56 protein-coding genes, 5 pseudogenes and 2 riboswitches (2 of these 63 cut by a window edge) are annotated in these 57,671 nt (G+C 40.9%); of the genes and pseudogenes, 40 read left to right on the top strand and 21 right to left on the bottom strand.

All coding sequences use genetic code 11. The features are described from left to right. Positions 1–345, top strand: the end of a protein-coding gene (locus ETB99_RS05525; RefSeq protein WP_171700124.1) for a cation diffusion facilitator family transporter. Its footprint begins 600 nt before the window's first position; only the last 345 of its 945 coding nucleotides appear in the window; its start codon lies beyond the left edge, outside the window; the stop codon is at positions 343–345. Positions 346–907: 562 nt separating this feature from the next. Here the strand turns inward: ETB99_RS05525 and ETB99_RS05520 are convergent. Both ETB99_RS05520 and ETB99_RS05515 read right to left on the bottom strand, forming a co-directional pair. Continuing rightward, entirely contained in the window at positions 908–1,405 is a 498-nt protein-coding gene (locus tag ETB99_RS05520) for a PIN domain-containing protein (protein ID WP_043966544.1), read from the bottom strand. A 3-nt stretch (positions 1,406–1,408) separates the two neighbouring features. Beyond that, positions 1,409–1,705, bottom strand: coding sequence for a hypothetical protein (locus ETB99_RS05515; protein ID WP_128356953.1), 297 nt, complete (start codon positions 1,703–1,705; stop codon positions 1,409–1,411). A gap of 200 nt (positions 1,706–1,905) precedes the next feature. On the opposite strand from ETB99_RS05515, the gene ETB99_RS05510 reads away from it, so the two are divergent. Continuing rightward, positions 1,906–2,775, top strand: a complete 870-nt coding sequence (locus ETB99_RS05510; RefSeq protein ID WP_171700123.1) for an Rpn family recombination-promoting nuclease/putative transposase — start codon at positions 1,906–1,908, stop codon at positions 2,773–2,775. Positions 2,776–2,892: 117 nt separating this feature from the next. Here ETB99_RS05510 and hepT read toward each other — a convergent pair whose 3' ends face one another. Then, positions 2,893–3,300, bottom strand: a complete 408-nt coding sequence (gene hepT / locus ETB99_RS05505; RefSeq protein ID WP_043966548.1) for a type VII toxin-antitoxin system HepT family RNase toxin — start codon at positions 3,298–3,300, stop codon at positions 2,893–2,895. Next, positions 3,290–3,685 (bottom strand): type VII toxin-antitoxin system MntA family adenylyltransferase antitoxin, encoded by a 396-nt coding sequence (gene mntA, locus ETB99_RS05500; protein ID WP_043966550.1) that lies wholly within the window; start codon positions 3,683–3,685, stop codon positions 3,290–3,292. Before mntA ends, hepT begins: the two co-directional genes overlap by 11 nt. Positions 3,686–4,677: 992 nt before the next feature. Here mntA and ETB99_RS05495 point away from each other — a divergent pair. Then, positions 4,678–5,385, top strand: a complete 708-nt coding sequence (locus tag ETB99_RS05495) for a DsbA family oxidoreductase (protein WP_129000184.1) — start codon at positions 4,678–4,680, stop codon at positions 5,383–5,385. Positions 5,386–5,439: 54 nt separating this feature from the next. Here ETB99_RS05495 and ETB99_RS05490 read toward each other — a convergent pair whose 3' ends face one another. Continuing rightward, positions 5,440–6,012, bottom strand: coding sequence for a Uma2 family endonuclease (locus ETB99_RS05490; RefSeq protein ID WP_043967027.1), 573 nt, complete (start codon positions 6,010–6,012; stop codon positions 5,440–5,442). Between the two features lie 161 nt (positions 6,013–6,173). On the opposite strand from ETB99_RS05490, the gene ETB99_RS05485 reads away from it, so the two are divergent. The 3 genes from ETB99_RS05485 to ETB99_RS05475 all read left to right on the top strand — a co-directional run bounded on the left by ETB99_RS05485 (position 6,174) and on the right by ETB99_RS05475 (position 8,466). Further along, on the top strand, positions 6,174–6,953 hold the full coding sequence (locus tag ETB99_RS05485) for a GNAT family N-acetyltransferase (protein WP_171700122.1): 780 nt from the start codon (positions 6,174–6,176) through the stop codon (positions 6,951–6,953). Positions 6,954–7,026: 73 nt separating this feature from the next. Beyond that, positions 7,027–7,455, top strand: coding sequence for a thiol-disulfide oxidoreductase DCC family protein (locus ETB99_RS05480; protein WP_171700121.1), 429 nt, complete (start codon positions 7,027–7,029; stop codon positions 7,453–7,455). Positions 7,456–7,482: 27 nt separating this feature from the next. After that, positions 7,483–8,466 carry a TlpA family protein disulfide reductase gene (locus ETB99_RS05475; protein WP_171700120.1) on the top strand — a complete coding sequence of 328 codons (984 nt, stop codon included), beginning with the start codon at positions 7,483–7,485 and terminating at the stop codon, positions 8,464–8,466. Between the two features lie 24 nt (positions 8,467–8,490). Here ETB99_RS05475 and ETB99_RS05470 read toward each other — a convergent pair whose 3' ends face one another. Next, positions 8,491–8,877, bottom strand: coding sequence for a hypothetical protein (locus ETB99_RS05470; protein WP_129000189.1), 387 nt, complete (start codon positions 8,875–8,877; stop codon positions 8,491–8,493). Further along, on the bottom strand, positions 8,874–9,848 hold the full coding sequence (locus ETB99_RS05465; RefSeq protein ID WP_043967037.1) for a ParA family protein: 975 nt from the start codon (positions 9,846–9,848) through the stop codon (positions 8,874–8,876). Before ETB99_RS05465 ends, ETB99_RS05470 begins: the two co-directional genes overlap by 4 nt. A gap of 156 nt (positions 9,849–10,004) precedes the next feature. Here ETB99_RS05465 and ETB99_RS05460 point away from each other — a divergent pair, with 156 nt between their 5' ends. After that, the gene (locus ETB99_RS05460; protein ID WP_129000191.1) at positions 10,005–10,376 is read left to right on the top strand and encodes an iron chaperone; all 372 of its coding nucleotides are present in this window, start codon (positions 10,005–10,007) and stop codon (positions 10,374–10,376) included. Continuing rightward, positions 10,352–11,143, top strand: coding sequence for a DUF817 domain-containing protein (locus ETB99_RS05455; RefSeq protein WP_171700119.1), 792 nt, complete (start codon positions 10,352–10,354; stop codon positions 11,141–11,143). The genes ETB99_RS05460 and ETB99_RS05455 overlap by 25 nt, the downstream gene beginning before the upstream one ends. Before the next feature lie 24 nt (positions 11,144–11,167). Here the strand turns inward: ETB99_RS05455 and ETB99_RS05450 are convergent, their stop codons facing one another. The 5 genes from ETB99_RS05450 to thiC form a co-directional block, all read right to left on the bottom strand. Then, on the bottom strand, positions 11,168–11,989 hold the full coding sequence (locus ETB99_RS05450) for an MBL fold metallo-hydrolase (RefSeq protein WP_171700118.1): 822 nt from the start codon (positions 11,987–11,989) through the stop codon (positions 11,168–11,170). 99 nt (positions 11,990–12,088) lie between these two features. Continuing rightward, entirely contained in the window at positions 12,089–12,421 is a 333-nt protein-coding gene (locus ETB99_RS05445; RefSeq protein WP_171700117.1) for a DUF779 domain-containing protein, read from the bottom strand. 62 nt (positions 12,422–12,483) lie between these two features. Further along, on the bottom strand, positions 12,484–14,004 hold the full coding sequence (gene adh, locus ETB99_RS05440) for an aldehyde dehydrogenase (protein WP_171700116.1): 1,521 nt from the start codon (positions 14,002–14,004) through the stop codon (positions 12,484–12,486). A gap of 605 nt (positions 14,005–14,609) precedes the next feature. Next, positions 14,610–16,073 (bottom strand): potassium/proton antiporter, encoded by a 1,464-nt coding sequence (locus ETB99_RS05435; RefSeq protein ID WP_171700115.1) that lies wholly within the window; start codon positions 16,071–16,073, stop codon positions 14,610–14,612. Positions 16,074–16,186: 113 nt separating this feature from the next. After that, the gene (gene thiC / locus ETB99_RS05430) at positions 16,187–17,875 is read right to left on the bottom strand and encodes a phosphomethylpyrimidine synthase ThiC (protein WP_171700114.1); all 1,689 of its coding nucleotides are present in this window, start codon (positions 17,873–17,875) and stop codon (positions 16,187–16,189) included. Positions 17,876–17,982: 107 nt separating this feature from the next. After that, a riboswitch (TPP riboswitch) is annotated at positions 17,983–18,097 on the bottom strand. A 197-nt stretch (positions 18,098–18,294) separates the two neighbouring features. Between thiC and ETB99_RS15290 the strand changes: the two are divergent. Both ETB99_RS15290 and ETB99_RS05420 read left to right on the top strand, forming a co-directional pair. Further along, a pseudogene (locus ETB99_RS15290) lies at positions 18,295–18,719 on the top strand (PH domain-containing protein). Between the two features lie 21 nt (positions 18,720–18,740). After that, positions 18,741–18,941: a PH domain-containing protein gene (locus tag ETB99_RS05420; protein WP_309138136.1), complete on the top strand. Its 201-nt coding sequence runs from the start codon at positions 18,741–18,743 to the stop codon at positions 18,939–18,941. 54 nt (positions 18,942–18,995) lie between these two features. Here the strand turns inward: ETB99_RS05420 and ETB99_RS05415 are convergent, their stop codons facing one another. After that, a complete protein-coding gene (locus tag ETB99_RS05415) occupies positions 18,996–19,706 on the bottom strand; it encodes an NAD-dependent deacylase (protein WP_171700113.1) in 711 nt (236 codons plus the stop codon). Positions 19,707–19,831: 125 nt separating this feature from the next. Then, positions 19,832–19,914: riboswitch (cyclic di-GMP riboswitch) on the top strand. Between the two features lie 35 nt (positions 19,915–19,949). Between ETB99_RS05415 and ETB99_RS05410 the strand changes: the two genes are divergently transcribed. Then, entirely contained in the window at positions 19,950–20,594 is a 645-nt protein-coding gene (locus ETB99_RS05410; protein ID WP_171700112.1) for a hypothetical protein, read from the top strand. A gap of 478 nt (positions 20,595–21,072) precedes the next feature. Continuing rightward, positions 21,073–21,213, top strand: coding sequence for an H-type small acid-soluble spore protein (locus ETB99_RS05405; RefSeq protein WP_171700111.1), 141 nt, complete (start codon positions 21,073–21,075; stop codon positions 21,211–21,213). 38 nt (positions 21,214–21,251) lie between these two features. Here ETB99_RS05405 and ETB99_RS05400 read toward each other — a convergent pair whose 3' ends face one another. Next, positions 21,252–22,133 carry a LysR family transcriptional regulator gene (locus ETB99_RS05400; RefSeq protein ID WP_003397454.1) on the bottom strand — a complete coding sequence of 294 codons (882 nt, stop codon included), beginning with the start codon at positions 22,131–22,133 and terminating at the stop codon, positions 21,252–21,254. A gap of 136 nt (positions 22,134–22,269) precedes the next feature. Between ETB99_RS05400 and ETB99_RS05395 the strand changes: the two genes are divergently transcribed. The 11 genes and pseudogenes from ETB99_RS05395 to ETB99_RS05345 all read left to right on the top strand — a co-directional run bounded on the left by ETB99_RS05395 (position 22,270) and on the right by ETB99_RS05345 (position 32,820). Then, the gene (locus ETB99_RS05395; RefSeq protein WP_171700110.1) at positions 22,270–24,051 is read left to right on the top strand and encodes an assimilatory sulfite reductase (NADPH) flavoprotein subunit; all 1,782 of its coding nucleotides are present in this window, start codon (positions 22,270–22,272) and stop codon (positions 24,049–24,051) included. 11 nt (positions 24,052–24,062) lie between these two features. Next, on the top strand, positions 24,063–25,778 hold the full coding sequence (gene cysI / locus ETB99_RS05390; RefSeq protein ID WP_171700109.1) for an assimilatory sulfite reductase (NADPH) hemoprotein subunit: 1,716 nt from the start codon (positions 24,063–24,065) through the stop codon (positions 25,776–25,778). 111 nt (positions 25,779–25,889) lie between these two features. Further along, positions 25,890–26,207 carry a YbjQ family protein gene (locus ETB99_RS05385; protein WP_006321821.1) on the top strand — a complete coding sequence of 106 codons (318 nt, stop codon included), beginning with the start codon at positions 25,890–25,892 and terminating at the stop codon, positions 26,205–26,207. A 155-nt stretch (positions 26,208–26,362) separates the two neighbouring features. Then, the gene (locus ETB99_RS05380; protein ID WP_171700108.1) at positions 26,363–26,641 is read left to right on the top strand and encodes an autorepressor SdpR family transcription factor; all 279 of its coding nucleotides are present in this window, start codon (positions 26,363–26,365) and stop codon (positions 26,639–26,641) included. After that, complete coding sequence (locus ETB99_RS05375; protein ID WP_077428254.1) at positions 26,638–27,264, top strand: SdpI family protein; 627 nt, start codon at positions 26,638–26,640, stop codon at positions 27,262–27,264. The genes ETB99_RS05380 and ETB99_RS05375 overlap by 4 nt, the downstream gene beginning before the upstream one ends. Continuing rightward, on the top strand, positions 27,261–28,028 hold the full coding sequence (locus tag ETB99_RS05370) for a YhfC family intramembrane metalloprotease (protein WP_171700107.1): 768 nt from the start codon (positions 27,261–27,263) through the stop codon (positions 28,026–28,028). The genes ETB99_RS05375 and ETB99_RS05370 overlap by 4 nt, the downstream gene beginning before the upstream one ends. Before the next feature lie 172 nt (positions 28,029–28,200). After that, complete coding sequence (locus ETB99_RS05365; protein ID WP_171700106.1) at positions 28,201–29,118, top strand: aldo/keto reductase; 918 nt, start codon at positions 28,201–28,203, stop codon at positions 29,116–29,118. Between the two features lie 123 nt (positions 29,119–29,241). Continuing rightward, positions 29,242–29,469, top strand: a pseudogene (locus ETB99_RS05360) (formate--tetrahydrofolate ligase); the annotation flags it as partial. Between the two features lie 99 nt (positions 29,470–29,568). Then, the gene (locus ETB99_RS05355) at positions 29,569–30,744 is read left to right on the top strand and encodes an RNA-guided endonuclease InsQ/TnpB family protein (RefSeq protein WP_171700105.1); all 1,176 of its coding nucleotides are present in this window, start codon (positions 29,569–29,571) and stop codon (positions 30,742–30,744) included. Between the two features lie 153 nt (positions 30,745–30,897). Next, positions 30,898–31,503 (top strand): annotated as a pseudogene (locus ETB99_RS05350) (formate--tetrahydrofolate ligase); the annotation flags it as partial. 126 nt (positions 31,504–31,629) lie between these two features. Further along, on the top strand, positions 31,630–32,820 hold the full coding sequence (locus ETB99_RS05345) for an MFS transporter (protein WP_171700103.1): 1,191 nt from the start codon (positions 31,630–31,632) through the stop codon (positions 32,818–32,820). A 21-nt stretch (positions 32,821–32,841) separates the two neighbouring features. Here ETB99_RS05345 and ETB99_RS05340 read toward each other — a convergent pair whose 3' ends face one another. The 5 genes from ETB99_RS05340 to ric form a co-directional block, all read right to left on the bottom strand. Next, positions 32,842–33,819, bottom strand: a complete 978-nt coding sequence (locus ETB99_RS05340; RefSeq protein WP_171700101.1) for a LacI family DNA-binding transcriptional regulator — start codon at positions 33,817–33,819, stop codon at positions 32,842–32,844. Positions 33,820–34,022: 203 nt separating this feature from the next. Beyond that, a complete protein-coding gene (locus ETB99_RS05335) occupies positions 34,023–34,727 on the bottom strand; it encodes a pirin family protein (RefSeq protein WP_171700099.1) in 705 nt (234 codons plus the stop codon). An 11-nt stretch (positions 34,728–34,738) separates the two neighbouring features. After that, positions 34,739–35,137 (bottom strand): DoxX family protein, encoded by a 399-nt coding sequence (locus tag ETB99_RS05330; RefSeq protein ID WP_171700097.1) that lies wholly within the window; start codon positions 35,135–35,137, stop codon positions 34,739–34,741. A gap of 56 nt (positions 35,138–35,193) precedes the next feature. After that, positions 35,194–35,634, bottom strand: coding sequence for a MarR family winged helix-turn-helix transcriptional regulator (locus ETB99_RS05325; RefSeq protein WP_171700095.1), 441 nt, complete (start codon positions 35,632–35,634; stop codon positions 35,194–35,196). 133 nt (positions 35,635–35,767) lie between these two features. Next, the gene (gene ric / locus ETB99_RS05320) at positions 35,768–36,472 is read right to left on the bottom strand and encodes an iron-sulfur cluster repair di-iron protein (protein WP_077428274.1); all 705 of its coding nucleotides are present in this window, start codon (positions 36,470–36,472) and stop codon (positions 35,768–35,770) included. Between the two features lie 278 nt (positions 36,473–36,750). Here ric and ETB99_RS05315 point away from each other — a divergent pair, with 278 nt between their 5' ends. The 5 genes from ETB99_RS05315 to ETB99_RS05295 all read left to right on the top strand — a co-directional run bounded on the left by ETB99_RS05315 (position 36,751) and on the right by ETB99_RS05295 (position 42,981). Next, entirely contained in the window at positions 36,751–37,338 is a 588-nt protein-coding gene (locus tag ETB99_RS05315; protein WP_171700093.1) for a cell wall hydrolase, read from the top strand. A 170-nt stretch (positions 37,339–37,508) separates the two neighbouring features. Then, a complete protein-coding gene (locus tag ETB99_RS05310) occupies positions 37,509–37,712 on the top strand; it encodes a hypothetical protein (protein ID WP_253263550.1) in 204 nt (67 codons plus the stop codon). Positions 37,713–37,842: 130 nt separating this feature from the next. Continuing rightward, entirely contained in the window at positions 37,843–40,026 is a 2,184-nt protein-coding gene (locus tag ETB99_RS05305; RefSeq protein ID WP_171700091.1) for a malate synthase G, read from the top strand. Positions 40,027–40,085: 59 nt separating this feature from the next. Beyond that, positions 40,086–40,856, top strand: coding sequence for an IclR family transcriptional regulator (locus ETB99_RS05300; protein ID WP_164970107.1), 771 nt, complete (start codon positions 40,086–40,088; stop codon positions 40,854–40,856). A gap of 64 nt (positions 40,857–40,920) precedes the next feature. Then, entirely contained in the window at positions 40,921–42,981 is a 2,061-nt protein-coding gene (locus tag ETB99_RS05295) for a GDYXXLXY domain-containing protein (RefSeq protein ID WP_171700089.1), read from the top strand. Positions 42,982–43,051: 70 nt separating this feature from the next. On the opposite strand, the gene ETB99_RS05290 is transcribed toward ETB99_RS05295, so the two are convergent. Continuing rightward, positions 43,052–43,816, bottom strand: a complete 765-nt coding sequence (locus ETB99_RS05290; protein WP_171700087.1) for a CAP domain-containing protein — start codon at positions 43,814–43,816, stop codon at positions 43,052–43,054. Positions 43,817–44,042: 226 nt separating this feature from the next. Between ETB99_RS05290 and ETB99_RS05285 the strand changes: the two genes are divergently transcribed. From ETB99_RS05285 to ETB99_RS05265, 5 genes and pseudogenes are all read left to right on the top strand, one after another. Next, positions 44,043–45,440, top strand: a complete 1,398-nt coding sequence (locus ETB99_RS05285) for a PTS mannitol transporter subunit IIBC (protein WP_171700085.1) — start codon at positions 44,043–44,045, stop codon at positions 45,438–45,440. A gap of 189 nt (positions 45,441–45,629) precedes the next feature. Continuing rightward, the gene (locus ETB99_RS05280; RefSeq protein ID WP_171700083.1) at positions 45,630–47,705 is read left to right on the top strand and encodes a BglG family transcription antiterminator; all 2,076 of its coding nucleotides are present in this window, start codon (positions 45,630–45,632) and stop codon (positions 47,703–47,705) included. Further along, complete coding sequence (locus ETB99_RS05275; RefSeq protein WP_077428298.1) at positions 47,706–48,143, top strand: PTS mannitol transporter subunit IIA; 438 nt, start codon at positions 47,706–47,708, stop codon at positions 48,141–48,143. A 1-nt stretch (position 48,144) separates the two neighbouring features. Beyond that, the gene (locus tag ETB99_RS05270) at positions 48,145–49,284 is read left to right on the top strand and encodes a mannitol-1-phosphate 5-dehydrogenase (protein ID WP_077428300.1); all 1,140 of its coding nucleotides are present in this window, start codon (positions 48,145–48,147) and stop codon (positions 49,282–49,284) included. Positions 49,285–49,800: 516 nt separating this feature from the next. Continuing rightward, positions 49,801–50,192, top strand: a pseudogene (locus tag ETB99_RS05265) (sensor histidine kinase); the annotation flags it as partial. Positions 50,193–50,215: 23 nt separating this feature from the next. On the opposite strand, the pseudogene ETB99_RS15285 reads toward ETB99_RS05265, so the two are convergent. Further along, positions 50,216–50,404, bottom strand: a pseudogene (locus ETB99_RS15285) (response regulator); the annotation flags it as partial. A gap of 67 nt (positions 50,405–50,471) precedes the next feature. Between ETB99_RS15285 and ETB99_RS05260 the strand changes: the two are divergent. The 7 genes from ETB99_RS05260 to ETB99_RS05230 all read left to right on the top strand — a co-directional run. Then, positions 50,472–50,795 (top strand): YnfA family protein, encoded by a 324-nt coding sequence (locus ETB99_RS05260; RefSeq protein ID WP_006321906.1) that lies wholly within the window; start codon positions 50,472–50,474, stop codon positions 50,793–50,795. A gap of 138 nt (positions 50,796–50,933) precedes the next feature. Beyond that, the gene (gene hutP, locus ETB99_RS05255) at positions 50,934–51,383 is read left to right on the top strand and encodes a histidine utilization transcription antiterminator HutP (RefSeq protein ID WP_077428923.1); all 450 of its coding nucleotides are present in this window, start codon (positions 50,934–50,936) and stop codon (positions 51,381–51,383) included. An 89-nt stretch (positions 51,384–51,472) separates the two neighbouring features. Beyond that, positions 51,473–52,996: a histidine ammonia-lyase gene (gene hutH, locus ETB99_RS05250; protein WP_171700128.1), complete on the top strand. Its 1,524-nt coding sequence runs from the start codon at positions 51,473–51,475 to the stop codon at positions 52,994–52,996. Between the two features lie 14 nt (positions 52,997–53,010). Continuing rightward, positions 53,011–54,660 (top strand): urocanate hydratase, encoded by a 1,650-nt coding sequence (gene hutU / locus ETB99_RS05245; protein ID WP_171700081.1) that lies wholly within the window; start codon positions 53,011–53,013, stop codon positions 54,658–54,660. Between the two features lies 1 nt (position 54,661). Continuing rightward, positions 54,662–55,924, top strand: a complete 1,263-nt coding sequence (gene hutI / locus ETB99_RS05240) for an imidazolonepropionase (RefSeq protein ID WP_253263549.1) — start codon at positions 54,662–54,664, stop codon at positions 55,922–55,924. Further along, positions 55,908–56,858, top strand: a complete 951-nt coding sequence (hutG, locus tag ETB99_RS05235; RefSeq protein ID WP_129000213.1) for a formimidoylglutamase — start codon at positions 55,908–55,910, stop codon at positions 56,856–56,858. Before hutI ends, hutG begins: the two co-directional genes overlap by 17 nt. Positions 56,859–56,950: 92 nt before the next feature. Beyond that, positions 56,951–57,671 carry the 5' portion of a YkgJ family cysteine cluster protein gene (locus ETB99_RS05230; protein WP_077428307.1) on the top strand. It continues 11 nt past the right edge of the window, so only the first 721 of its 732 coding nucleotides appear in the window; its start codon is at positions 56,951–56,953; its stop codon lies off the right edge, out of view.

Below are 57,671 nucleotides of genomic sequence, written 5' to 3'. Positions count from 1 at the left end.
ATTATTTCCGTTTTGGTTGCTTTATTAATCTTGAAAGGCGCTTGGGGAGTTGTTAAACATACGGTTCACATTTTGATGGAAGGAACGCCCATTACCATTGACCTAAATGAAGTGAAAAAAGTCTTAGAAAGTATTGACGGAGTTATTAATGTTCACGACCTCCATATTTGGACGATTACATCAGGGCTGGATTCATTAAGTTGCCATATTTTAATTGAAGATCATCAAGACAGCCAAAAGGTTTTACAAGAAGCGATCCATTTTATTGAGGAACACTTTAAAATTCAGCATACAACCATTCAAATTGAGACTTCTCAAATTCATCACGAGGACATGAAAATCTAACGAAAAGTATTAATCAATATAGAGCAAGATCAGTCATTGTTCATATTTTAGCAAACTTAAACTAATAAACGATAAAAGTTTTCCTTGACTAAAAAATTTTCTGATGTACAATTTATTTAGGCAACATTTTCTTTGCTCTTACATATATCTAATTCTAAGTTGTAGGAGCAAATTTTTTTACCCCAAAAGTTTCCTTGGTACGGTGCCTGTCACGCCCCGAGGATTGGCGAGATTTGTAGAAATAGAGAGTCATAGCGCGTGTACTCCTCCGTGATCTTTGACTCTCTTTACTTTTTATTGTAGGAAATGTGCCTTCACATTTTGAAATTCAAATTGTTCCTTTAGGGACGCCTGCGATACGATTAGGGTTGGCTGTTTTTGTTCTCGCTGTTGAAAAAGTGTATTTTGCGTTTTCACATTGCAGCAAGCGGGTTGAGAAATATCTTGTTGCGGAAGGAGTATTTTGAGAATATTTTGGTGATGAGGTCACGAATGTCGTTAATGGAGATGTCGTGTAATACGTAAAGGGTAATATGTTCGAATAAAAATGCTAACGTTCTTTCTAAACCCCTCTGCTTTCGATATAGGCTTTGACAAATTCGCCGTAAGCTTTCTTATCCATTATGGGATTTACATAATTTAACTTTCGATCTTTATAAGTATAGTTCTCTCGAATCCAGCGAAAGTCTTTATCGTTATTACTAACTAATGTGGCATTATGTATAAGAGCTGCAGCTGCAACAAGAGCGTCTGGTGCTTTAATACTCTTTTTGCGTGTACGATCGGCTCTTGCTTTCCTTCTTATGTCAGCTGCTAGCTCTGTATCTTCTCTAGTGATGTCATAAATTTGATCAGCCAGTTGAATATATCCTTTTCTATTTTCTCTTATGTCAGGATCTGTTTCGATTTCGAAATGAGACATGATCTCCATCTCAATCAAGGTAGTCATAATAATCTCTGCCTCATCTTCAATTAGCTGTTCGATGAACTCCACTGCATCAGGGTAACTCATTTCATGTGCCGCATATATATTTGTATCAATTAGTATTTTTGTTGACACTGCTTAATCCTCCCACTCTTCCCTGTTTGCAATTCTCAATGATTCCAACACGCCTTCTTTGCTAAATAACTTTCCACTACCAGCTAGACGTTTGTGTAACGCTTTTTTTTCTTCTTTGGTTAGTTTTTTCTTTTCAGGTCGCACTTGAATGACCTCCTTCATTTGCCCTTCTGTTAGAACAGGCACTTCGATTCGGTAATGATGACGGTTCTGACGCACGATTCTCTTTAAAATTGGTCGTTTTGCTGTTCCAGTTGTTATATGATAGGCGCCACGGTTCCCTTTTTTGTTAGTTCTCATTTGTATCCCACCTTGGTTGAGGTTTTATACACATTATACCATATTTCAAGAAGTCATGATACGGTGCCACCGCCCCGAAGCATGCCGAGATTTGTAGAAGCAGGGAGTGATAGTTTTCTCTCTGCTTTTTCCATTTCTAAAGAAGGAACATCACCAATTTTGTCGAAAATACACCACAAAATAGAAAGCGAGGTGCATATATGGCCATTGACCATGATCGGTTGTTTAAAGAGTTGATTACGACGTTTTTTGAAGAGTTTCTTCTTCTCTTTTTCCCGCATGTGCATGAGCATATCGATTTTCAGCACGTGTCGTTTTTGTCGGAGGAATTGTTCACCGATGTGACGGCGGGGGAGAAGTATCGCGTCGATTTGCTTGTCGAAACGAAGTTGAAAGGGGAGGATAGCCTCATTATTGTCCATATCGAAAATCAAAGTTACGTGCAGCCATCGTTTCCAGAGCGAATGTTTATTTACTTTAGCCGCTTGTTTGAGAAATACCGAAAGCGAATGTTGCCAATTGCCGTATTTAGCTATGATTCTCTTCGACATGAATCTTCATCGTTTACAACGCTCCAATTTCCTTTTTTCGATGTGCTTCAATTCCGCTTTCTTACTGTGGAATTACGCAAACAAAACTGGCGTGATTACATTCGCCACGACACCCCAATCGCCGCTGCGCTGTTAAGCAAAATGGGGTATACTGAAAGTGAACGGGTAGAACTGAAAAAACAGTTTTTACGCATGATCGTACGCATGGAATTAGACGAAGCAAAGCAACGATTGTTAATCGGCTTTTTCGAAACATATGTTAGGCTGTCGGATGAAGAAGAACAACAATTGCGAAACGAGGTGAATGAAATGGAGACGAAAGAAAAAGAACAAGTGTTGGATTTAATCATTTCATATGAGAAAAAAGCGCTAGAGAAGGGTTTGAAAGAAGGCGTGGAACGAGGGTTACAACAAGAAAAACGCCAAATCGCGAAAAAGATGCTGGAAAAAGGCTACGACGTACAGACAATTCATGAACTAACGGAGTTGTCTGTGGAAGAGATTGAGGGGTTGAAGTGATGTCATCTCTTGTCTGAAATTGTATCAACAGCGTCTCCCTGCCTTTTTAGATGAGTGGAAGAAGCATTGGGATTAGGATTAGAAAGTGGTTGCTAAGGCGATGCATATTCGCACCGCCTATTTTTGTCCAACAATTGCTTTCGTAAACTCGGTGAAGTCTGTCAAATGGGTGTCGAGTATTTTTTGTAAAATCGTCAAGTTCAGTTCTTGATAGTCATGCACGGCGATATTACGAAATCCGACCATCGCTTTCATTTTCTGTGACAAGGATGAAGAGATGATTCCGTGTTGTTCTAAAAGGGTAAAAGCGTCTCGGCTTGTTTGTGGCAGTCCGAGCTTTTTTTGTGCAACGACGTGCATCGCTAAGTCAATGCTTGCTTCACACGCCCGTTGGAGGTTGAGGACAATGGAATCTTGCTTTGTGTAATTCTCCAAATGTTTTGGGTTGTTTTCATATTCTTCGTGAATGCGTTTCAGACACCGTTCGATGACACTGATTTTATTTAGGATGACATCATGAATCATAAACCGACCCACTTTCCGCAATGTTTCGCAAAATCTCTGCTCGTTCCTCGTTTAGTTTTGCATACATTTTTAGCACTAGCCATTCAAATTCTGCCCTTTTTTGTTCGCTTGCACAATAGATGACCTTACCGCTACTGACGATTTGTGCTTGAAAAACGGTGCTCGCTTCTTTTAAATCGATGAGATCGACGTCTCGCTGTAATCGCTCTGCCAATTGTTGCGCGAGCATAAAGCGTTCATAGTGGTCTAATGATCGTTCATCGCTCAAAAAAGCAATATCAATGTCGCTATCGTGGCGAATATGTCCTGTTGCTGCTGATCCGAACAAATAAATGACAGAAGGGGAGACCGCATTCTTTAATGTTTCCACAATGATTTGTTCCATCTGGTCACCGTCCTTTTATTTCCATGCTATTACAATTATATGATTTTCGGTTGTGTGTGTCACGTCCCTATAGAAAACTTAGTTTTTTATGTGATTACAACGTTATTCCAAAGGATGGCCGCCTCTTTTGATCACCATTTGCTACAGTCATATGAAGTGTTTTGTTACTTAATTATTCAAAGTATTCACATGTTATACTAATTATAAGTCGCTAGAGGATCTGGTTTTGTCAGATTTTGGGGAATGGCTATTACTAGTTATGAATGACGAAGAAGAGATAGTTGCCAAACATTCATTTATAGTAAAAAATATCGCATTCACATATACATCCAAGAGGTGTTCGTCAATGAACGAAAACATACTCTTTTAGTTTCGTTTTCAATCACTCTGGCTTTTTTTCTCCTTATTGAACTTTTATTCAAAAAAAGAAAAGGGATAAAGTTTCGATTCGATCTTTTGTTGTGAAGTTTGTTAGCATCGTTATTTTTGTTTACATAATAAAGTTAACCATTTTATAAAGGGTGTCCTTATCTTATAGTGATAACAAGGACACTTTTCTTTTTCTATGGAGATAACCAATCTATGCTTTCACGGAAGCTCTATTCGGGACTCTCTTTTTAATTTGGCGAAAATATTCAAATTTATTCATCCTTTTCGATAGTATTCGACAACATTTCTCGTTCTCTTTCTGTACAATAAAATCGGGTTTTATTATAAGATAACGATTCAATCCGACACGATATTATCGATTGAAAATATGACTGAAAAAGAGAAAGATACGTTTATTGATTTAAAGTGGTGGAGTAAGGAAGAGTTGAAGAAAATAAAAAACTTTGCGCCACATGAAATATTGAACTATTTTTAGAAGGTAAATACATTTAGATGTGATGCTTGTCACACTTTAAGCAGATGATTTGAAGTGAGAAAGATATGTTCGTTACAATAAGGAAGAAAATTTCCTCCGATCTGGGGGACAAAACTGAGGTGTCACAATGAAAATTGAAGTATGGTCCGATTTTGTTTGTCCGTTTTGTTATATCGGCAAGCGGCGGTTAGAAGAGGCGCTTGCGTCTTTTCCGCATCGGGAGAATGTCAAGGTCGTCTTCCGTAGTTTTGAACTTGATCCGCATGCAAAAAAAGAAACGCCATTTAGCATTCACGAAATGATTGCGCAAAAATACGGTATTTCCGTAGAAGAAGCGAAGCGGGCAAACGCCGATATTGGCAAGCAAGCGGAGGCGCTTGGTCTTACGTTCCGTTTTGAGACGATGAAACCGACCAATACGTTTGATGCCCACCGTCTTGCGCAATATGCGAAGGAAAAAGGGAAGCTTGATGAAGTAGTAGAACGGCTGTTTTACGCTTATTTTACCGAATCGAAGCGAATTAGCGACCGCAATGTGCTACTGGAGCTTGCTGAAGCGGCAGGGCTTGATCGGAAAGAGGCGGAAGCGGTGCTTGATAGCGAACGTTATGCCGAACACGTGCGAAACGAAGAAGCGATAGCGGCTCAACTCGGCGTCCGGGGCGTTCCGTTTTTCGTCTTGAATCAAAAATACGCCATTTCCGGTGCCCAGCCTGTCGAAGTATTCAGGCAGGCGCTAGAGCAAGTGTGGGCAGAAGAACAGCAGTCCTCATCGCTACAATTGCTTGCGGAAAAAGGAAAAACGTGCACGGACGGAAATTGCGCTATCGACTAAATTTAAGCAAATGAAAAGCCGGCTAGGGAACCCCGAACCCTGACCGGCTTTATCTTATTCCACATCATCCATATGCAAGATGGAATTAAGCGAAATTGCTAAATCTGGATACAAAAAAGACGTTAAAACATCTTTCGGGCCGAATACTGCGCGTTTTTGAAACCGCCCGTCTTCTAAGCCGATGACTTCAATCGTCCGATTGCTTGGGTCGACCATCCAATACTCTTTCACGCCGTTTGTTTCATATAAATAATATTTTTGATTTCGATCTTTAATTCCTGTGCTAGCGGATAACACTTCGATCACGAGATCGGGTGCGCCTTGTACTCGGTTTTTCTTCAGTTGATTTACGTTGCAAATGACGAATAAGTCTGGCTGTACAACGGTTTGCGCTTCTTCTTCATTGTTATCTGTATCGAATTGCACGTCAAATGGGGACAAGATGAGGTGGCATCCACGTGCTTTGAAGTAAGGAGCTAAGGCGAGATGCAGTTCGCCGACGACATATTGATGAATATACGAAGGCGATGCAAGCAAATAAGGGACACCGTCAATCAGCTCCCAATTTCCTTCCCATTGCTGAATATCTTTATATGAATACATACGACCGTGTTGTGCTTTTTCCATCTCTCCCACATCCTTTTTTCTACATTATATCATAATGAGAAAGTACTTTTGACATACGACGAAACCGACACTTCATTTGTTTTGTCTGGACAAATTCCGACAAAATTTTGTCTTTATATTTGCTATAGTAGAATTAATATTGATCGTAAAGGGAGATGGACATGATTCGTAAGTTGAATAGCGCAGATCATCATGTTGTGTTTTCTTTTTTAAAGCAGGAGCCTTCATTGAATCTTTTTATTATCGGTGATATTGAAGCGTTTGGATATGAGCAAGAGTTTCAAGAGCTGTGGGGCGACTTTGATGAGAATGGCAAGTTGCGAGCTGTATTGTTGCGATTTTATGATTCGTATATTCCATATGCTTCGGGGGAGTTTGATATAGAAGGATTTGCGAAAATTATGAGACATGCTGCTCAGCCTGTTCGACTCTCAGGCAAAACCGAGCTTGTCGCAAAATTTGAACCTCTCTTACTGCTTGGAAAAAAGCGAGTCACGTATTTTTGTGAATGTAACGAAATCACATTTCCAGAAGAGCAAAGTCGCTATGAAATTAAGCGGGCAACGATTGATGATGTCGATCGAATACTTGAACTGCGTCGCCGCATCACGGAGTTTTCGGTACCGCCGTCATCGCGAGATATGCTAGTCAAATCGTTAGAAACAAATACAGGGCGTGTGTACTATATCGAGGAAGATGGTCGCATGGTGTCGTCTGTCGCAACAACTGCAGAAAATACGCTATCTGCGATGGTTGTCGGCGTTTGCACAGATCCGAATGATCGTCACAAAGGGTATGCAAGCGAAATTATGAAACGAGTTATCGAAGATTACGTTCGCGCTGGAAAAATGTTATGTTTATTTTATGACAATCCGAATGCGGGACGCATTTATAAAAGACTCGGTTTTTATGATATCGGGATGTGGACGATGTATGGATAATTTCTAGCTATGACATGAAAAGCGTGAAGTTGCCGAGCTTCACGTTTTTCTTTTGTTGCATAGGTGAGCTATAATGGAGAGGTTAGATGAACGGAAGGGGAAGGATTGGTCGATCATGCACATCATATTATTTGATGGCATTTGTCATTTTTGTAGTGCAACGGTTCGTTTTATTATTGAAAGAGACGAAAAAGCTTATTTTTATTTTGCTTCGTTGCAAAGTGAAGCAGGGCAAGCGTTGTTGAAAAAATATCATATTCCCCAACAACTCGATAGTTTTATATTAATCGATGAATGTACATACTATGTTAAATCTACTGCAGCGTTACGCGTATGCAAACATTTGCGAGGGTTTTGGAAGTACTTATATTGGCTTATTCTTATCCCTTCTCCTATTCGCGATCAAGTATATGATTGGATCGCGAAAAATAGGTATCGTTGGTTCGGAAAGAAGGATTGCTGCTTTGTTCCGACAGAGGATATAAAGAAGCGCTTTTTATAAGGAGCTGTTGTCAGCAAAGGAGGAAAAATGATTCAAGGAGAAAATTTGTTGCTTGTAGCAAGTTTGGTTATGACATATTTATTTTTTTATTATGGTGTGTTCGTTTTAAAAGCGGAACGACGCATGATGGATGTTATTTTTAACAGTTTCATATATGGCTTAGTCATATGGAAATTGAGTTACGGTATTGTACATCCAAACATGGTGCTGGAAAATCCGTTAACGCTTCTTTATTTTAACGGTGGCGTTGTTGGACTTGTTTTAGCGGCTGTGTTTATTGTTTTTTACACATATTGGCATTTGAAAAAAGAGCATATTTCGTTCGACACTTATATACGTGTAGCTACCCCGATATATTTTGGATATTGGATTGTATTTCTTTTATGGAAGGGAAGTGGATTTCCAGAAGATCGCTTCATTTGGCTACAAGCTGTCGTCGCTGTTGTTTTCTTTATCGTTTCTTCACGTATGAAAACGACAAGAAAGTTATGGCAATTGCTTATTTCGTTCCATATTCTCGTCTTCATCTTCTCATCCATGTCGGATATGACAAAAGAAGCAACTTCACAGCAAGCGATTTCGAACATTGGAATTGATGTAGGAGAAATTGCCCCTGATTTCGAGTTAATGACATTAAAGGGTAAGAAAATGAAGCTGTCTCAATTTCGCGGAAAGAAAGTGGTTTTAAACTTTTGGGCATCATGGTGTCCTCCATGCCGTGCGGAAATGCCAGAGATGCAACGATTTTATGAACAGTATGGACAACATGTCGCGATTGTAGCGGTCAATTTGACGAATAAAGAAAAAAATCATCAGGCTGTCGAGACGTTTATTAACGAAAAAGGAGTATCATTCGATATTATGCTTGATGAGCAAGGGACGGTTAGTAAAACATATGAAGTGATCACCATTCCGACTTCGTATATCATTGATGAACAAGGAGTCATTCGTAGCAAACATGTCGGTCCACTTTCATATGATATGATGAAACGAACCGTTTTGTCGGAATGAGGTCGCATGTTGAGCGAACAGCTATTATATCTGTTCGCTCATTTGTTTTTTCGATTTTCTATTTGCCATTTGGGCATATAGTTCAGGAAAGCTGCAATGGGATGCAATTGACTCAATTAATATTTGTTTTGTGTCTCTCTTTTGTAATTTCATATTCATTTGTAATCCGATCTGAAGTAGTTGTTCTTTTTTGAAAGACATTAAAAACGTTGTTGCCTCTTCTTTGTTCATGTTTTTCATTTGTTTTATGACGTTTGCATAGTCCGTTACGTTTGTGGTTTGCTTTTTTCGTGTTTGATTTTGCAACTTTGCAGAAAGATCATCGAGCATTTCTTCGACTGTACAATGCTCATAATGTTTTAAAAGAACGAGTATTTTTTCTAACATATGCGTTAATGTGTTTACGTTCATACGACAATTCCCCCACCAATTCGGTTTAAAAATTCGAGCGTCATTTTCTTCACACATTCACTTTGTTTCCCTTGATGGTTTTCAACAGCAAACACAGGATAACTGAGCATGGATGCACGCGTGATGGCGTCACCATATGGTAAATAGCTGTTAAATATCATGTCAGATGAGAGCGTACGTTTCAATGTATTGATCATATTTTCCTGTGTTTGTTTTGGTTGATTTCCGTATTCGCGAATGAAATTGAGGACGATTCCGATCAGTTTTGTATGGCTATATTCTTTTGAACTCGACTGAAATCTTTCGTTTAACTCATCGACTTTATTTTTAATGGCTGAGATACCGTATGAAGAAAGACGATCAGGAATCGCGGGAATTAAATAGTAATCGCTTGCGTACAGGGCGTTTTGCGTAATGTAATTTAAATTTGGTGGACAATCGATAAAAATAAAATCATATTCATGTTTTATCGTGTTTAAAATATGGTGTAGCATTTGAAATTTATAAATGTCCGAACCAAATAAATGTTCTTTGAAATATGGCCTTGAGTAAACGGCAATATCCATGTCTGTATGGATAAGTTCAGCGTGTGCTGGAAGCAAATCAATATGTTCATACACTTTCTCATTTTTACTTCGCACGCACGCTTTTAAAATAAAGTCGTCCACATCTACTTGTGGATGCTCATTTTTCAAGTAATGTTCGATTAAATCTTTCAATGTGCCGATCGGAGGTGTTTTATGATAGGCTAATTGTTCAAACCGTTCGGGTGTTAAACATGAAATAGAGAGGTTACATTGTGCGTCTGCATCTACTAACAACACTTTTGGTTGAGCATGTTCAAAACCAAACAGTTCTAATTCGTCGGATGATAAATGTTGTAGTCCTGTCGCTAAATGATGGGTCACAGTCGTCTTGCCCACTCCGCCTTTCCAGTTGATAATACTAATTACTTTTGCCTGTCGCTCCATGATGATCGCCTCCTGTTGCATATGGACGATTCATGTGTATGAGAAAAAGTGCAAAGTTATGACGAATTATTTGCGTAATATTAGGATGATGGACATATTGTTTTGTGTCATAATGTTGATAGCAGAAGATGAGAGATGTAGCGAGGAGGAACACTTATGGAAGTTTTTGAACAATATTTAGCAAAGATTGATCATGTCGACCATCGCAACCGAGTAGAGGAAATTTTACGGTGGGTTTGTGATACGTTCCCACAGTTACAACCGCAAATCAAATGGAATACACCTATGTTTACCGATCACGGGACATTTATCATCGGCTTTTCTACAGCCAAACACCATGTGAGTGTGTCACCTGAAGAAGCATGCATGGCTCATTTTGCTGATGAAATTGCCCAAGCTGGTTATAGCGCGACGAAAGGATTGTTTCGCATCCCGTGGAATGAACCGGTCAATTATGAATTGCTAGAGAAGATCATTGAATTTAATATTCAAGAGAAAGCAGATTGCACAAGTTTCTGGGGAAAGTAACAGAAAAAAGCATTTCTCGAAAAGTTGCCATTTTTGCCTCGTTAGCCGTGACAAAAATAGTGCCGCTTCCTTTTTTGCCGCGGTACGATTGGTTGCTCATTATTTGTCTTTTCATGCAATGGTGGATGGTGCGCGTTGGATTAGAAACGAGAGATGAACTAATGGTGATTACTTTGTTTCACCTCATTGGGCTTGCGTTTGAACTGTTTAAAGTGCACATGGGGTCTTGGGCGTATCCAGAAGCAGGATATACGAAAATTTTCGGTGTGCCTTTATATAGCGGGTTTATGTATGCGAGTGTCGCTAGCTATCTTTGCCAAGCATGGCGGCGATTAAAAGTGGAGCTCGTCAAATGGCCGCCATTTTCAATCGTTGTTCCACTAGCTGCGGCGATTTATTTAAATTTTTTTACCCACCATTATTGGTTTGACGTCCGTTGGTGGTTAATCGGACTTGTTATGTTCGTTTTTTGGTCGTCATCCGTCATATACGAGGTGAATGGAACGCGTTACCGCATGCCGCTTGTTGTTTCATTTCTTCTCATCGGGTTTTTTATTTGGATTGCGGAAAATATTGCTACGTTTTTTGGTGCTTGGCAATACCCGAACCAAGTGGATACATGGAGTATTGTTCATCTCGGAAAAGTGAGCTCATGGTTTTTATTAGTCATTGTCAGCTTTCTCATCGTTGCGACGTTAAAGCAGATGAAAGGGAACATTCCGCAGACAACAATCATAGCGGTTAAGACGAAAAGAGAAATAGTTTAGCGAACAGTCGTTGTTACTGTTCGCTCATTTTTTTGTATGATATTCCTCAACCACCGAACGAACGATATGGAAAGAACTCCATTCGCCTAGGGATAGAAAAGTGATTGGATATTTCTTTGGAAAAAGGGCAGATTGTATTTGTTTTAATGTCGCTCCTTTTTCATACAAATCAACAATTTTTCCTTGAAGTTCTTGTAAATAATGAAGCTTTCGTTGTAAAGCAGTTCGTCCGTCTTTTATATAACCAGCGTGGGTACAAAACATTTCGTCGAAATCGTACGTTAATACTTTTTTTAATGAGTCAATCAAGGTAGAAATGCTTTCTTCGCGCAAGATGAGTTTTGTTTTTTCTAGACAGTATAAGTCTCCTGTGAAAAGTTGTCCTGTTTCACGATTGAGAAGTGCAAGATGGTCAGCCGCATGACCTGGCGTATGGATGACGTCCCACATCGCACGGCGGGTGGAGAACGTATTTCCAATCGGCTTCGCTTGAAAAGGAGGGCGATTTCCCCAGAAAAACTTGCGGTATATTGGATAATCTGCTCGTTTACGACAATAATCAATCATGGTCTCATTCATATAAATCGGCAGTTGTCGCTCGTTTTGTAAAAACGCAGCACATCCCGTATGATCTTCATGAAAGTGAGTAATCACCGCTTGATCGATGTCTAATGACTTAAAAAAATTTTTAAATTCATTTGCTAATGACGCTGCTCCTGTATCAATCAACACGCCGTCTGTAGCAAAGCAATGCACCGCTAATCGTACCTTCTGAAACGTTAGCGAACCTTTTGCGATATGTACACCAGCAACCGTTTTTTGTTCAAACGTTTTCTTTAATAACATGTTATCTCCCCCTCGTTTTTATTATAACAAAAAAGAATGAATATTCATTCATTTCGGGTTATTTTGTAAAAATAAAAAAGAAGCTGCCTTAAAGCAGCTCTATGAATCAAAAAGTTTTGACCTCGTTAAAAAACGTACCCCTTCCGATCCTTCAAGGGAAAACATACCACCGCGCCCAGATACAACATCAATAATCAATTGAGTATGTTTCCAATATTCGTATTGCGCAGCGTGCATATAAAACGGGCATCCTCCGATTTCACCGAGCAATACGTCTGAGTCACCGATGATAAACTCTCCTTGTGGATAGCACATCGGTGAACTCCCGTCACAACACCCGCCTGATTGATGAAACATAAGCGGACCATATTTCGCTTTTAGTTTTTCGATGAGCTGTAGCGCAGCATCGGTTGCGATGACTTTCGGTTGCATGTGCACCATCCTTTCAAAAAGCCTTTTAAAAAGGCAGCGCTTTTGAGACGCTGCCTGAATGATTAGAAGAATCCAAGTTTTTTTGGTGAATAGCTAACAAGTAAGTTTTTCGTTTGTTGGTAATGTTCAAGCATCATTTTGTGCGTTTCACGTCCGATGCCTGACATTTTATATCCGCCGAAAGCTGCGTGCGCAGGATATGCGTGATAACAATTTGTCCACACACGTCCAGCTTGAATGCCGCGTCCGAAGCGATATGCAGTATTCACATCGCGCGTCCATACACCAGCACCTAGGCCATATAATGTGTCATTTGCGATCGCTAATGCTTCGTCCTTATCCTTAAATGTCGTCACAGACACAACAGGACCGAAAATTTCTTCTTGGAAAATGCGCATCCGATTATGCCCTTTAAAGACGGTTGGTTTGACATAATAACCACCTTGTAAATCTCCTTCTAACATGTTGCGTTCGCCACCGATAAGAAGTTCAGCCCCTTCTTGTTTACCGATGTCAATGTATGACAAAATTTTCTCTAGTTGTTCGGATGAAGCTTGGGCACCAATCATTGTCGTTGTGTCGAGTGGATTGCCTTGTTTAATTTGTTTTACTCGCTCTAATGCTCGTTCCATAAATATATCGTAAATTGATTCTTCGATTAACGCGCGTGAAGGGCATGTACAAACTTCTCCTTGATTTAAAGCAAACATCGTGAATCCTTCAAGCGCTTTATCGAAAAATTCGTCATCTTTCGCAGCGACGTCTGCGAAGAAAATATTTGGTGACTTTCCGCCAAGTTCAAGTGTGACCGGGATTAAATTTTGAGATGCGTATTGCATAATGAGACGTCCAGTCGTTGTTTCGCCTGTAAAGGCAACCTTTGCGATACGTGGGTTCGAAGCGAGCGGTTTGCCAGCTTCAAGGCCAAATCCGTTAACGACATTGACAACGCCTTTTGGTAGTAAATCTTGAATGAGTTCGATCAGCACGAGAATGGATGTTGGTGTTTGTTCGGCTGGCTTTAGTACAACGCAGTTGCCAGCAGCTAAAGCAGGTGCGAGTTTCCAAGCCGCCATTAAAATTGGGAAATTCCATGGAATAATTTGTCCGACAACGCCGAGCGGCTCTTTAAAATGATAAGCGACGGTATCCGCGTCAATCTCTGCCAACGTGCCTTCCTCAGCGCGAATGCAGCCGGCAAAATAGCGGAAATGATCAATAGCTAGAGGAATGTCAGCCGCACGTGTTTCACGAATCGGCTTTCCATTTTCCCACGTTTCCGCCACGGCAAGCATGTCTAAGTTTTCTTCCATTCGGTCTGCAATTTTATTTAATAGGCGCGCTCGTTCAGCAACAGATGTACGTCCCCATGCTTCTTTCGCTGCATGTGCAGCATCGAGTGCTAGTTCAATATCAGCAGCTTTTGAACGAGGGACCTCGCAATATACTTGTCCAGTAACAGGTGAAATGTTTTCAAAATATTCCCCATCTATTGGCGGAACCCATTCCCCACCGATGAAATTTTCATATCTCTTTTTGAATGTAATGAGTGAACCAGGTTGTCCCGGTTGCGCGTAAATCATGTAAATTCCTCCTTTTGTATCCGTTTTCAAATAAAAATAAGTGACCAAGTCTGATATAAAAATATGTGTCGATTTGGTGAAATATGATATGTTTGCTGGGGAAACGTTAGAGAAGTCTCATGTGATGTTATTTTATTGGGAATAAATATATTTGAAATGATGGAGGTAGAGAAGGGGAGGAACACTTTGTTCACCTCCCGAAACGGATCCAATATTCGTCTTCTTGTGATGCAACAGTACAAACAAACGAGCAGCTTTTATTGCTCTTGTTCAGTTTCCGGGATAAAATGGTTATTGTTTCGTGATGCCACAAGATGAAGCAGGAGTCGAGTTTGTTGTTGATGCGAGGAACCATCGTTATCCTTTTAACCGAATTGTTGGATATCATCAAATAGTACACGTTTAAGTGTTAGTATTGATGTTTTTTGTATTGGGTAGAGCCAGCGCCTATCTCTTCAGTGTACTGGGTTCCTCAGAAGCAGAAAATCACGAATGTTTTTGGGGATATTGTCTAGGCAACATATAGGGATCTTTCAGTAGAAATAATCGAAACAGGCATTGAAGAGGAAAGCAAGAGCAGGGGGAATGTCCTGCTCTTGTCTTTATTAGAATGACGTATCTTCGGTAATTGAAAATATTTTATAAATCTCTGATCTTCTTCCTTTTTCGATTAATATATAAACAACATCATTTTCGCGTAATCTCACGTTTCCTTTCGGGGTAATAATTTTATCATTACGAATAATAGCCGTAATTAAGCAATCCTTTGGCAATGGAAGTTGACTAATCGTCATATTTAGTAAATGTGACTGCTTATTACTGATATGGACTTCAACAATTTCCTTATTTGCTTTCGTCGTTGACATCAGTTCGAGGGAGTGAGCCACTTCCCTCTTTTCTCCGAGTAGCAGTCCTAGATGCTTGGCTAAAAAAGGAGTTGTTGATCCTTGAATAAGGGCGGAAATGAGCACAATAAAGAAAACAATATTAAAAATGAGCTGACTATTTTCAATGTTCGAGATAAGTGGGTAAGTTGCCAAGACGATCGGAACAGCACCTTTTAGCCCAGCCCAAGAAAGGAATAGCTTTTCCTTAATAGAGAAATTCATGTTTATTGTACTTATCATGACGCTAATCGGCCTTGCCACAACAATAAGTAGGATAGCTAGGGCGACACCTTCCCATGCTACTTTTACTAGTTCATTTGGAAAAACGAGTAGTCCGAGTAAAATGAACATAAATATTTGCATCATCCATGCTAGCCCTTCGTTAAAACGAAAAATAGAATGGCGATAAACGAGTTGTGCATTGCCGACAAAAACGCCCATAATATATACCGAAAGAAACCCACTACCTTTTAGCAGGGCTGCTATACTATAAGAGAGTATCGCAAATGATAAAGATAGAGTGGGGTATAATCCCGAGGAATCAAGATTTATTTTATTCAAACACCACACAGTTAATTTTCCTAATCCAAGCCCGACAAGAATACCGATAACGATCTGCCAAATAAAGCTGAGAAAGGCGTGGGAAATAGTTAGTTCTGGCTGTTGGATAAATGTAATCAAGGAGAGGGTTAAAATAACGGCCATCGGATCGTTCATCCCCGACTCAGCTTCTAGTGTTGTTGAGAGACGGCGTTTTATATTGACGCTTCCTAGCGTAGCAAATATTGCTGCAGCGTCAGTTGAAGAAACGATAGCGCCTAATAGAAATCCCTCGGCCCATGAAACGTGTAAAATGTATTTGGCAAATATGCCTACGCAAATGGCAGTAATTAGCACTCCAAACGTTGCAAGGGAGGAAGCGGGAACTAAAACTTTTTTTAATGTATTCCACTTTGTGTTCATCCCACCTTCAAACAAAATAATGATTAACGCAAAAATGCCAACAATCTGGGTGAGAAAAGCGTTATCATAATATATAAATTTGGATAAAATCATTCCGACGAGTATGTAAAATACAAGTGATGGCACGCCTAGCCAAGAAGAAAACTTCGTTGTTAATACACCGATGATTAGAAGTAATCCTAACAGAAAAATGATGAAATCTGTGAGCAAGCAAGTCACCTCTTTCCATACTTTCTACTTAAAGTTACGACTTAAATTTAAGCTATAGTAAGTGGAGTGTCAACGAATATGACTTAAATAACATTTTTTGTAATAAAAGTGCAAGCTGAGCGCTATCTCTCAGCTTGCATGATGTTTGTATATTCAACAAATTGTTTTGCCTTTTCTTTCATTCCTTCGCTTTGTAGTGTTTTTTGTAATTCATGAGAAATATTCATTGAACAAAATTTTGGACCGCACATCGAACAAAAATGAGCAAGCTTTGCTCCTTCGGCCGGTAGCGTTTCATCGTGATATTCACGTGCGCGCTCAGGATCTAGTGACAAGTTGAATTGATCTTGCCAACGGAACTCAAATCTCGCCTTTGATAATGCATCATCACGCGTTTGTGCGCCAGGGTGTCCTTTTGCTAAGTCAGCAGCGTGGGCAGCAATTTTGTAGGCGATGACTCCTTGGCGGACGTCTTCTTTATTCGGTAGGCCGAGATGTTCTTTTGGTGTCACATAGCAAAGCATGGCCGTACCGTGCCAGCCGATAAGCGCTGCACCGATAGCTGAGGTGATATGGTCGTAACCTGGTGCAATGTCGGTAGTGATAGGACCTAGCGTATAAAAAGGTGCCCCGTGACAAATTTCAATTTGTTTATCGACATTTTCTTTAATTTTATGCATTGGAATATGCCCTGGACCTTCGATCATCACTTGGACATCATGTTCCCAAGCGATTTTTGTCAACTCTCCAAGTGTTTGTAACTCGGCGAATTGCGCCTCATCGTTTGCATCTGCAATTGAGCCTGGACGTAATCCATCCCCAAGTGAAATAGCAATATCGTAAGTTTTTAAAATTTCGCAAATTTCTTCGAAGTGGGTGTATAAAAAGTTTTCTTCATGGTGTGCTAAACACCATTGTGCCATAATTGAGCCACCCCGAGAGACAATACCAGTTGTTCGATTGACTGTTAGTGGGATATAGCGAAGTAAGACACCTGCATGAATAGTAAAATAGTCTACGCCTTGTTCGGCTTGTTCAATTAATGTTTCTCGGTAAATGTCCCATGATAAGTTTTCGACAATGCCGTTCACTTTCTCTAACGCCTGGTAAATAGGTACAGTTCCAATCGGCACAGGGGAGTTTCGAATAATATATTCTCGCGTCTCATGTATATGTTTTCCTGTCGATAAGTCCATGACTGTATCGGCACCCCAACGAACAGCCCAAAGCATTTTTTCAACTTCTTCATCCATCGAGGATGTAACAGAAGAGTTTCCAATATTCGCATTAATTTTTACATGGAACTTGCTTCCGATGATCATTGGTTCACTCTCAGGGTGATTGATATTAGCTGGGATAATTGCTCTTCCTGCTGCCACTTCCTGTCGAACAAACTCTGGATCCATCTGTTCGCGAATAGCAACAAACTCCATTTCAGGTGTAATGATTCCTCGTTTTGCATAATGCATTTGGGTCACAACTTTCCCTTTTTTCGCACGAAAACGTCTAGGTGAAAAAGGAATGTTTGTTCTCACTAATGAAGGGCTACATTCTTCTACATCGCCACGCTCCGTTATCCATTTTTCTCTTAATTTTGGCAATCCTTTATCAATATTCGGCGCGAAAAGTGGGTCGGTGTATGGTCCACTCGTGTCATAGACTCGAATAGGCTCATTTTCTAGCATCGTTGTACCTGTTTTGGTTGGAGAAAGTTGAATTTCTCGCATTGGCACACGAACATCTTCACGCGTTCCGGGCACATACACTTTTTTACTCGAGGGAAATGGCATTGATGAAAATAAGTCTTTCATTTTTAATCGCTCCTTTTCATTTTTTAGTTGGAGCAACGCCAATACGTAAAAAAATCAGGCTCCATAACGAGAACCTGATTTTGTCCGCAAATAGCACAAGTAAAGAACACTCGCGCCATCTACTTCCCTACGCTGGCATCACCCAGATCAGGTTCAAAGGGTCAAAGAACTTTTGCGCGTTCTTCTCTCAGTCCAAGCTATTGGACTCCCCTAGTAGATGAGAAATTATGAACTTTAAAAATAGTCTAACATATGATAAAAATGTTGTAAAGTTATAAATGAAAAACTTGTTAAAATGGAGGCATAGTGGACGTACGAACCGATGATTTCGGGATGGAGTTCGTATGTTAGAAGTGCAGTGATAGAAGCGTGAAAAAGTGGTGTGTAAGAAAACGGGGAATGTTCTATCGAAACGTGCTGTGTCTATATGGCGCATATATGGAGCTATTCGTTTCATTATTTTTTCCTTTTGTACGTAATTGTTAGTTTTTTCGTTTCAACATGGGTCGTTTTGATGTTTGTCTGTTTGTCGATTGTAGATGGCATGTTATTCGTTTTCTTCGTTCCACGCTGGAAATGGGAACGTTGGCGGTATATGATTACGCGATCAGGAAATCGAGCTTGAGCATGGGGTGTGGATTCGTAAGCGTACGCTTATTCCGCTTCGCTGCGTGCAACATGTTGATGTAAAGCAAGGTCCATTAGCAAGAAAGTATAAACTTGCTTCGCTTTATATATATACAGCAGCAATGGCACATGAAATTCCGTTCCTTGATGAACAAGAAGCAGAGAAGTTGCGTTACACATTTCTTCTTTAGTAAAGGAAGATGAACATGATGAATGAAGCGAGAAACGGTTACATCCGATTGCGATTGTTATTTACATAACCAAGCGGTTAAAGCATCGTATTCAATCGTTAACAATCTCTCAATCTCGTATGCAACAACGACTCGGATTATGTACCGTACATGCGACGGTCATGCCAGGTATATGCAAAAAAGTCGTTGATGTGGGCGAACATGAGGCACAAGCAATATACGAATCGTTTTTGGGAAATAAGGTATGAAAAAGAAATATTTCAAGTGTCCCAAAAGAGCACGCTTTTGGGACACAGTTATTTTTAAAGTAATTCGTCAATTTCCTGCAGCATTTCCCCAATTTTACGGTCATGTATGAGTAAATCTGCCCAATCATCTAATGGAGTCGGTTCCATATTTACGATCACGAGTTTTGCACCTCCACGTTTAGCGGCGACAGGAAGTTCGTTAGCTGGCGATACTTGTAAAGAAGAGCCGAGTACAATCCACAAATCTGCTCGTTCGGCTGCTGTCCATGCTTGTTCAAACGCATCATGCGGCAATGGTTCGCCAAATAAAACAACGGAAGGGCGCAAAAAACCACCGCACGTGCACTTCAACTGTTCGTCTACATACCGTTTTGCATCATATGTTTGTTTGCAGCGCGAGCAATGAACGGTTCGCAACGTTCCATGTAATTCAATGACATTTGTACTACCTGCTCGTTGATGAAATCCATCGACATTTTGTGTGATAATTTGATGAATAAGCCCTCGTGTTTGCCAATTTGCTAAAATTGTATGTCCGATATGTGGTTGGCATTCAAGAAGAGCGCGAATGCGATATTGGTAAAACGCGATAAACTCGTCTCGATTATGTTGCATAGCATACGTACTTGCCAATTGTTGTGGATTTTTCGTGCGCCAAAGTCCTGATTTTGTCGAACGAAAATCGGGAAGTCCGCTCTCTGTAGACATTCCCGCCCCAGTAAATACGACTGTATACGAAGACTTTTTCAACCACTTTTCTAGCATTATCTCCCTCCTCTATAGATCAACAATTACTTCTATGTTCGCCCTGTTCTTCCTTTATTTTCACATATGTTTATGAGAAAAATAAGGACTTTCGATTCATGTGTATAAAAATAAGAGCAGTATAATAAAAGTAAGGGCACAGCTAGGGAAACTTAGCGTCGCAAAGCTATAGGGGCTAACGGGAAACCTATGCTAGCCAGCTGCCATTACCAAAAACGTACATATGAGAAGGAGGAAAAGGTAATGTTTAAAAAAGGATTACCAATTTTACTAGCATCGATGCTCGTTGCTTCTCCAGCTTTTGCAGCAAAGCATGATGGAGCAAAACATGTACAGAAAAGTCAAGTTGTTGCAAAAAAAGAAGAAGCAAATAAAAAGAAAGAGATAGCTAAACAGAAAAAGGAAGAAGCAAAGAAAAAACAAGAGTTGGCGAAAAAGAAAAAAGAACAACAAATGTTAAAAAATAAACTTGCGGAATTAAATAAAAAGTTAAGCAAGATCGATGTGCGTTTAAATGAAGTGACAACAGCGATTGAAGCACTAGTTACATCGAAAGAACAACCAGTTCCGAGTGAAGTACTAACGGAAAACGAACAAGCAACGGAAGTAGTCAATGAGCAAGATAGCACTCATGTGACGACAACTGAACAATCAGCTTCTGTACAAGTGAATGAAGACGACGAAGCGCAAAAACAAGAAGAACTAGACAAATGGATGGGAAAACTTATTTCTACCTCTAATCAATTAAAAGCAGTCAAAAATGAGATGCGGGCATTAGAAAAGAAGGTGTCTGCAAATGACGCCAACATGCAAGCGTTAAAAGAGAAAGTGAAAATGTTAGAAGAAAAAGTACAACAAAATAAAAAGAAGTTGCTTGAGTTGTTATAAGGGCGCCTTGTGGTGCTCTTTTTTTTGTATATTTTTAACGTGAAACGTAGATGATAATAATCGTTTGAAGGGAGGGAAACAACGTCAACTACCCCCACTTAGCTAACGCTTGAAGCGGGGGCTTGCAACTCCCCGGAAGTGCGAACGGACTTCGTCCTCCTTCCTTGACTTGGGGTTGCATCAGGGGCAGGTTGACGACTACCCAACGACATAGGTCATGCCTATATCGCTACCGAGTGGCTCGGCATGTCTGTAGGCAGTACTTGACTTCCACGCACAACAGACGGATGTACGCTCGATGTTTTACGGTTGCAACGTTTCCTGCAACCAACTCCCTACATCGAGTAACGGGGATTGGAGTGCCTTGATTCAACGGTTTTCTCCACATTCTTATTCTATCATATACAAAAGAAAGGAGGAAGGGCGATTCCTCCCCGACTTTCGCTCTCGCTTAGAAGTCGGGGTCTCCTCGCCAAAGATGATGAAAAATGTAACGTATAATGGAAAATCGGTATATATCGAACATGTCGATGAGCAAACGGAAACGGCAACAATCCATTTTTTAGACAATCCGGAAAATCAACAGCGTGTTCCAGTGTCACAGCTAGCAGAGCATTAAGACGAAAAGGGTGTAACAGAGCAGGATAGCCGTGCTCGTTACATCTTTTTTCGTTCGAGAAAATCAATAAATAAATGAACAATTTTTTTGCTTTTCATTGTCGGTGCATAAAGATAAGAAAACGTTCGGTAAAAAGGGGGGTGCTTTAAACAGACGATCGATAAGTGACCTTGTTTTAATTCGCGCTCAATTACATGGCGCGAAAGAAAGGCTAATCCATTTCCACGCATTAGCGTTTCTTTAATTCCTTGATTGCTGCTGATGATCATGAGCGATTTAATTTTTAATCCATTTGAACGAATAAAATGGTTAAAGTATTCACGTGTGCCAGAGCCTAATTCGCGCGTAATCCATATTTGATTTTGTAGATCGCTTATACATACTTCTTGTTTGTGAACGAGCGGGTGATCGTTTGAAGCCACGATGACAAGCTCATCTTGCATGAATGGATAAACAGCCAATTCTTTTTCGTTCGTTTGCCCTTCAATTAAGCCAATATCGGTTTCATATGAACGGACAAGCTCGACGATCTCCTTCGTGTTGCCAATCATCACTTCGAAGTGTAGTTCTGGATAATCGTCTTGTAAAGAAAGTAAAAAAGAAGGAAGCACATATTCCCCGATCGTAAAACTAGCCCCGATTTTCAACGTTCCTTTCACACAATCGTGGTATTCTAAAATATCTTGTTTTGTTTGTTCGTACAAGGCAATCATTTTTTTAGCTCGATCGTAAAGTAATTCGCCAGTCGCTGTCACTTGTAGTTTTTTTGGCGAACGAATAAATAGTTTCGTTTGAAATTCTTTTTCTAAATTTTTAATGTGCAAACTGACGCTTGGTTGGGATAGATGGAGAATTTCCGCAGTTTTTGTGAAGTTTTTCACCTCTACTAAAGTCATAAATGTTTTTAATTCGTCGTACACAGCTATCGCCCCTTAATCATTAAAAAAATAAATAGTTCTGATAATTTATATTTATTTTACTAATTTTATTTTTTGCGGTAAAGTCAAATAAAACATACTTGATTTATAGGAATAGTAGAAAAACGAGAGGTGAAAGATGTTGCCGTTTCAAGTGACGAATAGCCCATTTAACGAACAACAAGTTGACTTGCTCAACCGACTTTGGCCGACATTAACGCCAGCGCAAAAGCTTTGGTTAAGCGGATATTTAGCTGCTACCGAATTTGCGAGCACAGCGGTACAGCAAGAAGCCCACGTATCGAAAGAAATAACGATCCTTTACGGCTCACAAACAGGAAATGCACAAAAATTGGCGGAAAAAACTGGAGAAGTACTCAAAAGCCATGGGTTTCATGTTCATGTTTTATCGATGCTTGATTTCAAACCAAACGACTTAAAAAAAATCGACACGTTGCTTGTTGTCGTTAGCACGTATGGTGAAGGGGAACCGCCAGATAATGCTTTATCATTTTACGAATTTCTCCATAGCAAGCGCGCACCAAAACTTAACCATCTGCGCTTCTCGGTATTGGCGCTTGGCGATACGTCGTATGAACATTTTTGTAAAACAGGAAAAGACTTCGATCAACGGCTAAAAGAACTCGGAGGAGAGCGGTTATACGAACGCGTTGATTGTGATGTCGATTATGAGGAAGCAGCGGCGAAGTGGCTTGATGGGGTGCTTAGTGAGTTGAATAAGCAAGGTGGGGGTTCCGTCACCATCCTTCCCCAGCAGTCGCAAGTGAAACCTGTTTCTAACTACTCGCGCAAGCATCCGTTTCAAGCGGAAGTATTAGAAAATATCAATTTAAATGGACGCGGCTCGAACAAAGAAACACGCCATATTGAATTATCGCTTGAAGGATCAGGTATTGTGTTTGAACCAGGCGATGCGCTTGGTGTTTTCCCGAAAAACGATCCAGAACTTGTCGATCTCATTATTCAAGAAATGAAATGGAATCCAGACACACCGGTTTCTGTTGAAGGAAAAGAAGAACCGTTACGCGAAGTGCTGCTTTCCCGATTAGAAATTACCGTCTTAACTGAGCAATTATTGCAATCGCTTGTTTCGTTCTCACGCCATCCAGATTTTCATGTGCTCCTTTCTTCTGAGCAAGAAGTGAAAAGAAAGGAATATATGAAAGGGCGCGATGTGCTCGATGTTCTTCGCGATTTCGGTCCGTGGGATATGTCGCCAGATCAGTTTGTGTCTTCTCTACGGAAGCTTCAACCCCGTTTCTATTCAATCGCAAGCAGTTTAGCGGCGTATCCAGAAGAAGTGCATATCACCGTTGGTGCAGTGCGTTACGAAGCGCACGGACGTTTACGTAAAGGTGTTTGTTCGACGTTTTGTGCGGAACGTTTACACGTTGGTGATCAACTTCCGGTGTTCGTTCATCACAATCCGAACTTTAAACTGCCGAAAGATGCGAATACACCAATTATTATGATTGGACCAGGTACAGGGGTTGCGCCGTTTCGTAGTTTCTTGCAAGAGCGCGAGGCAATAGGGGCTAAAGGGAAGTCGTGGCTATTTTTTGGCGATCAACATTTTGTGACGGATTTCCTCTATCAAACAGAGTGGCAAGCGTGGTTAAAAAATGGCATACTGACGAAAATGGACGTCGCCTTTTCGCGCGATACAGATCAAAAAGTGTACGTGCAGCATCGCATGCTAGAACGAAGCAAGGAGCTGTTCCGCTGGCTTGAAGATGGAGCTGTCGTTTACGTTTGTGGTGATAAGCAGCATATGGCGCGCGATGTACATCAAACGCTTATTCATGTGATTGAAAAAGAAGGAAACATGACAAGCGAACAAGCAGAAGCGTATATAGCTGAGATGCAAAAACAAAAACGATATCAGCGCGATGTATATTAGGGGGGATATGAATGGAAAAGTTTGTATTAACACCACCAGATGGACCGCCAAGCGATGTTGAGCGCATTAAACGGGAGAGCAACTATTTGCGCGGCACGTTAAAAGAAACGATGGAAGACCGTATTACTGCTGGTATTCCGGAAGACGACAATCGACTAATGAAATTTCATGGAAGTTATTTACAAGATGACCGCGACTTACGAGCAGAGCGGCAAAAACAGAAGTTAGAACCTGCATATCAATTTATGATTCGCGTTCGTACGCCAGGTGGAGTAGCAACACCAGAACAGTGGCTTGTGATGGATGAACTAGCAAGAAAATACGCCAACGGGACATTAAAGCTTACAACACGGCAAGCGTTTCAGTTTCATGGCGTATTGAAATGGAATATGAAAAAAACGCTCCAAGCGATTAATGATGCGCTATTGACAACGTTAGCGGCATGTGGTGACGTGAACCGAAACGTCATGTGTAACCCGAATCCGTATCAGTCAGAAATACATGCGGAAGTGTATGAATGGGCAAAAATGTTAAGTGACCATTTATTACCACAAACAAGAGCATATTACGAAATTTGGCTCGATGAAGAAAAAGTGGCAGGAACGCCGGAAGTCGAGCAAGAACCAATTTACGGGGCGCTTTATTTACCTCGAAAATTTAAAATTGGTATCGCTGTTCCACCGTCAAACGATGTCGACGTGTTTTCGCAAGACCTTGGTTTTATCGCTATTGTTGAACAAGGAAAGCTCGTTGGTTTTAACGTGGCGATCGGCGGTGGAATGGGAATGACGCATGGCGACCGTACGACATATCCACAGCTAGCAAAGGTGATCGGTTTTTGTAAACCTGAACAAGTTATTGATGTCGCCGAAAAAGTTGTCACGATTCAGCGCGATTACGGCAATCGCTCCGTACGAAAACACGCCCGTTTTAAATATACGATTGATCGGTTAGGTCTTGAAGCTGTCAAAGCAGAATTAGAGCGCCGGCTCGGCTTTGAGCTAGAAGAAGCGCGCCCGTATCATTTTGAACATAATGGCGATCGCTACGGCTGGGTTGAAGGGGTAAACGGAACATGGCATTTTACCCTATTTGTCGAAGGTGGTCGAGTGAAAGATACGGATGATTATTTGTTAATGACAGGCTTGCGAGAAATTGCGAAAGTTCATACGGGCGATTTTCGCTTGACTGCGAACCAAAACTTAGTCATCGCCAATGTGCCAAGTGAGAAAAAAGAAGAAATTGATACGCTTATTAAGCAATACAAATTAACAGATGGGAAACATTATAGTGCGCTTCGCCGTAACTCGCTCGCCTGTGTGGCGTTGCCAACATGCGGATTAGCGATGGCAGAAGCGGAGAGATACTTGCCGACACTCATTGATAAAATTGAGGAAATTGTCGAAGAAAACGGGCTTCACGACGAAGAAATCACGATTCGCATGACCGGCTGTCCGAACGGCTGTGCACGTCATGTGCTTGGAGAAATTGCATTTATCGGCAAATCCGTTGGTAAATATAATATGTATCTCGGAGCAGCGTTTGACGGCAGTCGCCTTGGAAAATTATATCGTGAAAATATCGGAGAAAAAGAAATTTTATCCGAACTTCGTATGCTTCTTTCTCGTTATGCAAAAGAACGCTTTGATGGTGAACGTTTTGGCGACTTTGTCATTCGCGTCGGTATCGTAAAAGAAGTAACAGATGGAACGAACTTTCATGATTAAACAAATCGTCTTTCCGTTGGGAGAGCCGATTTGTTTGTAAAAAAGGATGATTTTGAACGGTGGAGAATATAATAAAGGGGCTCATTTTATTTACAGAAAGGGGTAATCGACATGATCGTTACAACAACAAATAGCATTGAAGGAAAACAAATTGAGCAATATCTCGGCTTAGTGTCTGGTGAGGTCATTTTAGGAGCTAACGTTGTCCGCGATTTTTTGGCGAGCATTACCGACATTATTGGCGGTCGAAGTGGGACATATGAAAGTAAGTTAGCTGAGGGACGGGAGATGGCCGTGCAAGAAATGGTAAAAAAGGCGCGCAATATGGGAGCAAATGCAGTGATCGGCGTCGATCTTGATTTTGAAACGTTGCGCGACGGAATGATGATGTGCATTGCGACAGGTACAGCGGTGAAGTTGAAGGAATAGTAGGGATGTAAGAAGAAGCTCGAGCAGCTTCTTCTTTTTACTTGATTTCAAGTGTGAATTTGTATATTATGTAATTAGAAATTTATCTAAATGTCTATTTTTTTGGATGATATTTAGAAATTTGTCTAAATATCTAAAAGAAAGTGGGTGAAAAAATGTCATTTAACGAGGCGTTTAAAGCGATTGCTGATCCGAATCGTAGGAAAATTTTATCACTATTAAAAAAAGGAGATTTAACAGCAGGGGAAATTGCTGAACATTTCGATATGCAAAAGCCGAGCGTTTCCCATCATTTAAAAATATTAAAGCAAGCCGACTTAGTGGAAGCTCGCCGAGTTGGTCAGCATATTTATTATTCATTAAACACAACGGTGTTCCAAGATTTAATGAGCTGGTTTTATGACATATTACAAAAAGAAGGTGATGAATCATGAAAAAGCACTTATTTATTATTATTCTCATTGCATGCAGCTATGTATTGAGCTTATTAGCGATCCCTTTTTTGCCAAGTGAAGTAGCGATTCATTGGAATGCTGCAGGGGAAGCTGACGGCTTTACAAACAAATGGTGGGGCGCGTTATTATTACCGATTTTGTTAACAGGAATTGTTGCTCTCATCGTCTTTTTGCCGAAAGTGGATCCACGCAAAGAAAACTACGAGAAATTTGAAAAAGTATATCGTATTTTTTTACATGTATTTATTTTGTTTTTATTTAGCATACATGTGGTGACGCTCGCATATAATCTCGGGTTTCCTGTGCAAGTTGATATTGTTGTGCCTATCGGGGTGGGTGTTTTATTTATTGTCCTTGGCAATTATATGCCAAAAATCAAACCAAACTATTTTATCGGCATTCGCACCCCTTGGACGTTAGAAAATGAAGTAGTTTGGCAAAAAACGCACCGTGTCGGTGGAAAAGTGTTTGTTATCATGGGTGTATTGATTATGTTCACGATATTTGTAACAAGTGTGTGGCGCTTTATTTTTCTTATGATCATCGTATTTGGTGGCACGATGTATTTGTTTATCCAGTCGTATTTATTTTCGCGTAAATGAAAGGGGAGATCGATTTGGTTGGGATGTCTATTCAGTTGTTTCTTTCTTTGATTGTTCCTTTCGCACTTATCATATATGGACGAAAAAAAGGATGGCTTTCTTGGAAAGCGTTCGGTGTCGGTTTGCTTATTTTTGTTTTATTTTCACAAGTGTTAGAGAAGATGCTTCACTTTCTCGTAATTGATCCGAGCGGCACATCACTAAAAGGAACAAGTAGCGTTTGGGCGTTTGTCGCTTACGGAGCTTTAGCAGCCGGAGTATTTGAAGAGATAGGGAGATATGTTGGATTTCGTTTCATGTTAAAAAACAATCGATCGTATGGGGACGGGCTATCATTTGGCTTAGGACATGGAGGAATGGAAGCTGTGCTAATTGGTGCTTTTAGCGCTGTGAACATGATGGTCATTTCTCATCTCGTTCAAACAGGTGATTTTGAGCAAGTTGCTGCCTCGCTTCCAGCTACGCAAATCGACATGATTCAATCGATGTTGAATCAGCCGGATTGGATGTATGTATTAGGTGGTATAGAGCGGATCTTTGCAATCGCTATCCATGTGGCGCTCTCTCTTCTTGTTTTATACGGGGTTCGGAAAGGACAATTCCGTTATGTGGTGTATGCGATTTTGATTCATACGTTAATTGATGTAGTCCCTGCGTTATATCAAGTGAAAATCATTTCGAATGTTTGGGTGATCGAAACAATCTTTGCTTTTTTCGCAATCGCTTCACTTGTCTTCATTCGACGTATAGCAGAAAAATTTTAAAAACATATTGCATCGAAACGCGTTTCATACCTTATGCTCGTGTCAAAGGCATAAGGGAGGAGAATTTTATGGGTATATTGTATATTTTTATTTTATGTGTTATTGAGTTAATCGGAGCACAGTTCGCCATAGAAGCAGCTTCAAAGCGAAAGTAAAAAGGGAGGATGGACAAATGAAACAAATAAACATTGGTAACTCTGGGCTAATAGCCTCAGAAATTGTGTTAGGGTGCATGCGAATTTCGGGAATGTCTGTTTCTGAGCTATCGCGGTATATAGACGAAGCGATTGAAGCAGGAATTACGATGTTTGACCATGCAGATATTTATGGAAAAGGGCGTTGTGAAGAACTGTTTGGTGAAGTGCTTGCTTCCCGCCCGCATTTGCGCGAACGCATCCGCATTCAAAGCAAATGTTCGATTCGTGATGGTTATTATGACTTATCAAAAGAGCATATTTTGGCATCGGTCGATGGCATATTGAAACGACTTCAAACCGATTATTTAGACATGTTGCTTTTACACCGGCCGGATACACTGATGGAGCCAGAAGAAGTAGCAGAGGCGTTTGATCGTCTACATGCGAGTGGAAAAGTCCATCATTTCGGGGTGAGCAACTTCAATAGTATGCAAATCGAGTTATTGCAAGCACATGTCAACCAGCCGATTATCGCGAACCAAATGCAGTTTAGTATTATGCATGCGAATTTAGTGACAAGTGGCATTCAAGCGAATACGCTATTTGACGGGGCGATTAACCGCGACGGACATATTTTAGAATATTGCCGTCTCAAACATATTACGATACAGGCGTGGTCCCCGTTCCAATACGGCTTTTTTGAAGGAGTGTTTATTGACAACGAGAAATTTCCGGAAGTTGACGAAGTACTTGGACGGCTAGCGGAGGAAAAAGGAGTAAGCAAGTCAGCCATTGCCGTTGCTTGGATTTTGCGCCATCCAGCGAACATGCAAGTGATCGTTGGCACAACAAACTCCGCTCGCTTAAAAGACATTTGCCAAGCAAGCCATGTGCAACTCTCTCGACAAGAGTGGTACGAGATTTATCGTGCGGCAGGTCATCGGTTGCCGTAATGACGAAAACACTTTTTTGGCAGTTGCCGAAAAAGTGTTTTTTTCATTGCTTAAGTTCTGTCATCTTTTCATACCACCGTGCTAAAATAAGGGAGGATTATTTTCATACTGGGGGACTGAACGATGACAACGACGACGAAAGTAAAGACGGACATTGAAATTGCCCAAGAAACGAATTTAAAGCGCATTAAAGATATTGCAAGTGAACTTGATTTGTTAGAAGAAGAGCTCGAGCCGTATGGACATTACAAAGCAAAAATTTCGCTTCAGGCGATGAGACGACTGGCGACGAAACAAGATGGTAAAGTCATCTTAGTGACTTCCATTAATCCAACGCCAGCGGGAGAAGGCTTTTGACTGTTCATGATAAATGTATAAATATTTATAAAAATTTTATAAAAATCTGATGATCATTTTATATGAAAAAAGTCAAAAAGGGGCTGGGAGAAGATGATTCGCACGTACAAAGTCATGCTTCTGCCCAACAATAAGCAAAAGACGAAGCTTTTTCAATGCGCAGGTGTTGCCAGATGGGCGTATAACTTTGCATTAGCGCAACAACAAGAAAATGATAAACAAGGTGGCAAATTTTTAAGTGATGGCGAACTAAGAAAAAGATTAACGCAGCTCAAACAAACGAAAGAGTACAGTTGGCTCAATCAATTCTCAAACAACATCACAAAACAAGCGATCAAAGATGCGTGTCAAGCTTACAAAAACTTTTTTGAAGGACGGGCGAAGTTTCCGAAGTTTAAAACAAAAAAGCGAACACGCCCAAGTTTTTATCAAGACACCGCCAAAATCAAAATCACCGACACGCATGTGAAACTAGAGAAACTGACGCCTTCGAAAAAGAAAAATAGACAGAAATTCAATTGGATCCGTCTTGCTGAAAGAGGTCGTATTCCTCACGGTGCACATATAAAGTATGTCAATCCGCGCATCGTGTTTGACGGGCTTCATTGGTTTTTAACGGTCGGTGTAGAGGAAGCGGAAGTGAAACATGAAACGTACAACGAAGGCATTGGTATTGATTTGGGAGTAAAATCGTTCGCTACCGTCAGCAATGGGATGACGTTTCCTAACATCCATCACATGCCTCAAGTGAAAAAGCTTGAAAAACAAATGAAGCGGATGCAAAGAAAAATATCGCGAAAATATGAAATGAACAAAATCCAAACAGAAAGGGGGGAATTCCGTTACAGAAAAACGGAAAACATTAAGAAACTAGAATTCCTTGTTTTGAAAAAACGCCGAAGGATAAAAAATACCCAGCTAAACTATACCCACCACATCACCACGACGTTGGTGAAAACCAAGCCAGCGTATGTCGTGATGGAAGACTTGAATACAAGTGGCATGTTAAAAAATCGGAAGCTATCGAAATCGATTCAACAACAAACATTCCACGAGTTCAAGCGGCAAATGATGTACAAATGTGCATGGCATGGGATCGAGTTGATCGTGGCGGATCGGTTTTATCCGTCAAGCAAAAAGTGTAGCCGTTGCGGTCATGTAAAAGAGAAGCTTTCTTTATCCGAACGGACGTACCGCTGTGAAGCTTGCGGGATAGAAATGGATCGCGACCTCAACGCAAGCATCAACTTGAAAAACTATGCCAAGTAAAGCGCAACATGTACCCATACGTTAGTGGGGAAGTGAAGCCTTCGGAGCGTCAAAGAAACGAGAGTAGCGTTTCGCGAAATCGGGCGCGATGAACAAGGAAGGAAACATAGACTTTTATAAGTTTCTTATAAAGTCTTGTAAGTTTTCTGTAACGGACTAGCCAATTTAGAGAAACATATTGAAACGATTCAAGCGTTTGGTTTGCCGTTTGTCGTTGCTATTAACCGTTTTATTACGGATACAAATAAAGAAATTCAAGCATTAACGACATTTTGTGAAGAAAAAGAATATCCTGTATCGTTAACGGAAGTATGGGAAAAAGGTGGGGATGGCGGAATTGATTTAGCTCATAAAGTATTAGAAGTAATCGAAAATACAAAAAGCACGTACACTCCGTTATACGAATTAGATGAACCGATTACGGATAAAATTCAAAAAATCGCGCGCGATGTTTATGGTGCAAGCGACGTTTCTTTTTCTGACAAGGCGAAAAAGCAAATCGAACAATTTACATCGTTTGGGTGGGACAAGCTCCCGATTTGCATGGCGAAAACGCAATATTCGCTTTCCGATGACCCATCAAAACTCGGGCGACCAATTGATTTCACGATTACGGTGCGCGAATTAAAACCATCGATTGGCGCAGGTTTCCTCATTGCCTTAACAGGGGATGTCATGACGATGCCAGGCTTGCCGAAACAACCAGCAGCGCTTCAAATGGATATCGACGAACATGGAAACGCACGCGGACTTTTCTAAGTGAGCAATGAGGTAGCGTCTCATCTGTGTGATGAGGCGCTTTTTATGAGTAAGCAAAAAAATTGAAATGTTGGCAGAAGGTATTATAATGTAAGTATTCCATTTGTTTTATAGGGAGAGAGGAAAATGCAAGCAAGTGTTGAACAACGTGCAAATATGCAAACTGTCGTGTATCCGATTTTAATTGCTATTAGCATTGGTCATTTGCTAAATGATGCGATGCAAGCTGTTGTTCCGGCTTTATTTCCGATTTTAGAGTCGTCAATGAAATTGTCCTATACACAAATTGGTTGGATTGCATTTACCCTGAACATGACTTCTTCTATTTTACAGCCGGTTGTCGGATTGTTTTCCGACCGCTATCCATCGCCGAGTTTTTTGCCGCTCGGCATGGGAGCGAGCATGTTAGGGATGATCGGGTTGGCGTTCGCGCCTAATTTTTTCTTTGTTCTATTATCCGTTTTATTTATCGGATTAGGCTCAGCTGTATTTCACCCAGAAGGTTCACGTGTCGTTTATTTTGCTGCACAGGCGAAAAGAGGATTCGCTCAATCCATTTACCAACTCGGTGGCAATACAGGGAATGCCCTTGCTCCGCTATTCACCGCCCTCATTTTCGTTCCGTTCGGTCAAAAAGGGGCAAGTTGGTTTGTCATTGTTGCGGCGCTTGGGATGGTTGTTTTATTTTGGGTGTCGAAGTGGTATGCTGTTCAATTGCATCAAGTGAACGAACGCCGAAAGGAAACGATGGAAGAAAAGAAACAAATAAGTCAAAAGATTATATTTGCACTTATTCTCCTAGTTCTTTTAGTATTTGCACGCTCATGGTATTATGCAGGAATTTCGAATTACTATCAGTTTTACTTAATGAAGTATTACGGTATTTCTATTCGTCAAGCGCAACTTTATTTGTTTGTTTTTATGATTGCTGGAGCGATCGGTACCGTTTTTGGCGGTCCGCTTGCTGATCGATTTGGGAGACGAAATTTAATTTTTGCATCCACGCTCGGTACGGCACCGTTTGCGCTCATTTTGCCATATGTGCCACTTCATTTTGTTTTGCCAATTGTTTTTGTTACAGGCTTTATTTTATCGTCTAGTTTTGCTACGTTTGTCGTCTATGCACAAGAATTGCTTCCAGGAAATGTTGGGATGGCTTCAGGATTAATTGTTGGTCTTGCGTTTGGGATGGGGGCGCTTGGAGCGGTTGCACTCGGAAAAATTGCAGACGTGTATACGCTAAAAACACTTATGGTTATGTGTAGCTTTCTTCCTTTGTTTGGCGTGTTGACATTTTGGTTGCCGAAAGAAGCATAGTGGCAAGCGGGAAGCTTGCCACTATACTGATGCTCGTTCAATCAAACGAACGGGCATTTTTTCTTTTTTCGGTTCTGTCTTTTCGTTTATGAAATGGTTGTATATCATCTGGAAAGCTTTTTTTCCCATGAGCGAAAGAGGTAGCTCAATTGTCGTGATATGCAACGCTTCTGAAATAGGATGGTTATCAAAACTAACGATAGCTAAATCGTTTGGAACATGTAATCCATACGTTTTTCCCCATAAAACAATTCCTGCAGCAACTTGATCGCTAGCGACGAGTAGAGCGGTTGGCTTTTTCTCGAGAGAAAGAATAGTAGATACAATTCGCTTCCCGTCATTCATATGCAAACAATGATGAAACATCCAATCGGGACGAATCGGGGCATGTATGCGTTGAAGCGCATCTTTGTAGGCTGCCATCCGCTTTTGGCTATTGATGCTCGTTGGCCGACTAAGACAATATCCGATTTTTGAATGTCCTTTTTTTATTAAGTAATCCATTCCAAGCGCAAAGGCATGGTAATGGTCGATGTATACGGAAAACAGATGCGGCTCTGATGTATCTTCACATAAAACGATTGGACCATCATCTGCATAGGATGCAATGGTTTCGAGACGAATGGTATGCGAACAAATAATGAGACCATCCATTTGCTTGACACGTAACATTTCGAGCGCTTCTAATTCTTTATGTATGTCATAGTTTGTTTGAAAAAAGAGAAGATGGTATCCATATCGCAATGCTTCTTCCGCAATTCCTTCTACAATCATGCTAAAATAGGGGTGATTGATGGTCGGTAACATAACCCCGATAATATTTGTTTTTCCTTTTGATAAGTGAACGGCATTAATATTTTTTTTGTAGTTTAATTCATGAACGACATCCCATACAGCTTTTCGTTTTTCTTCTTTGACATATGGATAGCCATTGAGCACACGAGATACGGTTGATACAGAAACACCTGCCCGTTTTGCGATTTCACGAATATTTGCCATACTTTCACCTGCTTTTTTGATCACATATATGTCATATTTTACTCCTTTTTTTGTGAGTTTGTAAAAAGTTTCATATTTTTTCAACAGGTGAGTTTTCAAAACGATATGGATTTATTTACGTGGATTGTCATGATGGAAGCGGAACATTAAAATGGAGAATAATGTTAAATTTAGCTTGCCCACTTAAGCGGGCAAGCTGGCAACTATGGTAAATCAATCAGCATAAATCGGCTATCTGTTTTCGATGTGATGTGTAATGTTGTTATATCTGTTATACGCGCAGCATCGCGACGTTGTAACATTGTATCATCATTTAATACGAGTTCTCCTTCAATAACAAACAGGTATATGCGACGTCCTTCTTGTTGATGGAATGTTATGTGCCGATTATTTTCTAAATCGGATAAATACATCGTTATATCTTGATGAATGTAAGCAACTTGATCACCTGTTTGTGTTTTCGAAACAATAGGTAATAAACGATTTTTCATTTTTTCAATATCATATGAAACTTGTTCATATGACGGGGTAAGACCGCGTGCTTCAGGTAGAAACCAAAGTTGTAGCAGATTGACTTCTTCTGTAGCAGATGGATTCATTTCTGAATGTACAATACCTGTTCCAGCTGTCATTCGTTGTACTTCACCGAACGAAATGATGCGATGATTGCCTAGATTATCGCGATGTTCGAGCTGTCCCTTTAAGACGACTGTCACAATCTCCATTTCTTGATGAGGGTGAGCTCCAAAACCACGTTGTGGCGCGATGATATCATCGTTAAATACGCGCAATGGGCCAAAGTTCATATTGTTTCGATCAAAATATTCAGCAAATGAAAAACTAAAATAACTTTGCAACCAACCGTGGTTTGATTCAAATCGTTCATGTGCAGGATATACGTGAATCATGGTGTGCCTCCTTATTTTATAAGTGCATCAATTGAGTAGTCGCCTGCGCCGATAAGAGCAATGCCGATCACAACAACAATCAAAATAAAGTTGTACTCAAAGCCATTTTGAGTGACCCAAAATCCGTTCGGAGCGTGCACTTTTACAATAGCGACGACCATTGTAGCAGCGATCAACAAAGCTGCAAATGGGGTGAACAACCCTAGGGCAAACAATAATCCACCGACGAATTCAGCTAATCCAGCGATTAAAGCCATAGTCACTCCAGGTTTTAGTCCGATCGATTCAAACCATCCTCCCGTTCCTTTTAAGCCGTATCCCCCGAACCATCCAAACAACTTTTGCGCGCCATGACCGACAAACGTTAAACCGACAGCGAGACGGATAAGTAAAATACCAATGTGCATCATGATGATCTCTCCTTTCATATATCTTGATTTCAAGATAAAAGTTGTGCGATAGGCCTTTAGAAAGGCGACAATGAAAGACCTATCTTTTTGAGCAAGTGAATCGCCATTTCTTTTTCATCTGTGGACAAAGATTGGAAAATCTCCAACATTTTTTGTGCGTGCTGCGGGAAAATGTGATCCATTAGTGCTTTTCCTTCTTCAGTAATAACAGCGTACGTAATGCGGCGGTCCTTTTCACAACGTTGCCGGACGATATATCCTTTTTCTTCGAGTTTGTCGATGACGTATGTCATGCTTCCACTTGTAAGCAAAATTTTATCACCGATTTGCTGGATCGGCTGCGCTCCTTTATGATACAGCAAATCGAGCACACCAAACTCCGTTGGGTTTAGTCCGTAACGTTGAATGTCATGTTTTACATGTTCCGACACCGCTTTATGTGCTCTAGAAAGGACAATGAATAGTTTTAATGATAATGTTTGATCGTTTTGGCTCATGTGCATCAACCTTTATCTTGATTTCAAGATAATTATAAACTTACGAAAAGTAAGTTGTCAATATAGTTGTTTTTATGGATATCGTATAAGGTGCTAGTTCAGCCATACGCTTTCGACTAGCACCGATGATTCCTTATTTACTTTCGTCAAGAATGCGCGGAAATAAAATATTATTCTCAAGATGAATATGAGTGAATAGATCTTCCTCTAGCGTTTCAAGCCGATTGTAAACTAGTCGATACGTTCCACATGCATCAAAAGGTGGTGTAAAATCGTTCGTGATTTTGCGAATTTCTTTAATGATATCTCCTGCCGTATCGTGTTCGGTAACAAGTTCTTCAATAACTTCTCTCATCGCTTGTTCATTTTCTTTTGTCGGATATTGTTCGAATTGGATGATTAATGGAAATGCTTTTGTTTCTTCTTTCATTAAATGTTGTTCTAGTTCGGTTTTTAGCTCATTGAACAGCTTATGCACTTCAACTAAGTGTGGTTGTGTGGGACCATGAACGCGTGCCACTTTTGTTACATATGGGCTAAGTTGTGGTAATTCTTCCATTAAAAAATGATGATGTTTTTGAACAATATGCTCGATTAAATTTGTATAGGAAGCCTCCATCCAGTTTTTTTCTACCTTTTCGAGCGATTTTTCATACAGTGATTGTAGCTCGCTTAAAATTGTTTCTATATCTAATTGTTTTTCAGCGAGCACTTCAGATAAGGAACGATTTCCACCACAACAAAAATCAATTTTATATGCTTTAAACAAATCGCTCGCTTTTGGGAACATCACCACAATTTCACCGACCGTCGATTGTGCATTGAATATATTTTCCATAATTTTCTCCTCCGAAATGTATTGATATTTACAATGTAATCATATCTTCTTTTTTGTCTGTTTGTTGTGATGCTCATCACATAATTCTTGTGATTTTGGAAAAAACTTTGACAAATAAACTGTTCATATTGAAAGTATAATAGTTTATGAATAAATTTCCATATACCTTCTCGGGCTTTGAGCGCCATATGATCCGGGTGTTTTCCATAAATTAGATAATGATAGATTGCTAAATCCCTGCTAGTCTTATAAGCGAGCAACGGACTAGGAGGGATAATATGAGGAAATTGCTAGCACTTGCTTCTGTCTTTGTAGCAGCTTTTTGTTTTTCAACAACTGAAGTAGCTGCACAAACGACAGTTCATTATGTAAAACAAGGGGAAACGTTTTGGACGATTGCAAAAACTTACAATGTTTCATTGCTAGAGCTTCAACGAATCAATCAAAAACAATCCGATATTTTATTCGTTGGTGAAGCGTTGCGTATTCCGCAACCTATTTCTCAAGCCGATAAAGATTTGTTAGCTCGCCTCGTTCATGCGGAAGCAAAAGGAGAGCCGTTTGCAGGGAAGGTGGCGGTTGCTACAGTCGTGTTGAATCGTGTCGATCATCCGAATTTTCCAAATACAATTCGCCAAGTCATTTATGAGCGTTCAGGGGGATATTATGCGTTCACTCCTGTACAAAACGGCGAGATTAACAAACCAGCGGATCGAGAAGCATATCGAGCGGTTGAAGAAGCCATTGCTTTTCGCGGTTTAGGAAGTGGTTCATTGTACTTTTACAATCCAAAGACGGCGAAAAGCGAATGGATCCGCTCGCGCCAAGTGACAGTTGTGATTGGAAACCATGTATTTGCGAAATAGTTTTTTTCTATGTAGGTGGAGAGCGCTGAAAAAGTTCACGAGAACTGTGAACTTTTTCAGCCTTTTTTATTTCTGGTGATTTAAGTCTATATCTTGAGATTGAAAATTTTTCCGTATTGTGCACTTGCGTTTAGGCTTGTGTTGCACCCAGCATAAAAGCTGGGTGAGGATTGAAACTGCAGAAAGAAGCATTGCGTAATAATGTATGTGCTGAAACTGTCGTGCGCATGACAATGTTGATCGTGGAACAATTATTAAATAAGTACATGCAACTGTATAAACGCAAACAATATGATCCCATTCGGCAAGGGGATTTGCTTGTACGGGAGTTAGAGGAATATGTGAATATTATAAAATATGGAATTTACAAGTAAAGGCGGGGCTTTTCCCGCCTCATTTATTTGTAAGAAAATTATTGAAATTTTCTGTTTTTATATGATATGATATTCTCAAGGAATTTGAAACCATGTTTCGTAATACGCAACAAAAGAAAGGGGAATGATGATGGGGGAATATGTGAAAATAGGTCGTCTACAGGTAGCTGATATTTTTTATGATTTTATGACAAATGAAGTGTTGCCGAATAGTGGGGTAGATACAAATAAGTTTTGGGGCGATTTTGAACAGCTTATCGTCGAATTAACGCCGAAAAATAAAGCGTTGCTTGCGAAGCGCGATGAATTACAAGAAAAGATCAATGAATGGCATAAGCAACATCGCGGACAGTTTGATTTTGAACAATATAAATCGTTTTTACAGGAAATCGGCTATTTAGAGCCGGAAGTCGAGGACTTTGAAATTACGACAGAAAATGTCGATGATGAAATTACTAAACAAGCGGGGCCACAACTTGTTGTTCCGGTTACAAACGCACGTTACGCGCTCAATGCAGCCAATGCCCGTTGGGGAAGTTTGTACGATGCGTTGTATGGAACAGATGTCATTAGTGAAGAAGATGGTGCAGAGCGCATAAAGGGATACAATCCGGTGCGCGGTGAGAAAGTCATTGCTTATGTGCGTGAATTTTTAGATGAAACGGTACCGCTTCGTGGGTATTCGCATAAAGATGCTGTGCAATACGCTGTCGTAAATGGTACATTAACTGTCACCGTAAAAGATGGACAAACGACAACGTTACAACATGAGGAAAAATTTGTCGGATATCAAGGTTCGCCAACACAACCATCCGCTATTTTATTAAAAAACAACGGTCTACATATTGAAATACAAATTGATCGTACTCATCCAATTGGACAGACGGATCCAGCAGGTATTAAGGACGTTTATTTAGAGTCAGCTTTAACAACGATTATGGATTGTGAAGATTCCGTTGCCGCAGTAGACGCGGAAGATAAAGTGCTTGTATATCGCAATTTGCTCGGCTTAGTTCGTGGTGACTTAACGGCGAGCTTTACAAAAGGAAACAAAACCGTTACGCGCGAATTAAATCCAGATCGTGTATATACAACGCCAAGCGGCGAAACGCTCAACTTGCCAGGACGCTCACTTATGTTTGTACGCAACGTCGGACATTTAATGACAAACAATACAATTTTGCTTGAAAACGGAGAAGAAGTGTATGAAGGCATTTTAGATGCGGTTGTGACGACGTTAATTATGAAGCATTCGCTTCTTGGTAATGGAAAATACGTCAATTCAAGAAAAGGTTCCATTTATATTGTAAAGCCGAAAATGCACGGTTCAGAAGAAGTAGCATTTGCGAACGAATTATTTGATCGTGTGGAAGATATGCTCGGTCTTGAACGAAACACGATTAAAATTGGTGTAATGGATGAAGAACGACGGACAACGTTGAATTTAAAAAATTGTATTTATCAAGTAAGAGATCGAATTGTTTTTATTAATACAGGCTTTTTAGATCGCACAGGAGATGAAATTCATACGTCCATGGAAGCGGGTCCGATGATTCGGAAAAACGAAATGAAATCATCGACATGGCTGCAAAGCTATGAAAAATCAAACGTTAGTGTGGGATTGGCGACAGGCTTTCAAGGACGCGCTCAAATTGGTAAAGGCATGTGGGCAATGCCTGATATGATGGCCGAAATGTTAAAACAAAAAATTGCTCATCCGCAAGCAGGAGCGAATACAGCGTGGGTGCCGTCCCCAACAGCAGCGACGTTACATGCACTCCATTATCATAAGGTCGACGTATTTGCAGTGCAAGATGAGTTGAGAAAACATATGAAAAATTATCGTGACGACATATTACAAATTCCTGTCGCGATTCATCCACGATGGACACCAGAGGAAATTCAACAAGAGTTGGATAACAACGCACAAGGTATTCTTGGTTACGTCGTTCGTTGGATTGATCAAGGGATTGGATGTTCGAAAGTACCGGATATTCATAACATCGGTCTCATGGAAGATCGTGCAACGTTGCGCATTTCAAGTCAACATATTGCCAACTGGTTGCATCATGGCATTTGTACGAAAGAACAAGTACTTGAAACGCTAAAGCGAATGGCGAAAGTTGTTGATGAACAAAATGCAGACGACCCAGCATATCGGCCAATGTCGGTTGATTATGACAATTCAGTTGCTTTCCAAGCTGCGTGCGATCTTGTTTTTAAAGGCTATGAGCAACCAAACGGCTATACGGAGCCAATCTTACATCGTCGTCGTTTAGAAGCAAAAGCAAAATATGCACATGTAAAACAATAGTAAGATGGAGGGCATTCTATACGAGTGCCCTCGTTATTATGTTAAAGGTGGGAAACGTAATGAGGGAAGATTCGTTTGTGAAATCAGTCAGCCGAGCATTGCAAATTGTCGATATGGTAAGCAACTATCGTCATGGCGTAGGGGTAACGGAAATTGCTAAGCAAATTGGCATTCATAAAAGCTCGGTGTATCGGTTATTATCAACGCTTGTTGAGCATGGGTATATCGAACAAGATGAAGAAACAGAGCGTTATAAACTTGGCTATAAATTTTTAGAAATGAGCTCGAAGTTGTTGGAATCGATTGATTTGCGTAAAGAAGCAAAGCCGTATTTACGTGAGTTAGAACAAATGACGAACGAAGTGGTGCATCTTGTTGTGTACGATCAAGGTGAGGTGATTTATATTGAAAAATTGGACGGAAATGAAACGTTGCGCATGCATTCGAAAGTTGGAAAGCGAGCACCGATGCATTGTACGGCTGTCGGGAAAGCGATTTTAGCGCACTTACCAAAGCACGTTGTCATGGACATTTTAGAAAGAAAAGGATTACCGCCACATACAGATTATACGATTACAGAGCGAGAGGTGTTGTTTCATGAACTTGAATGTGTTCGAAAACGCGGTTATGCGCTTGATTTAGAGGAAAACGAGTACGGCATCCGTTGTATAGCTGTGCCTATTTTTGATCACACAAAGCAAGTTGTTGCAGCAGTCAGTGTGTCTGGGCCGACGATTCGTATGACGGATGAACGACTAGAACAACTTCGCATACAAATGAAAGCGATTGGAAAACAAATTTCTGAGCGGCTTGGGTATATTGATAAATGACGTATACGTGCGGTCTCCAACTATAGTATAATAGTAAGAAAGCGAAGTTTAAGGAGGCCACTTTATGGCACAACGTGTTGTGAAAACAACCTACTTGCTTGGGCTTTTGTTTCTCGTTTCAGCACTTGTTTATTTTTTTGCTTCGAATTGGCCGGAGCTTGGACGGTTGACGAAAGTCGGGATTGGTGCTGGGTTTATGATTTTGTTTTATAGCCTGAGCGCCACGGTTTTTCGCCATCATTTTTTTAGTAAATGGTTGCTTATTTTTGGGGCGATTACGTTCGGGATTTGTGTTGCATTAATTGGGCAAGTGTATAATTCACACGCTGATAGCTTTTTGTTGTTTTTTATTTGGTTTATTCCTACTGCTATTTTGGCATGGCTTACTCGCGGTCGATTTCTCTCTATATTCAGCTTCGGATTGCTGCAGCTTACATTTTGGTTTTACTATTTTCCGTCTTCGTATCAAATTGAACGTGGAGAATGGCAGTCGTTTTTTATTTTATTGCTTTTTGCTGTAATAAATGGAATGATTGCACTTCTTGGGCGCTCATCCATCTTGTCTGTTCTATCGTATTTCGCGATGCATAGTTGGCTATTTGTTGTATTTGTTCAAGGAATTTCCATGGATCGGTTTCATTTTTGGCCATACGTACATGCTTTTATGTTTGTGTTGTTTTTAATATATGTAAAAAAACAACCGTATTTTATATGTACTGTGTTGTTCACAGGTATGTTTTGGATCGTGCAATATTTTCGCTTTGTTGAGCGACATTTTGGGGGTAATTGGTATATATTTGGGCTTGTATTAGCTGCTATCATCGTTTATATAGGCATTTATGTACTTCGCTCGATGAAAAGGCGAAGCAACGGAAAAGTAGAAAAAGTTTTCCTTGTCGCTTTTCAAATTATTGTCACAGGGGTTGCTTCAGTCATTGCGATTGGAAGTATTATGCAGTTATTATCGTTTTGGTTTGATGTGTTTTCTCCTTATTGGTTGTTTAGTATATCTGTTTTTTTATTTGTTGTTCCTGGGCTGTTATGGAAAAGATGGAACGATGTTGTTCGTTACACGTTGCTTGCGATTGGATATATGCTCGGTGCGTTTAGCGTAACAGAGATTTCCTTTATCGTAATCAGTGTATATATCGCTGGATTATTTATTGTTTCATGGCGTATGCCAGCAGGTGTGCGAACGATGACGAATATCGCTGTTTCGCTTTATTTCGCCATGATGATGCTTGATGAATGGAGCGACATTCGTTTCACGTTATTTGCTGTATTTGTTTTTTACGGCATTATTTATTGGGTTACAAAACATACGTATGAGCGACTCGTGTTCCTCATTTTTTCATTCACTTCGTTTCTGTTATTGACGAGTGCTGATTTAGTTGAGATGGATTGGATGTATGTTGTATGGAACGTACTGTTTCTTTGCTTTGTTGCCTTTGTTCTCTTTTTCCGTACAAATGAAAAGGAACAATCGATTGCTTGGTTATATACTTTTTTGTTTTTGATTCTAAAGTATTATGAGTGGGTTTGCAGTTTATTGCATAAATCCATGACGTTAGCGATTGTTGGGGTATGTTTATTGATCGTTGCTTCGGTCGTACAAAAAAGAAAAGCGATTTCGTTTTCTTTTACAAAGCAAAAATGGTTGCCGCTTTTTGTTGTCATGATTTTGCAAAGTGCTTTTATCATCTATGTGACGTTTGATAAAGAACAACATCTTCAATATGGTCAACAAATTAAATTACAGCTTGAACCAATTGATCCACGTTCGCTTATCCAAGGGGATTATGTACGCCTTCAATACAATATTTCGACGATTGAAGGAGTGAATGAGTGGGGAAAAGTGCAAGTCATTTTACGAAAGGATGAAGCGGGAATTCATCGATTAGTTGGCATTTATTCATTAAATGGAAAAAAACGAAATGGGGATATGTATCAAGAAGGGGATGTATTAGTAAACGGAAATATATATGGAGATACGATCATTTATGGAATTGAAACGTATTTTGTCCCTGAAAAAACAGGGGGAGACATACAACAGCGCGCTCACTTTGCATATGTACGCGTGAGTAAGACAGGAGATGCGTTGTTAGAGAAAGTGTCTGAACAATGAGCATAACACCGCCGCCTCGTATGAAGACGGCGGTGTTTTTGATAGTTCGCTTCAAAGCAGCAAGGAAATTTTACTTCCCGATAAACATTTGTGTCCAGTAATTCCCATTTCCATCAAATCCAACACCGATATGTGTAAAGTTTCGATTTAAAATGTTGGCGCGGTGTCCTGCGCTGTTCATCCATGCGTTGACAACCTCTTGTGGTGTCCGTTGCCCTTTTGCGATGTTTTCCCCTGCTGTCCGATAAGAAACGCCAAAATCGCGCATCATATCAAATGGGGAGCCATATGTTGGGCTTGTATGCGAGAAATAATTATTTTTTCGCATATCTTCCGATTTTTTCTGAGCGACAGAGCTAAGTTGGGCATCAGCACGTAAGGCTGGAAGTCCTGCCCGAGCACGTTCTCTATTTGTCAAATCAATGACTTGTTGTGCATATTGGCTAATACTTGTTGTCGGTGTTGTCTGTCTTGGTTGCTGCTGAGCTGGTTGTTGTGTTTGTCTGTTCGGTTGTGCCGGCGTTACCTGATTCGGACGTTGATACGCGTTTGGTGCTGGCGTATAAGGTCTTGGTTGCATATACATTCTTTGCTGTTCCATCAACGATCGTTCAATTTGTGTGCGCAGATTGGCTGCGTCTTTCGGATCGATTGGAACAAATTTATAACGAGCTTCTTGAATCAATATCGCTTTTGTATGAGGATATTGATCGCTAGACAGCGTTGTATGCAAAGCAGAAATGTTTGAACGATTGTTCATATCCATTGCGTTGTTACAGCCAACAATGGCAAGTAAACTTAAGGCGGCAATAGATTTTGTCAACTTTGCTATCATTTGCTCATCCCTCCTTGGCATATTTCATCGTCATGCACCGTTAGTTTTTACAGTGATGAGGCAAACTAAAGATGGGAATGGTTGAGAAATGTTTTTTCCTCTTTTTGTTTTTTAAAAATGACAAGATTGTGACAGACAAAATGATATTTACTTTAAATTGAACACAATCTGTAAGCGCTTTAATATAAAGCTATAGTAAGACCAAATAAACAAAGGAGGAGAAAACATGGAAGATCAAACAGGTTTTCGTGTGAAAGTGCAACGTTTTGGCAGTTATTTAAGCGGAATGATTATGCCAAACATTGGGGCATTTATTGCGTGGGGAATTATTACTGCATTATTCATCCCAACAGGTTGGTTGCCAAATGAAACATTCGCTAAATTAGTTGGCCCAATGATTACGTATTTATTGCCATTATTAATCGGTTATACAGGCGGAAAAATGATTTATGACGTTCGCGGTGGTGTCGTCGGTGCAACCGCAACGATGGGGGTTATTGTCGGTTCAGACATTCCAATGTTTTTAGGGGCCATGATCATGGGTCCACTTGGAGGATATGCAATCAAACAGTTTGACAAGCTATTCCACGGAAAAGTCAAACAAGGTTTTGAAATGTTAGTGAACAACTTTTCAGCAGGTATTATTGGTGGATTGCTCACATTAGTCGCTTTTAAAGGGATTGGTCCAATTGTTTTAGGATTGAACAAAACGTTAGCAGCAGGTGTAGAAACAATTGTTAACGCAAAGTTGTTACCTTTAGCAAACATTTTTATTGAGCCAGCAAAAGTATTGTTTTTAAACAATGCGATTAATCACGGTATTTTAAGTCCTCTCGGTATTGAGCAAGCAGCGAAAACAGGAAAATCGATTTTATTCCTACTTGAAACAAACCCAGGTCCAGGTCTTGGTATTTTACTTGCGTACTGGTTATTCGGAAAAGGAATGGCGAAACAATCAGCACCAGGTGCAGTCATCATTCATTTCCTTGGAGGAATTCACGAAATTTATTTCCCTTACATTTTAATGCGTCCAGTATTAATTTTGGCGGCAATTGCCGGTGGTGTGAGCGGAGTATTTACATTTACATTATTTAATGCAGGTCTTGTGGCTGTGCCATCGCCAGGAAGTATTTTCGCATTACTTGCTATGACACCGCGTGGTCATTACTTAGGCGTGCTTGCTGGGGTAGTCGTTGCGGCTGCTGTTTCTTTCTTAGTCGCATCTTTCTTCTTAAAAACATCGAAACAAGAAGAAGGTGATTTAGAACAAGCAACAGAACAAATGCAACAGCTGAAAGGGAAGAAAAGCAGTGTTGCTTCGGCATTAAATACAGCAGCACCAAAACAAGTGAAAAAAATTGTTTTTGCTTGTGATGCAGGAATGGGATCGAGTGCAATGGGTGCTTCCATTATGAGAAACAAAGTGCAAAAAGCTGGACTTGATATTGAAGTAACAAATACAGCAATTAATCAATTGCCAGCGGATGCAGATGTTGTAATAACACATCAAAACTTGACAGATCGTGCAAAAGAAAAGCTACCAAATGCATATCACGTATCTGTAGAAAACTTCTTAAATAGTCCAAAATACGATGAGTTAATCGAAATGTTAAAAAGTGAATAACAAATAAACAAAAAGGTAAGTGACTAGCTTACCTTTTTGTTTCATATTTAAAAAATGTCAACATTCCGTACGACGAAAAAGCACTTTCTATTTGTTGTGATACAAAAAAATTAGCGATAAAATTTTCTTGAAAAAACATATACTTTTTAAAATTTGTCAACAATCGTTGCTGGCCAAGGAGGTGGGTGTATGTATATATCAGCAAGAGAAAGAAAAATATTGGATTTTTTATTGTTGCATCCAAAAGGAGTTACAGTGGGGGAAATAGCTAAGCAATTAGATGTTAGTGAACGAACCGTTCATCGCGATTTAAAAGGTGTTGAACAAGTCATTGAAGCGTACGACTTACAACTAATCAAAAAAGCAGGTGTTGGAATTCAAATTGTCGGTGACGAAGACAAAAAGCATCAATTGCAAATGTATTTGTTCCGTTTATCACATACGGAATATACGCCAGAAGAGCGGCAAACGATGATTTTAATTGCTTTGTTAGAATCAGGTGAGCCTGTGAAATTAATTTCTCTTGCAAATGATTTAAACGTCACTGTCGCCACGATCAGCAACGATTTAGACAAAATTGAAGAAAAAGTGAAAAAACATAGTCTTTCCCTCGTTCGAAAAAGAGGGTATGGAGTAGAAATTTGCGGCTCTGAGGCGGCAAAGCGTAAAATGATGAGTGAACTGTTATTTGATCATTTCGATGAGTCGCAGTTTTTCTCTTTCATGAAAGAATCGATTCAAAAAAAATCAACGGATTTGGTCAATACAGTAACGGAAAAGCTACTCGGACTTGTTGACAAGAAAAAACTGTTTATGATTGAACGACAAATTGAAGCGATGAAAGATGATCTCCCATTTACGATTGCTGATAGTTCGTATATTGCGCTCGTCATTCACCTTGCGCTGGCGATTGAGCGCATTATGCAAGGGGAAGCGATTCATTTTGATGCCCAACATTTGCAAACCATTAGCATGACAAAAGAGTATGAAACGGCAGAAAAAATCGCCAAAAGACTAGAGGAAGTGTTTCATCTTGTCATTCCTAAAGAAGAAATTGGTTACATTACGATGCATTTAATGGGTGCAAAATTACGGACTCGTCGCGGATATATGTTAGAGGAAGCGAGTTTAGAAATTGCAATGAAGACGCAAGAACTCATACGTTTTGTGAGCGAGCAAATAGGAGTCGATTTAACAGACGACTATCCGTTGTACGAAGATTTAATCGTTCATTTAAAGCCAGCTTTATATCGCATCCAGCATCATATGGGCATTACAAATCCATTGCTTCATAAAATTATGGAAGATTATAGTGAATTGTTTCATGTTGTGCAACGAGGTGTGCGCTACGTATTCTCGGACATGACAGTGCCTGAGGAAGAAGTTGGATATTTAGTTCTTCATTTTGCATCGGCGCTACTACGTGACAAGCAAGGAATTCGTGCGCTCGTTATTTGTTCAAGCGGAATCGGAACCGCGAAAATATTAGCCACTCGTTTAAAAAAAGAAATTCCAGATATTTCGCATATTGAACAAAAGTCTTTTTTTGATGTTCAACGTGTAGATGTGCATGAGTATGATTTAATCGTATCGACAGTCCCGATTCATACGTCGCAGCCATATTTTCTAGTTAATCCGATGTTGCCAGAAGAAGACGTTGCTACGATTCGCCAGTTTTTAAAAACGAAAGCGTTTTCTATCCGTTCCCAAAAAGTAAATTCATCGAAGAAAGGGATTGAAAACATTCGTTCGATTCATGTCGTGAGTGAGACGATTGTTCAGTTATTAAACGGCTTTTCTATGCGGGAGCTATCTTCTTACTCGCTTCAAGACGCATTGATGCATGCGTGCGCACATCTTGAGCAACATGGCGTGATTCGCAGCAAAGAGCGAGTCGTTGAAGAATTGCTACAACGCGAGCAAGTCGGTGGATTAGGAATTCCAAATACGACTTTAGCGCTGTATCACACACGAAGTGAAGATGTGTTACAACCATCTTTTACGATGTATACACTAACACACCCACAAACGATCATCGGTATGGATCAACAGCCGATGGTGCTGAACCGTCTTTTGTTGTTGTTAGCGCCAAAAAATGCACCAGATGATATGCTGCAAGTGCTTAGTCATGTTAGCTCGCTCATCATTAAAGATGAAGAAAGTATGGAATTGTTTTCAAAAGGAAGTAAAGAACAAATTTATGCGTTTTTCAGTGCACAATTAGAAAAATTTTTTTACGAACAAATTCAACAGCACAAGGAGTGAATGATCGTGACAGTATTGAAAAAAGAAAATATTGTACTAGGTGCAGACGTAAAAACGAAAGAAGAAGCGATTCGATTAGCAGGACGTATTTTAGTTGAGCAAGGATACGTAGAGGAATTTTATATTGACAAAATGTTTGAGCGAGAAGCGCTAACCTCAACATATATGGGGAATTTTGTAGCGATTCCGCACGGTACGGAAGATGCAAAAAAACTTGTGAAGCAAGCGGGTTTATCAATTGTTCAAGTGCCGAATGGAGTGGACTTTGGAGAAGGAAATGTTGCGAAAATTTTAATCGGCATCGCAGGGAAAGATAATGAGCATTTAGAAATTTTGTCGAAAGTTGCGATCGTATGTTCGGAAGAAGAAAACATTCAAAAGATGATTTCCGCAACGACAGAAGAAGAAATTTTGCAACTATTAAACGAGGTGAAATAATATGCTAGCTGTTCATTTTGGTGCTGGGAATATTGGGAGAGGATTTATTGGCAGTTTGTTGTCGCAATCAGGGTATAATGTTGTATTTGTTGATGTAAATGAAAAAATTGTACAAGCACTTCAACAAAAAGGTCAATATGAAGTGATCATCGCAGGAGAGACGACAGAAACACAAGTTGTTCGCAGCGTATCCGCGTTGCATAGTCAGCACCAGCAAAATGAAATTATTGATCAAATTGCGCGTGCAGATTTAGTGACGACAGCTGTTGGACCAAATATTTTACCTCTTATTTCACAGACGATTGCGGAAGGATTAAAAAAACGATTAACAGATCGACCTGTTCATATCATCGCTTGCGAAAATATGATCGGTGGTAGCGAACATTTAAAGACATACGTCTGGGAGCATCTATCAGAACAAGAACAAACATCTTTAGAAGATAAATGTGGATTTTTAAACTGTGCGGTTGATCGCATCGTTCCAAACCAAACTCATGAAGATCCGTTAACCGTTGTTGTTGAACCGTTTTTTGAATGGGTGATCGAGACGAAAGAAGTGATTGGAAATATTCCACACATTATTGGGGCGCATTTTGTTGATGATTTACAACCATACATCGAAAGAAAGCTGTTTACTGTCAATACAGGCCATGCGCTCGTTGCTTATTTAGGATACCGGAAAAAATATGAGACGATTCGTCAAGCGATGGAAGATCAAGATATTCTCGCAGACGTGACCAACGCGTTACGTGAATCAGGGCGAGTGCTTGTTCATCAATACGGTTGGAATGAAGCCGAGCATCAAGCATATATTGAAAAAATTGTTCAACGGTTCATCAATCCTTCTATGACAGATGAAGTGACACGAGTGGCTCGTTCGCCAATCCGTAAACTCGGACCGAACGATCGACTCATTCGACCAGCGCTGAAATATTACGAATGCTTTGGAGAAGTTCCTGCATCTTTAACAAAAGGAATTGCGGCGTTGTTGCTATTTGATTATGAAGGGGATGCTGAAGCAGTACAACTTCAACAAACGATCAAAGAAAGCGGAGTAGAGGGGGCGCTCGAAAAATATGCGAAGCTCCCGTCTAATCATCCGATTGTTGTAGAAGTGAAAAAACAAATGCTTTATATGTAGGGGCCATCTTTATAGATGGCTCTTTTTACTTGGACTTTTTTTCAAAAGAGTGCGAACGATTTCGGCGATGACTCCTACAATGATACCGAACGTTGAAATAACAAGAAAGGAAATAATGCTTGTCACATCGCTCCATCCCACGTTCATACAGGTAAACGAAATAAACAAGGCATAAGCGAATCCGATAGTAGAGAAAGAGGAACATATGATGACAAACGTTTTTTTACCGAAAAACCCACTTAATCCGATAATACATGATAAAATAAAGGCAGTGATTCCGAGGCCAATGAATTACTTCAAGCCCAACTCTACACTAAGCAATAAACGAGATGCAATCAACACACAAAAAAAGAGAAAAAATAAAAAAGTGCCAACGCCGTACCACTGTTTCGATCCACTATTAGGAAGTTTCATTATCGCTGTCACTCCTTTGTTATTTTTTATTATACCGCACCGTTTATGTTGTTTAGTAGAGCGATGCAAAATTTCTCTTCTTGCCTATCGTTTTTGTTTACTTCATTGTTACAACAAACGTTAGAAGCAAAAACATACGTGTGCACGTGCGCCTTGATCACGTGCCGTTACAGCTTGATTCGAAACAAATGATGCAAGTGTTGTATAATTTACTCTATAACAGCATCGAAGCCGTCGGAGAAGATGGCACAATTTGCCTATATTCTGATGTAGGTGAAACATACAACATGTACGTATACGACTCTGGAAGCGGAATTCCGAAAGATATGCAGGAGACGATTTTCGAACCATTCATCACGACAAAGTCATCGGGGACAGGCTTGGGGCTGACGATCGTGAAACGAATTATTGAAAACCATGGTGGAACGATTGCACTTCACGACAGTTCAGAGAAAGGAACGACGTTTGTTATTAAGTTACCCGTTCGACGGTAGAAAGAGGTGTCCGTTACGGGCACCTTTTTTATTTCCATATAAAAGGAGGTTAAAAAATTTTTTACGCTCATTACAGCATTTTGTTGTTCTTTCGTCGGCTTATAACTCGCACACGTGTAAACGGATCTCTTGTGGAGCGAAATGTTCAAATTCAGGCTCGTGTAATCGGCTAATCCAAGGGATGATAAGTGGGTAAACGTTTGTAGCACCACGGGCTTGTGATACTTGCTCAGCCATTATAAAATTCAACTATCCACAACAAAAAAGAGGAGCGGGTATATGAGTGCGATTATGTTATTTTTACTAGCTGGTTTTGCCGAAATCGGCGGAGGGTATCTTGTATGGCTTTGGTTGCGAGAAGGGAAACCAACGATGTATGGAATTTTTGGGGGAATATGTTTAACATTATATGGTGTTATTGCAACGTTTCAGTCATTTCCATCGTTCGGGCGAGTGTACGCTGCATATGGTGGGATTTTTATTGTTTTATCACTACTATGGGGATGGTGGATAGATAAAAAAACGCCCGATATGTATGATTGGATTGGTGGGGCGATTTGTTTAATAGGGGTTGGGGTAATGTTATTAGCTCCACGTAGTTAAACTTTAGTTTAATAATAAGGTGCTATATTAATTTGTTAAAAAGTGGTAAAAAATAATTGACAGTCTTCGATTAGACTCTTACAATGATAATAGACGATTAGATTTTTAGAAAATTTGAAAAACAGGTGTTGATGTGTGTTGCTAAAGCAGGCAGGAGGAAGAATCGGTCGCAATGCGATTTTGCTCGCGTTAATGGAAGAGGAAGAGGAACAAGCGGTGCTTGAGCACTTATCGTTATTGCAATGGCGCTACTGCAAAGGAAAAGTTGGAGCCATGGAACTGCAAAAAATTGTAGCCGCCATCGAAACAGCAGCAAAACGAAACGGTGTCGTAAACGGAGAGTTGTACCGTGAAATGCATGCTTTATATCACGCGGTTGTCGAAGCGATGCAAGGGGTTACAAGAGGTCAAGTAGAATTAGGTGATTTCATGCGAACGGTCGGTCTTCGCTTTGCGGTAGTGCGCGGCATGCCATATGAAAACGAAGCAGAAGGCGAATGGATTGCCGTTGCTTTGTACGGAACGATCGGGGCGCCGATTCGCGGGTTAGAGCATGAAACAATCGGATTAGGAATCAATCATATGTAGCCTATAGGTATTTAGTTCAGAAGGAGGCTATCCCACTAAATGGTGGTGTAGCCTCCTTCTTTATTTTATTAAAGGGATGGGGTGTGAGCGTGGTCATTTTAACAGGTCATACGTTGACGTTAGAACAAGTTAAGCGCGTGTTGTATCAAAAGGAAGCAGTCGTTTTATCCAAAGACAGTATAGACGTAGTCAAAAAAAGTAGAAAAGCAGTTGAGGATATCGTTGCTAATAAGAAAATTGTGTACGGGATTACAACAGGTTTTGGAAAGTTTAGCGATGTGTTTATTGAAGCAGACGATGTCGAAGAGCTACAGTGGAACTTAATTCATTCGCACGCTTGCGGAGTCGGTGAGCCGTTTCCCGAAATCGTATCGCGAGCGATGTTATTGTTGCGGGCAAATGCGCTTTTAAAAGGCTATTCGGGTGTTCGCCCCGTTGTCATTCAGCGGTTGGTTGATTTATTAAATGCGCATATTCATCCAGTCATTCCGCAACAAGGTTCTCTCGGTGCGAGCGGTGACTTAGCGTCCCTATCACATTTAACACTTGTTTTACTTGGTGAAGGGGAAGTGTTTTATTGCGGTCGACGTATGCCAGCACTCGCTGCGTTGACACAGGCAGGTATTGCGCCACTTTCATTAAAAGCGAAAGAAGGATTAGCTCTTATTAACGGTACACAAGCAATGACGGCAATGGGGGTTGTCGGTTATTTAGAAGCGGAACAGCTTGCGTATGAAAGTGAACTAATTGCCGCAGTAACGATGGAAGGGTTGCGTGGGATTGTTGATGCATTCGATGAGCGCGTGCATCTTGTGCGCGGCTACCGCCAACAAACAGAAGTAGCGAAACGTATCCGCTCATATTTAGCGGGAAGCAAGCTGACAACGGCACAAGGAGAATTGCGCGTTCAAGATGCCTACTCGCTTCGCTGCATTCCACAAGTGCATGGTGCGTCTTGGCAAGCACTTGATTATGTGAAAGAAAAGCTCGAAATTGAGATGAACGCGGCAACCGACAACCCGCTTATTTTCGATGATGGTGCGACCGTCATTTCTGGTGGGAACTTCCATGGTCAACCAATTGCTTTAGCGATGGATTTTATGAAAATTGCGGTAGCGGAATTGGCCAATATTTCGGAACGGCGCATTGAGCGGCTTGTCAATCCGCAATTAAACGATTTGCCACCGTTTCTAAGCCCAGCGCCAGGATTGCAGTCAGGGGCGATGATTATGCAATATGCGGCAGCGTCGCTTGTGTCCGAAAATAAAACGTTAGCGCATCCAGCCAGCGTCGATTCGATTCCGTCCTCTGCAAACCAAGAAGACCACGTTAGCATGGGAACGATCGCTTCCCGCCACGCCTATACGATCATCCAAAACGCAAGGCGTGTATTGGCAATCGAATTAATTTGTGCGTTGCAGGCTGTCGAATACCGTGGCGTGGAACACATGGCGCCAAAGACGCGAGCTTTTTATGAAGCAGCGCGAAAAATCGTCCCATCGATTACAAAAGATCGCATTTTTGCGAAAGATATTGAAGCAGCAGCAAAATGGCTGAAGGATGTGGAATGGGATTTTTTTTCGCAAACGATGGAAACGGTAATTAATAGATGAAAGGGGATCGTACGATGAAACAGATTCAAGCGAAAAAAGGATTGCAACTTGAATGCAAAGGGTGGGAACAAGAAGCAGTATTGCGCATGTTATACAACAATCTAGACCCAGAGGTGGCGGAAAAACCAGAAGAGCTAATTGTATATGGGGGCATTGGGAAAGCAGCACGAAATTGGGAAGCGTTTGATGCGATTGTTCGGACGTTGCGCACGTTAGAAAATGACGAAACGCTATTAATTCAATCCGGAAAACCAGTCGGTGTGTTTAAAACGCATGAACGGGCGCCGCGCGTGCTTTTATCCAACTCTGTCCTTGTGCCGAAATGGGCGACGTGGGAACATTTTCATGAGCTCGACAGAAAAGGGCTAATCATGTACGGGCAAATGACAGCGGGAAGCTGGATTTATATCGGCACCCAAGGCATTTTACAAGGAACGTACGAAACGTTTGCCGCGGTGGCGAAGCAACATTTTGGCGGAACGCTAAAAGGAACGATTACGCTTACTGCTGGGCTAGGCGGCATGGGCGGAGCACAGCCGTTAGCGGTAACGATGAATGAAGGAGTAGTCATTGCGGTAGAAGTCGATCCAAGCCGAATTCAAAAACGAATCGACACGAAATATTGCGACCGAATGACGCACTCGCTTGACGAGGCGCTTCATTGGGCACGAGAAGCAAAAGAAAGTGGGGAAGCGCTATCGATTGGGCTTGTTGGCAATGCCGCTGAAGTGCATCACGAATTGCTAAAACGTGGTGTGCCTATTGATATCGTGACTGACCAAACGTCTGCCCATGATCCGTTAAACGGTTATGTGCCAGAAGGATTGTCATTACAAGAAGCAACGGAATTACGAAAAAACAATCCAAACGAATACGTCCGCCGCTCGAAACAAAGCATCGCAAAACATGTGGAAGCAATGCTACAATTCCAAAAACGTGGGGCGATTGTATTTGACTACGGCAACAATATTCGCCAAGTTGCCAAAGACGAAGGAGTCGAAAATGCGTTTTCGTTCCCAGGGTTTGTTCCTGCCTATATTCGTCCGCTATTTTGCGAAGGAAAAGGACCGTTTCGTTGGGCAGCGCTATCCGGCGACCCAGAAGATATTTATCGCACCGATGCGCTCATTAAAGAGCTATTCCCAGAAAACGAGGCACTGTTACGCTGGATTGACATGGCGCAAAAGAAAGTGGCGTTTCAAGGGCTTCCTGCCCGCATTTGCTGGCTAGGTTATGGCGAGCGGGTAAAAATGGGGCTAGCAATCAACGAATTAGTACGTAAAGGCGAGTTGAAAGCACCAATCGTCATCGGGCGCGACCATTTAGATTGCGGTTCCGTCGCCTCGCCAAACCGCGAAACAGAAGCGATGAAAGACGGTAGCGATGCCGTTGGGGATTGGGCAGTGCTCAATGCACTCATTAACACGGCCGCTGGAGGGTCATGGATTTCGTTTCATCATGGCGGCGGGGTTGGCATGGGCTATTCGCTACATGCAGGAATGGTCGTTGTTGCCGATGGAACGGATTTAGCGAAAGAACGGCTCGAACGAGTGTTAACGACTGACCCGGGCATGGGGATTATTCGCCATGCGGATGCAGGCTATGAACGAGCGATTGAAGTAGCACAAGAAATGAACATCCATATCCCGATGTTAAGGGGGTAATTTGATGGACACACTGATTGTGAATATCGGGCAATTGTTAACAATGGAAGGGGACGGACCGGTAAAGGGGGAGCAGATGAAGACGCTCCCTTTGATGGAACAGGCAGCGATCGGAATAAAAGATGGGCGTGTGGCGTGGATTGGCAGCAATGAAGAAACGAAAACAATTTCTGCCAAACATATCATTGACGCAGAAGGGAAGCTTGTGACACCAGGGCTTGTTGATCCGCATACACACCTTGTATTTGCTGGCTCGCGCGAACATGAACTACCGCTAAAGCAGCAAGGTGTTCCGTATTTAGAGATTTTAAAGCGTGGTGGTGGTATTTTGTCGACCGTACGCGCGACGCGAGCAGCAAGCGAAGAAGAGCTGTACGAAAAAGCACGCGTTCATTTGGATCGCATGCTTTCGTACGGGGTGACAACGGTCGAAGCAAAAAGTGGCTACGGATTAGACGAGGAAACAGAATGGAAACAATTGCGTGTGGCGAAGCGCCTACACCAAACGCACCCCGTAGAAGTTGTGTCAACATTTTTAGGCGCACACGCGATTCCTACAGAACATCAAAACCATCCGGATGATTTTTTACAGCAAATGGTCGACTTCATGGATGTCATTAAACAAGAGCAGCTTGCCGAGTTTGCCGACATTTTTTGTGAAACAGGTGTATTTACGGTCGAACAGTCACGCCTCTTTTTACAAAAAGCAAAAGAAAAAGGGTTTGCTGTTAAAATTCATGCTGATGAAATTGATTCGCTAGGTGGGACGGAGCTAGCGGTTGAAGTTGGAGCGGTAAGTGCCGATCATCTTGTTGGGGCATCTAGCGCAGGGATTCATCAACTTGCCCATTCAAACACCATCGCTGTATTGCTTCCTGGGACGTCTTTTTATTTAGGGAAAGGAAAGTATGCAAACGCACGGCAAATGATCGACGAAGGGGCAGCAGTGGCGCTTGCGACAGACTTTAACCCAGGTAGCTCGCCAACAGAAAATTTGCAATTCATTATGACGCTTGCTGCACTATATTTACGAATGACTTCAGAAGAAATTTGGCATGCGGTAACCGTCAATGCGGCATATGCGGTCAATCGCGGACAAGACGCAGGGCGAATTATGATCGGAAGAAAAGCGGACATCGTTCTATGGGATGCGCCGAATTATATGTACGTACCATACCATTACGGAATCAATCATGTCCGAATGGTTCTAAAAGAAGGGAAAGTGGTGAGCGAAAGGGGAAAAGGTGATGTTTCCGTATCTTAAAGAAGCAGGAAAAGCAACTTTTCAAGACCGCTATGTGAAAAAAGCGAACGAATTGCTCGTTCCGTGGGATGGAAAACAGGCGGGTAACATCGGTGTAATTGGTGTGCCGCTGTCTAAATCGTCGATTAGCCATTCGGGTGCGGCATTTGCTCCACAGGCGATTCGGCAAGCGTTGTCGTTTTATAGCACATACTCGATTGAAGCGGGAATTGATTTAGCGGACATCACGGTTACTGATTATGGCGATATTGTGATGCATCCGACCGATATCGTTGAATCACAAAGACGCATTGCTGAAACGGTCGAACAAGTCGTTGCTTTATATCCCGAGTCGAAGTGGATTGCCCTCGGTGGCGACCACTCTATCACGTTTCCAGTTGTTAGCGGCTGGCAAAAGCAAAAAGGAAAAATTGGCATGATCCAGTTCGATGCCCATCACGATTTACGCAACTTAGAAGACGGGGGACCAACAAACGGTACGCCATTTCGTCGGTTAATCGAAGCGGGTGTTATTGATGGCAGTCAACTTGTACAAATTGGGTTGCGTGACTTTGCGAATAGCCGCGCGTATACGGAATACGGAAAACAACGTGGGGTGACGATGTATACGGTCGAAGAGGTGTATCGCCTCGGCATTCAAACGATTATCGAAAAAAGTATGCAGATGTTATCGGACGTGGACGCGGTATATGTATCGGTCGATATGGATGTGCTTGACCAAGCATTTGCCCCTGGGTGTCCAGCGATTGGGCCAGGTGGGATGGATAGCCGCACGCTGTTGCAAGCCATTTTGCTACTTGCTCGCTATGATAAGGTGCAGGCAATGGACATTGTCGAAATCGACCCGACAATTGATTTTCGCCAAATGACAAGCCGACTAGCGGCGTGGTTTATTTTACAGTTTTTAAAAGAGAAAAAGGAGGGTGACTTTTAGGTCATCCTTTTTTATGTTAAACAGATCGACAAAAAGCGGCTCCGTTTGTATGATTGGAATGAAAGCAAACCCATTTGAAAGGAGAGCAGTGAATGCCTTTAACATACGATCAAATTGTCCAAATTTGCAAGAAAATAAATGACAAACATATGCCCAATGGCCAAGCATTTGTTGATGCAGTTGATATGTGGTTAGAACGATATACCGGGGAGAACGGGAAACAATTCATGTTCCTAGCCTTTAAACAATTGCTTTTTCTTGTTGATGAACATATTCGTGAGATTGAGCGAAAGGTAAACATTCGTTCAACTTGCGCAAAAGGGTGTGCGTATTGTTGCTATTTTCCAATCATTACAACGAGAGCAGAAGCAAAATGGATCATGATGAAAATCGCTGAACTACCTAAACGGGAGCAGGAGTGGATTCATGAACATATTCAATGGTATGGTGAACATTATGCTGAAAAAATAAAACGAGTAAACATGTTAGATTTTACAGAAGATCATCACTTCAAAGAAACATATATGAAGGAACAATTGCCATGTATATTTTTAAATCGCCAAACAAATACATGTTTGATTTATGAAGTAAGGCCAATACCATGTCGTACGTATTTAAACTACTGTTCTCCGAATGTATGTGCTGAATCATATTTGCCTGATGAGCCATTTAGTTATGAATTTTTATACGAGTTTTATATCGAAGCGCTTCACGATTTCATTCAAACGTTTGTTTATGAAGGAGAAGATGTTGGGATCGATTATCCAGATGACTTGTTTGACATGGACTATTTGTTTCGTTTTTTCGTGGATG

The sequence above is a fragment of the Anoxybacillus sp. CHMUD genome (assembly GCF_013096965.1).
Taxonomy (GTDB): Bacteria; Bacillota; Bacilli; order Bacillales; family Anoxybacillaceae; genus Anoxybacillus; species Anoxybacillus kestanbolensis_A.
The sequence above is the reverse complement of the archived record's forward strand: the minus strand, read 5'-3'. Positions and strand labels throughout refer to the sequence as shown.

What these genes read in the sequence shown, in the direction of transcription:
- ETB99_RS05515 (WP_128356953.1), bottom strand. Translation starts at nt 1,705, where the DNA reads ATGAGAACTAACAAAAAAGGGAACCGTGGCGCCTATCATATAACAACT.
- ETB99_RS05510 (WP_171700123.1), top strand. Translation starts at nt 1,906, where the DNA reads ATGGCCATTGACCATGATCGGTTGTTTAAAGAGTTGATTACGACGTTT.
- hepT (WP_043966548.1), bottom strand. Translation starts at nt 3,300, where the DNA reads ATGATTCATGATGTCATCCTAAATAAAATCAGTGTCATCGAACGGTGT.
- mntA (WP_043966550.1), bottom strand. Translation starts at nt 3,685, where the DNA reads ATGGAACAAATCATTGTGGAAACATTAAAGAATGCGGTCTCCCCTTCT.
- ETB99_RS05495 (WP_129000184.1), top strand. Translation starts at nt 4,678, where the DNA reads ATGAAAATTGAAGTATGGTCCGATTTTGTTTGTCCGTTTTGTTATATC.
- ETB99_RS05490 (WP_043967027.1), bottom strand. Translation starts at nt 6,012, where the DNA reads ATGGAAAAAGCACAACACGGTCGTATGTATTCATATAAAGATATTCAG.
- ETB99_RS05485 (WP_171700122.1), top strand. Translation starts at nt 6,174, where the DNA reads ATGATTCGTAAGTTGAATAGCGCAGATCATCATGTTGTGTTTTCTTTT.
- ETB99_RS05480 (WP_171700121.1), top strand. Translation starts at nt 7,027, where the DNA reads ATGGAGAGGTTAGATGAACGGAAGGGGAAGGATTGGTCGATCATGCAC.
- ETB99_RS05475 (WP_171700120.1), top strand. Translation starts at nt 7,483, where the DNA reads ATGATTCAAGGAGAAAATTTGTTGCTTGTAGCAAGTTTGGTTATGACA.
- ETB99_RS05470 (WP_129000189.1), bottom strand. Translation starts at nt 8,877, where the DNA reads ATGAACGTAAACACATTAACGCATATGTTAGAAAAAATACTCGTTCTT.
- ETB99_RS05465 (WP_043967037.1), bottom strand. Translation starts at nt 9,848, where the DNA reads ATGGAGCGACAGGCAAAAGTAATTAGTATTATCAACTGGAAAGGCGGA.
- ETB99_RS05460 (WP_129000191.1), top strand. Translation starts at nt 10,005, where the DNA reads ATGGAAGTTTTTGAACAATATTTAGCAAAGATTGATCATGTCGACCAT.
- ETB99_RS05450 (WP_171700118.1), bottom strand. Translation starts at nt 11,989, where the DNA reads ATGTTATTAAAGAAAACGTTTGAACAAAAAACGGTTGCTGGTGTACAT.
- ETB99_RS05445 (WP_171700117.1), bottom strand. Translation starts at nt 12,421, where the DNA reads ATGCAACCGAAAGTCATCGCAACCGATGCTGCGCTACAGCTCATCGAA.
- adh (WP_171700116.1), bottom strand. Translation starts at nt 14,004, where the DNA reads ATGATTTACGCGCAACCGGGACAACCTGGTTCACTCATTACATTCAAA.
- thiC (WP_171700114.1), bottom strand. Translation starts at nt 17,875, where the DNA reads ATGAAAGACTTATTTTCATCAATGCCATTTCCCTCGAGTAAAAAAGTG.
- ETB99_RS05415 (WP_171700113.1), bottom strand. Translation starts at nt 19,706, where the DNA reads ATGCTAGAAAAGTGGTTGAAAAAGTCTTCGTATACAGTCGTATTTACT.
- ETB99_RS05410 (WP_171700112.1), top strand. Translation starts at nt 19,950, where the DNA reads ATGTTTAAAAAAGGATTACCAATTTTACTAGCATCGATGCTCGTTGCT.
- ETB99_RS05405 (WP_171700111.1), top strand. Translation starts at nt 21,073, where the DNA reads ATGATGAAAAATGTAACGTATAATGGAAAATCGGTATATATCGAACAT.
- ETB99_RS05395 (WP_171700110.1), top strand. Translation starts at nt 22,270, where the DNA reads ATGTTGCCGTTTCAAGTGACGAATAGCCCATTTAACGAACAACAAGTT.
- cysI (WP_171700109.1), top strand. Translation starts at nt 24,063, where the DNA reads ATGGAAAAGTTTGTATTAACACCACCAGATGGACCGCCAAGCGATGTT.
- ETB99_RS05385 (WP_006321821.1), top strand. Translation starts at nt 25,890, where the DNA reads ATGATCGTTACAACAACAAATAGCATTGAAGGAAAACAAATTGAGCAA.
- ETB99_RS05380 (WP_171700108.1), top strand. Translation starts at nt 26,363, where the DNA reads ATGTCATTTAACGAGGCGTTTAAAGCGATTGCTGATCCGAATCGTAGG.
- ETB99_RS05375 (WP_077428254.1), top strand. Translation starts at nt 26,638, where the DNA reads ATGAAAAAGCACTTATTTATTATTATTCTCATTGCATGCAGCTATGTA.
- ETB99_RS05370 (WP_171700107.1), top strand. Translation starts at nt 27,261, where the DNA reads ATGAAAGGGGAGATCGATTTGGTTGGGATGTCTATTCAGTTGTTTCTT.
- ETB99_RS05365 (WP_171700106.1), top strand. Translation starts at nt 28,201, where the DNA reads ATGAAACAAATAAACATTGGTAACTCTGGGCTAATAGCCTCAGAAATT.
- ETB99_RS05355 (WP_171700105.1), top strand. Translation starts at nt 29,569, where the DNA reads ATGATTCGCACGTACAAAGTCATGCTTCTGCCCAACAATAAGCAAAAG.
- ETB99_RS05345 (WP_171700103.1), top strand. Translation starts at nt 31,630, where the DNA reads ATGCAAGCAAGTGTTGAACAACGTGCAAATATGCAAACTGTCGTGTAT.
- ETB99_RS05340 (WP_171700101.1), bottom strand. Translation starts at nt 33,819, where the DNA reads ATGGCAAATATTCGTGAAATCGCAAAACGGGCAGGTGTTTCTGTATCA.
- ETB99_RS05335 (WP_171700099.1), bottom strand. Translation starts at nt 34,727, where the DNA reads ATGATTCACGTATATCCTGCACATGAACGATTTGAATCAAACCACGGT.
- ETB99_RS05330 (WP_171700097.1), bottom strand. Translation starts at nt 35,137, where the DNA reads ATGATGCACATTGGTATTTTACTTATCCGTCTCGCTGTCGGTTTAACG.
- ETB99_RS05325 (WP_171700095.1), bottom strand. Translation starts at nt 35,634, where the DNA reads ATGAGCCAAAACGATCAAACATTATCATTAAAACTATTCATTGTCCTT.
- ric (WP_077428274.1), bottom strand. Translation starts at nt 36,472, where the DNA reads ATGGAAAATATATTCAATGCACAATCGACGGTCGGTGAAATTGTGGTG.
- ETB99_RS05315 (WP_171700093.1), top strand. Translation starts at nt 36,751, where the DNA reads ATGAGGAAATTGCTAGCACTTGCTTCTGTCTTTGTAGCAGCTTTTTGT.
- ETB99_RS05305 (WP_171700091.1), top strand. Translation starts at nt 37,843, where the DNA reads ATGGGGGAATATGTGAAAATAGGTCGTCTACAGGTAGCTGATATTTTT.
- ETB99_RS05300 (WP_164970107.1), top strand. Translation starts at nt 40,086, where the DNA reads ATGAGGGAAGATTCGTTTGTGAAATCAGTCAGCCGAGCATTGCAAATT.
- ETB99_RS05295 (WP_171700089.1), top strand. Translation starts at nt 40,921, where the DNA reads ATGGCACAACGTGTTGTGAAAACAACCTACTTGCTTGGGCTTTTGTTT.
- ETB99_RS05290 (WP_171700087.1), bottom strand. Translation starts at nt 43,816, where the DNA reads ATGATAGCAAAGTTGACAAAATCTATTGCCGCCTTAAGTTTACTTGCC.
- ETB99_RS05285 (WP_171700085.1), top strand. Translation starts at nt 44,043, where the DNA reads ATGGAAGATCAAACAGGTTTTCGTGTGAAAGTGCAACGTTTTGGCAGT.
- ETB99_RS05280 (WP_171700083.1), top strand. Translation starts at nt 45,630, where the DNA reads ATGTATATATCAGCAAGAGAAAGAAAAATATTGGATTTTTTATTGTTG.
- ETB99_RS05275 (WP_077428298.1), top strand. Translation starts at nt 47,706, where the DNA reads ATGATCGTGACAGTATTGAAAAAAGAAAATATTGTACTAGGTGCAGAC.
- ETB99_RS05270 (WP_077428300.1), top strand. Translation starts at nt 48,145, where the DNA reads ATGCTAGCTGTTCATTTTGGTGCTGGGAATATTGGGAGAGGATTTATT.
- ETB99_RS05260 (WP_006321906.1), top strand. Translation starts at nt 50,472, where the DNA reads ATGAGTGCGATTATGTTATTTTTACTAGCTGGTTTTGCCGAAATCGGC.
- hutU (WP_171700081.1), top strand. Translation starts at nt 53,011, where the DNA reads ATGAAACAGATTCAAGCGAAAAAAGGATTGCAACTTGAATGCAAAGGG.
- hutG (WP_129000213.1), top strand. Translation starts at nt 55,908, where the DNA reads ATGTTTCCGTATCTTAAAGAAGCAGGAAAAGCAACTTTTCAAGACCGC.